Source organism: Rathayibacter sp. AY2B9 (genome assembly GCF_002931595.1).
Taxonomy (GTDB): Bacteria; Actinomycetota; Actinomycetes; order Actinomycetales; family Microbacteriaceae; genus Rathayibacter.
Genome location: NZ_PSUB01000010.1, coordinates 55,860 through 113,530, shown reverse-complemented (window position 1 = coordinate 113,530; position 57,671 = coordinate 55,860). Strand labels below are relative to the sequence as shown.

Here is a 57,671-nt window from a genome sequence, read left to right as displayed (position 1 = left end):
GACCCTGTTCAGGCCTCACAGGACGGCCCCGGCCCCTCCCACGGGCGCGGCTCAGCGCAGGCAGCCGGCGTCGCTCACCCGGCGCCGCCGGCGCGGATCAGCCGAGGTCCTTGAAGGAGAGGTCGGCGGCGGAGGCGGCGTCCCGCGGAACGAGCGCGAAGCGCGTGAAGCCCGCGGCGGCCGCGCGGTCCAGCAGCGGGGTGAGGTTCTTCGCCCGGCGCTCGAGGCGCACGCGCGAGCCCCGGGCGATCAGCTCCTGCTTGAGCGCGAGCAGCAGCTCGGGCGCCGCGTCGCGCTCGTGGACGAGGACGACGGCGTCGGGACGCTCGACGACGGCACCGCCGATCAGCTCGACGATCCGCTCGAAGCCGATCGAGAAGCCGCAGGCCGGCACGTCCTGACCGAGGAAGCGGCCGATCATCCCGTCGTACCGCCCGCCTCCGCCGACCGAGGAGCCCGAGGACGGGTGCGCGATCTCGAAGATCGTGCCGGTGTAGTAGCCCATGCCCCGCACGAGCGTCGGGTCGAAGCGGAGCGAGACGCCGGCGGGCAGCGAGCGCAGCGACCGGGCCAGCGTCTCGAGCGCGAGCACCGCCTCCGGGTCGATGCCCTCGGGCAGCACGTCGAGGATCGCGGACTGCTCGAGCGCCACTCCCCCGGCGGCGACCGCCTCCTCGATCCGCGCGAGGTAGCCCCCGAGGACCGCGGCCGCGTCCGGCCCGTCGGCCTCGAGCTCGGCGACGACCCCGGTGGCGCCGATCTTGTCGAGCTTGTCGATCGAGATCAGCGCCGGGCCGAAGCGCTCGGGGGCGAAGCCGCAGTGCTCGAGGATCCCGGTGAGGATGCGGCGGTCGTTGATCCGGATGGTGCAGTCCTCGAGGCCCAGCGCGTCGAGCGCCGCCGCGGTCGCCGTGATGAGCTCGACCTCGGCCAGCTGCCCGGGCTCGCCGATGATGTCGATGTCGCACTGCACGAACTGGCGGTACCGCCCCTTCTGCGGGCGCTCGGCGCGCCACACCGGCGCGATCTGCACCGAGCGGAAGACGGCCGGCAGCTCGGCGCGGTGCGAGGCGTAGAAGCGGGCGAGCGGCACCGTGAGGTCGAAGCGCAGGCCGAGGTCGGCGAGGGCGGACGCGTCGTCGACCGCCGCGAGGTCGTCGCGGGTGAGCCCGCGGCGCAGGACGCTGAAGGCGAGCTTCTCGTTGTCGCCGCCGAGCCCGGAGTGGAGGCGGTCGAAGTCCTCGATCACGGGCGTCTCGATCTCGTCGAACCCGTGGGAGGCGTACACGCGGCGGATGACGCCGAGCGCGTGCTCGCGCTTCGCCTTGTCGGCGGGGAGGAAGTCGCGCATGCCGCGGGGCGGGGTGATCGGGGAGGCCATGACGGCGATTCTCCCAGATCGGCCGGGGCGGGCCGGCGGGCGCCTCAGTCCGCGCGCCGCTCCTGCTCCACCGCGCGGATCTCATCCTGCAGGTCGCGCGTCGCGGTGCGGAGCGCACGCTCGGCGTCGAGCCCCTGGGCGCGGGCGGAGGCGACGATGGCCAGCAGCAGCGGGCCGAGGTCCTCCTCCGACTCGATGGGCAGGGGGCCCTGGCCGGCGTCCACGACGCCCAGCGAGGTCGCCTTGCCGATCACCTTGTCGGCGAGCGCGAGAGCCGGCATGCCCTGCGGGATCCCGTCGAGCACGCTCGTGCGGTGCGGCTTCTCGGTGCGCTTGAGCTCGTCCCACACCGCGATGACGTCGTCGGCCGTCTCGGCCGTGGCGTCGCCGAACACGTGCGGGTGGCGGCCGATCATCTTGGCGTTCATGTGCGCCGCGACGTCCTCGATGGTGAAGGGCTCGGCGCTCTCGGCCGCCAGGTCGGCGTGGAAGAGCACCTGGTAGAGGACGTCGCCGAGCTCCTCGATCAGGTCGGCCCGGTCCCCCGCCTCGATGGCGTCGACGAGCTCGTGCGACTCCTCGATCAGGTAGCGCACGAGCGACTCGTGGGTCTGCTCGGCGTCCCATGGGCAGCCGCCCGGGGCGCGGAGGACGTGGACGGTGCGGATGAGCTCGTCGAGCCGGGGATGCGCGGTCACCCCGCCATCCTCGCATCCGGTCCGGCCGCCTCCGCGGACATCCGGGCGGCGCGGGCGCCCGGGAGCCTCAGGCCCGCGCGAGACGCCGCCGCGCGACGAGGAGGCAGCCGCCGGCGACGAGCGGCACCGCGGCGAGGAGCCCGGGCGACGCCGCGACGGACACCGCGGTCGAGGCGCTGACCAGTGCACCCGCCAGGTTCCAGAGGACCACCGCGACTCCCGCGCCGTCCCCGATCGGGAGCGGCACCGGGCTGAGCAGCTGCGGCGGCAGCGGACCCCGGGTCGCGTCCATCGCCCGCGCGGCGACGGCGGCGACGGCGGTCGCGGCGGCCACCGGCACCGCCGCGCCCGGGAGCAGCAGCGAGGCGGCGAGGGCGCCGAGCATCGCGACTCCGACCGCGAGCACCAGCGGGAGGACGGCGTGCAGGAGGAGCAGCTCGAACGGGCCGGGGGCGAGGAGCGCCGGCTGTCCCGCGGTCGCGGCGGCGTGACGGAAGCCGTCGCTCCAGACGCCGGCGCCGAGGTAGGCGAGCACGCCCGCCGCGGCGGCCGGGAGCGCGAGGAGGGAGGACGGCACGACCGCGGCGAGCACGGCGGCGGCGCCGGCAACGGCCAGGAGGACGACCGCGACCGCCGAGCGGCCGGGAGTGCGCAGCGCGCCGATCGCGTCGCGCACCGGCACCGCGAGGGCGAACGGGGAGAGGCGGACCGCTCGGAGCCCCCGCCCGATCGCCGGGAGGGCGCGGTACCCGTCGAGCGACTCGGCGAGGTCGCCCGTCGCTCCGAGCCGGGCGGTCGCCGACCACTGCCGGGCCATGGCGAGGAGCCGAGGTCCGCGCGCGGCGTCGAGCAGCCGGGGCGCCGCGGCCAGGAGGACCGCGGCCGACGCGAGCAGCACGGTCGCGGCGCGCACCTCCTCCGCTCCGCTCACGGTTGACGCGAGGAGGCCGCCCGGCGTGGGCGCACCGGGCACGAGGGCCCCGAGGACCGCGAGGGAGGCGAGGAGGCCCGCCGCGAGCGCGGGGAGGCGCGAGGGCAGGCACTGACCGGCGAGCCAGGCGACGGCGAGGAGGCCGGCGAACGCGGCGCCGCCGACGACGGCCGCGAGGAGCGGCGCGGAGGCGGCGACGGCGAGGAGCGACGCGACGGCGGAGCAGCACGCCACGAGACCGGCCGACGCCCGGACCACGGGTCGGCGGAGCACCGACCAGCGGCGCAGATCGGTCGCGAGCAGCACGGCCGTGGTGTGCGGCTCGCCCACCGCGGGTCCGCGCACCCGGCCCAGGAGCACGGCGGCGGGCAGGGCGAGACCCGCGGCGAGGGCGATCAGCGGCTCCGGCGCGGCTCCCGCCTCGGCGGCGAGGAGCGCGAGGGCCCGGGCGACGGGGAGGACGACGACGAGGACGGTCATCGCGGCGAGGTAGCCCGCGTAGGCGCGCGGACTCGGCGGAGCCGCGGCGCGGTGCCGGTGCAGAGCCCGCACCTCGGCGACGCGGGCCCCCTCCGCGCGCGTCACGCCCGCTCCAGCTCGACGACCCGCGCGCCCAGACCCTCGATCAGCACGGGGCTGTGGGTCGCGACGACGAGTGCCCGGGACGCGGCTGCGCGCCGCAGGACCTCCGCGACCAGCGGCACCCGCTCGACGTCGAGCCGCTGCTCCGGCTCGTCGAGCAGCAGCACCGCGGAGGGACGGGCCAGCACGAGCGCGAGGGAGAACAGCTGCGTCTGCCCGGAGGAGAGCTCGTGCGGGAAGCGGCGGGCGAGCGGAGCGAGCGCGAGCGCGTCGAGACCAGCTGCGGCCTCGCGGCGGGCGTCGGCGACCGGCGCCCCCCACGAGACGGCCACCATCGCGAAGTGCTCCTCGAGGGTCAGATCCCGCTCGAAGGGCGGGGTGCCGATCAGGGCGGCGACGGCGCGGCGGTGGGCGGCGGAGCGCTCCTCCGGGGCGCGCCCGGCCACCGCCACGACTCCCTCGCTCGGAGCGGTGAGGCCGGCGATCACCCGCAGGAGCGTGGTCTTGCCGGTGCCGTTGCGGCCCGTCACCGCGACGCGCTCCCCCGCCTCCACCTCGAGCGAGCACGGCGCGAGCAGCTCGACGCCCGAGGCGCGCACCGCGACCCCGCGGACGGCGACCAGCGGGCCGGCGAGCGGCTCCGGCTCTCGAGGACGTCGGGCGGCGAGGAGCGGCATGCCCTCCATCCTGCCAGCGGGCCCTCCCGCAGCGGCGACGGCCGCCTGAGCGGGGCGGCGCGCCTCCGGGGAGCGCCGCCCCGAGGACCTCAGACGGTGACCGGCTCCGGGAACAGCGAGTCCAGGAGCGACGCCACCCACTGGATGAGCGCCCGGTCGCCGAGCGGGACGCCGTCGAGCACGGGCATCGGCACGACGACCGCGTCGGCCTGCTGCAGGTACTTCGCGGTCGGGTACATCCGGCGCAGGCGCACCTGGATCGAGTCGGGCAGATGAGCGGGAGCCACGCGGACGTTCGAGCCCATCGCGACCACGTCGCTCAGGCCCGCCTTCTGTGCGCGCATCCGCAGCCTCGACACCAGGATGAGGTTCTCGACCGCCTCGGGCAGCTCGCCGTAGCGGTCGGTCAGCTCCTCGACCACGAGGTCGATGCTCCCCTCCTTCGCCGTCGGCGACGACGCGGCCGACAGCTTCTGGTACGCCTCCAGGCGCAGCCGCTCGCTGTCGACGTACTCCTCCGGGATGCGCGCGTCGACGGGCAGCTCGAGCCGCAGCTCCGTCTGCCCCTCGGCGACCTCGCCGCGGAAGGTGTCGACGGCCTCGCCGATCATCCGCAGGTAGAGGTCGAATCCCACGCCCTGGATGTGCCCGGACTGCTCGCCGCCGAGGAGGTTGCCCGCACCGCGGATCTCGAGGTCCTTCAGCGCGATCTGCATGCCGCCGCCGAGGTCCGAGTTGGCGGCCAGGGTCTGCAGCCGGTCGTGCGCGGTCTCGCTCAGCGGCTTCGTCTCGTCGTAGAGGAGGTAGGCGTAGGCGCGCTCGCGGCCGCGGCCGACCCGCCCGCGCAGCTGGTGCAGCTGCGAGAGACCGTACTTGTCGGCGCGGTCGACGATCAGCGTGTTCGCGTTCGGGATGTCGAGGCCGGTCTCGACGATCGTCGTCGACACCAGGACGTCGAACTTGCGCTCCCAGAAGTCGACGATGATCCGCTCGAGCTGCGACTCGCTGAGCTTGCCGTGCGCGACCGCGATCCGCGCCTCGGGAACCAGCTCGGCGAGCTGCGAGGCGACGCGGTTGATCGTCGAGACGCGGTTGTGAACGAAGAACACCTGGCCCTCGCGCAGGAGCTCCCGGCGGATCGCGGCCGACACCTGCTTCTCGGAGTAGGGGCCGACGAAGGTGAGGATCGGGTGGCGCTCCTCCGGCGGGGTCGCGAGGGTCGACATCTCGCGGATGCCGGTCACTGCCATCTCGAGCGTCCGCGGGATGGGCGTGGCGCTCATCGAGAGGATGTCGACGTTCTTCTTCAGCGCCTTGAGCTTGTCCTTGTGCTCGACGCCGAAACGCTGCTCCTCGTCGATCACGAGCAGGCCGAGGTCCTTGAAGACGATGTTGTCGCTGAGGAGCCGGTGGGTCGCGATGACCATGTCGACGGTGCCGTCGGCCAGGCCCTCGATCGTCTCCTTCGACTCCTTCGCGCTCTGGAACCGGCTGAGCGCCCGCAGGTGGACGGGGAAGCCGGCGAAGCGCTCCTGGAACGTCTCGAGGTGCTGGCGGACGAGCAGCGTGGTCGGCACGAGCATCGCGACCTGCTTGCCGTCCTGGATCGCCTTGAACGCGGCGCGCACGGCGACCTCGGTCTTGCCGAAGCCGACGTCGCCCGAGAGCAGACGGTCCATCGGGATCGGCCGCTCCATGTCGGCCTTGACCTCGTCGATGACGGTGAGCTGGTCGGGGGTCTCGGCGAACGGGAACGCCTCCTCCAGCTCGCGCTGCCAGGGGGTGTCCGGCGGGAACGCGTGCCCGCGGGAGGCCATCCGGGCGGAGTAGAGCTTCACGAGCTCGACCGCGATGTCGCGGACCGCGCGGCGGGCCTTGCTCTTGGCCTGCGCCCAGTCGCTCCCGCCCATCTTGCTCAGCGCCGGAGCCTCGCCGCCGACGTAGCGGGAGAGCAGGTCGAGCTGGTCCGTGGGGACGAGCAGCTTGTCGCCCGGGAAGCCGCGCTTGCTGGGGGCGTACTCGAGCACCAGGTACTCGCGGCGGGTCTTGATCGCGTTGCGGCCCCCGCTGGAGACCTCGCGCTGCGAGAGCTCCACGAACCGGCCGATGCCGTGCGTGGCGTGCACCACGAAGTCGCCGGGGGTGAGCTGCAGCGGGTCGACGACGTTCTTGCGGCGCGAGGCGAGCTTCTTCACCGCTCGGGAGTCGTAGCCGACGGTGCGGCCGTAGAACTCCGTGTCGGTGAGCAGGGCGAGCTTCGCCTCCTCCACCTCGAAGCCGTGATCGACGGAGGCCTGGACCACGTAGGCCAGACCCGTCTCGAGCCCTGCGGGGAGGTCGGCGACGATGCGGGCGGCGACCTCGTGCTCGGCGAGGACCTGGTCGGTGCGCTCGACCGTGCCGGTGCCGGGCGCGGTCAGGACCACGGTCCAGCCGTCGGCCAGGCGCGCGCGGACGTGGGCGAGGGCGCCCTCGACGCTCGCTCCGAATCCGGGGACCGGCTCGCCCTCGACGCGGACGGCGAGGATCTCGTCGATCCCGAGCTCCTCCGGCAGCACCTCGGCCTCGCCCGCGGCGGGGCCCTGGCGGAACGTGCTCATCGTCCACCAGGGGTGGTCGGGAGCGTCGGCGCCCGGGGCGCTGAGCTTCACGGAGTCGCGGAGCGCGCCGAGCGAGATGAACTCGCCCGAGGCGAGATCGATGGGGGCCTCGGCGCCGGCGGTCGCCGCGCTCCAGGCCGCCTGCAGGAACTCGCGGTTCGTCTCGGCGAGGCTGATCGCCCGCGTCGCCACGCGCTCGGGGGCGAGGACAGCGACGGCCGCCCCCTCGGGGAGGTAGTGCGAGATCGGGACCAGCCGCTCCAGCAGCGCGGGGGCGAGCGACTCCATCCCCTCGACCGGGATGCCCTCGGCGATCTTGGCGAGCATCGCCGACAGGCTCGGGAACTCGTGCAGCATCTCGCGGGCCCGCTGCCGCACCGCCGGCACCAGCAGCAGCTCGCGGCTCGGCGGGAGGACCACCGAGTCGGCCTCGCCCGGGAGCGAGCGCTGATCCGCCACGGAGAAGCCGCGGATGGAGTCGACCTCGTCGCCGAAGAAGTCCACTCGGCTCGGATGCTCGGCCACCGCGGGGAAGACGTCGAGGATGCCGCCGCGCACGGCGAACTCGCCGCGGCGCGTGACCATGTCGACCCGGGCGTAGGCCAGGTCGACCAGCTCGGCCGAGATGCGGCTGAGGTCGTAGCCGCGGGCGCCCTTCACGAGTCGGATCGGCTCGATGTCGGCGAGGTTGTCGGCGACCGGCTGCAGCGCCGCGCGCACGGAGGCGACCACCACGAGGGGCCGCTCGCCGGACCACTGCTTCATCCGCCGCAGCGCGTCCAGGCGCCGCCCCACGATCTCGGCGCTCGGGCTGAGGCGCTCGTGCGGCAGCGTCTCCCACGCGGGGAACTCGACGACGTCCGCATCCGGCAGCATGCAGCCGAGAGAGGCGCGCACGTTCTCGGAGTCGCGGCCCGTGGCCGTGACCACCAGCGCCGCCTGCGGGCGTCCCGCCTCCGCGCGCCTCTCGATCAGGCCCGCGAGCAGGGGGACCCGGAGGCCGTCGGCCACCGAGAAGTCGGCGTCCCGCACCGCGTACGCGAGAGCATCGTCGAACGTGGAGGCGCGCGACAGCGCCGAGATGATCTCGTTGAGGGGCACGGGTCCAGTTTACGGCCGCCCCGCGGGCCGACCGCCGAGGGAACCCCGAACCGTCGAGGGAGCCCGGGGCTGCGATCTCCCTCGCCGTCCGGGGTCCCCTCGGCGAAGGGCGGGTCAGGCGCTGGTGTGGAACTTCAGCTGGGCGGCGGAGAGGCCGGAGTCGGCGATGAGCTCGACGGCGTCGGCGGCGTCCGAGACCAGGATCGGGAGCGCCTCGCGCTCCGGGCCGGCGAAGTCCTTCAGCACGAAGTCGGCGGCCTGCTGGCGGCCCGGCGGGCGGCCGATGCCGACCCGCACGCGCAGGAACTCGGCTCCTCCGGTCGCCGCGAGGATGTCGCGGATGCCGTTGTGCCCCCCGTGACCACCGCCCTGCTTGAGGCGCAGGGTGTCGAAGGGGATGTCGAGCTCGTCGTGCACGACGATCAGGTGCGCCGGGTCGATCGAGTAGAAGTCGAGCAGCTGCGCCGTCGGCCCGCCGGAGAGGTTCATGAAGCTGTTGGGCTTGCCCAGCACGAGCTTCGGCCCGCCCGGGCGGAGGAAGCCCTCGGCGACCACGGCGTTGGCGCGGTTGTGCCGGCGGAACGAGCCGCCGATCCGCGTCGCGAGCTCGTCGAGCACCATCTGGCCGACGTTGTGCCGGTTGCGCGCGTACTGCGCTCCCGGGTTGCCCAGTCCGACGACCAGCCAGGTGTCACCCATGTCGTTCCTCTTCCTCGGGGGCGGCGGAGGGACTCCCCCGCCGGACGCGGAACGGGCCCGCCGCGGCTGCGAGCGGGCCCGTTCCCGGGGTGGTGCGGACTACTCCGCGGTCTCGGCGACGACGTCGCCCGAGGCCGGGGTCTCGTCGTCCTCGCCCAGGTCCTGCTCGACCTCGGCGGTGACGTTGACGATGAGCACCTCGGCGTCGGTGACCAGCGTGGCGCCCTCGGGGAGCGTGACGTCGGCGGCGGTGATCTGCGTGCCGGCCTCGAGGCCCTCGACGGAGACGACGATGTTCTGCGGGATGCGCGTGGCGTCGACCTCGAGCGAGAGGGTGTTCGACTCGATCGAGACGAGGGTGCCGGGAGCGGCGTCGCCCTCGACGTGCACGGGGATGTCCACCTCGACCTTCTCGCCCTTGTTGATGACGACGAGGTCGATGTGCTCGATGATCTGGCGCACCGGGTCGCGCTGGATGTCCTTCACCAGGGTGGTCTGCGCGGCGCCCTCGATGTCGAGCTCGAGGATCGCGTTCGCCTTGCGGGTGAGCAGGAGCACCTGGTGGCCCGGGAGGGTGAGGTGCTGGGGCTCGGTGCCGTGGCCGTAGAGGACCGCGGGGATCTTGTCCTGCGCGCGGATCTTGCGGGCGGCGCCCTTGCCGAACGAGGTGCGGACCTCGACGACGACCTTGTTGGTCAGTTCAGCCATGATGTTCTCCTTGGGCGGCGCGCACGCCACCGGATCGGGTCGTGGCCTGCGGCCACGGACGGTTTGTCGACTCGAACGCATGTCAGCGTGAGGAGAAGTCCGTGGCGCCCCGGGGGGGGCCTCGCCTGCTTCCACCGCGTCGATCACGGATGCACATGCATCCCTCGCCGAAGTTCAGCTGCCGATCCTACCCGGCATCGCGGCCGCCCGCCAGCAGGCGGTCGCGCCGCCGGACTCGGAGCCGGACGTCCAGGCGGACCGCCTACCGTGCGGGTATGACGAGCGACGACTTCGGCTCCTACGTCGAGAAGAACGGCTTCCACCGCGACACGAACTACATCCCGACGCGGATCACCGCCGACGGCCGCGACGGGTACCCGGTGGAGGCGGGGCGCTACCGCCTCGTCGTCTCCCGCGCCTGCCCGTGGGCGAACCGCGCCGTGATCGTGCGGCGCCTGCTCGGTCTCGAGGACGCCCTCTCGATGGGCATCTGCGGGCCCACCCACGACAAGCGCAGCTGGACCTTCGACCTCGACCCGGGCGGGGTCGACCCGGTGCTGGGCATCCCCCGCCTCCAGGACGCGTTCTTCGCCCGCTTCCCCGACTACCCGCGCGGGATCACCGTCCCGGCCCTCGTGGACATCCCGAGCGGCCAGGTCGTCACCAACGACTACCCGGTGATGACGCTCGACTTCTCCACCGAGTGGACCGCGTTCCACCGCGACGGCGCCCCCGACCTCTACCCCGAGGAGCACCGCGAGGAGATCGACGAGATCGCCGAGCTGGTCTTCCACGACGTGAACAACGGCGTCTACAAGTGCGGCTTCGCCGGGTCGCAGCGCTCCTACGACCGGGCCTACGACCGCCTCTGGGCGCGGCTGGACTGGCTGGAGGAGCGGCTGAGCACCCGCCGCTACCTGGTCGGCGACACCATCACCGAGGCGGACGTGCGGCTCTTCACGACGCTCGCCCGCTTCGACGCCGTCTACTACAGCCACTTCAAGGCCAACCGGAACCTGCTGTCGGCGATGCCCGCGCTCTGGGGCTACGCGCGCGACCTGTTCGCCACTCCGGGGTTCGGCGACACGATCGACTTCACCCACATCAAGTCGCACTACTACGAGGTGCAGCGGGACATCAATCCGACCGGCGTCGTCCCCAAGGGCCCGGACCTCTCCGGCTGGCTCGTCCCCTCGCACCGCGGGGAGCTCGGCGGCCGCCCGTTCGGCGACGGCACTCCCCCGCCGCCGCCGATCCCGTCGGAGCGCGTCCCCCTCGGCCACGGCGCCTGACCGGCTCCGGTCGCGGTCGTGCGGCGCGCGCAAGACCGTGCGCGCGCCGCACGACCGATGTGCAGCCGGGAGACGGCTCGGACCCGGGCTCCCCGGAGCGACCCGGGGCTAGCCTGGGCTCGCCCCTGAACGCGAACGTCGAGGAGAACCGTGTCTGACAAGCCCACCGCCACAGCCAACATCGGAGTCGTCGGTCTGGCGGTGATGGGCTCGAACCTCGCCCGCAACCTCGCCAGCCGCGAGGGCAACACGGTCGCGGTGTTCAACCGCTCCTACGGCCGCACCGAGACCCTCATCACGGAGCACCCGGAGGCGGGCTTCGTCGCGTCCGAGACCATCGAGGACTTCGCCGCCTCGCTCGCCACCCCGCGCACCGCGATCATCATGGTCCAGGCCGGCCGCGGCACCGACGCCGTGATCGAGCAGCTGACGAAGGTCTTCGAGCCCGGCGACATCATCGTCGACGGCGGCAACGCGCTCTTCACCGACACCATCCGCCGCGAGAAGGCCGTCCGCGAGACCGGCATCCACTTCGTCGGCACCGGCATCTCCGGCGGCGAGGAGGGCGCGCTCAAGGGCCCGTCGATCATGCCCGGCGGCTCGGTCGAGTCCTACAGGACCCTCGGCCCGATCCTCTCGTCGATCGCCGCGGTCGCCGAGGGCGAGCCCTGCGTCACCCACATCGGCACGGACGGCGCCGGCCACTTCGTCAAGATGATCCACAACGGCATCGAGTACGCCGACATGCAGCTCATCGCCGAGGCGTACGACCTGCTCCGCACCGTCGGCGGACACGAGCCCGCCGCCATCGCCGAGGTCTTCGACGCCTGGAACAAGGGCGACCTCGAGTCGTACCTCATCGAGATCACCGCCGAGGTGCTCCGCCAGGTCGACGCCGACACCGGCAATCCCTTCATCGACGTCGTCCTCGACCAGGCCGGCTCGAAGGGCACCGGCGTCTGGACCGTGCAGAACGCGCTCGACCTCGGCGTCCCCGTCGGCGGCATCGCCGAGGCCGTCTTCGCCCGCGCCGTGTCCTCCCACCCCGAGCAGCGCGAGGCCGTGCAGGCCCGCGTCACCTCGCGCCCGACCCCGGTCGAGAAGTACGAGGGCTTCGAGGACGACGTGCGCGCCGCGCTCTACGCCTCCAAGGTCGTCGCCTACTCGCAGGGCTTCGACGCGATCATCGCCGGGGCCGAGAAGTACGGCTGGGAGATCGACAAGGGAGCGGTCGCCAAGATCTGGCGCGCGGGCTGCATCATCCGCGCCCAGTTCCTCAACCGCATCGTCGACGCCTACGACGAGAACGCCGGCATCACGACCCTCCTCGAGGACCCGTACTTCGCCGAGGCCGTCGCCAACGGCGAGGCCGCCTGGCGCCGCATCGTCTCGACCGCTGCGCTCTCTGGCGTGCCGATCCCCGGTTTCGGCGCCGCGCTGTCGTACTACGACTCGCTCGCCTCCAAGCGCCTCCCGGCCGCTCTCGTGCAGGGCCAGCGCGACTTCTTCGGAGCGCACACCTACAAGCGCGTCGACAGGGAGGGCACCTTCCACACGCTGTGGTCGGGTGACCGCACCGAGGTCGAGCAGGACCCCTCCACGCACTGACCCGCGTCGCACGGGAAGGCGCCCCCGCCTGCAGGATCCACGGATCCTCGGGCGGGGGCGCCTTCCTCGTCGCGGAGGGAGCTCCCCTGTCGTCAGCGGAGCCGGGCGGTGGCGTCCGGCTCCCCGAGCGGGCGCTCGACGCCCGGGCCGGCTGACCCCTCAGCTCCGGAACGCCCGCGCGATCAGGAGCGCCGCCAGGAGCACCGCTGCGGCGGCCGCCGTGGCCGCCGGGAGGGCGAGCAGGAGCAGCAGCGAGACCGCGGCCGACGCGAGGGCCGGGCCGCTCGCCCCGGCAGCTCCGTGGTCGAGGCGCCGCACGATGGTCGCCACCAGCAGGGCGGCCACGGCGAAGGCGAGCAGCGCGTCGGCGTCGAGGATCACGACCGCGAGCACGGCGACCAGGCAGAGGACCAGCTGGGCCGCCGCGGGCACGCCGGTCCTGCGGTTCCTGGCGGCGAGCACCGCCGGCATCTCCCCTGCGTCGGCGAGACGCACGAGGGCGCGCGCGTCCCTCCTCCCGAGGTCGAGGAGCGCGAGCAGGACCGCGATCACCGCGGCGGCCCCGACGAGCCCGGACGCGGGCGTGCCCCGGGTGACAGCGCTCAGGGGGGTCTCCGAGGACGCGAGGACCTCGGGACCGGCCGCCAGGAGCAGACCGGTGCCGAGCGCGGCGGCGGCCGCCGTGGCGATCCCGATGCGCAGCAGGGCGGGGCGGCGAGCCGTCACCGCGCCGGAGCGGGAGGTCGGCAGGAGGATCAGGAGCAGCGCCGCGGCGGTGCCGGCTCCCAGCGGCCCTCCGTCGCGCAGCGGGTCGAGCGGCGCGGGGTCCGGAGGGGACACCAGCACGATCACGGCGGCGGCGGCCAGCAGGACGACGACCGCACCGACGAGGAGCAGGACCGGGCGAGCGGGGAGGCGCCCGCCGCGCAGGCCGAAGAGCGCGACGGCCACGAGCAGCAGGACGGCCAGGGGCCGGGCCGCTGCACCGAGGACAGACTGGGCCGCGGTCAGGGCCAGCGCGGCCGAGGCGAAGGCGCGCCCGACGATCCCGAGCCACTCGGAGGAGGGGCCGTCGTGGACGGTGCGCCCGGCGTCGGCGACGGCGCTCAGAGCCGCGGCGGCCGCCGCGACGGCGAGCCCGAGGAGCAGCCACCAGCCCGCTGCGGCGGCGGCCGGCGACCAGACCAGGAAGACCGCCGCCAGGGCGAGGGTCGCATCCGAACGCTGGGGCACGGCCTCACCCTAGGCGGTGGAGCCGCGGCGGGACCCGGGTGCGCCGTGCAGGGCGCACCCGGGACGCGGGGTCCTACGCGTCGCCGTCGAACATCGACGTCACGGAGCCGTCGTCGAAGACCTCGTGGATGGCGCGGGCCAGCAGCGGAGCGATGGGCAGGATCGTCAGGCGGTCCCACGTCTTCTCCGCCGGCAGCGGCAGGGTGTCGGTGACGACGACCGAGTCGATGAACTCGGAGCTCAGGAGCTCGACCGCCGGGTCCGAGAAGACGGCGTGGGTGGCCGCGACGACCACGCCGATCGCGCCCGCCTTCTTCAGCGCCTCGGCCGCCTTCGCGATGGTGCGCCCGGTGTCGATGAGGTCGTCGACGAGGAGGCAGACGCGGCCCTTCACCTCACCGACGATCTCGTGGACGGAGACCTGGTTGGCGACCTTCGGGTCGCGGCGCTTGTGGATGATCGCCAGCGGGACGCCGAGCTTGTCGCTCCAGATGTCGGCGACGCGGACGCGGCCCATGTCGGGCGAGACGATGGTGAGGGTCGAGGGGTCGAGCTTCTCGCGGAAGTGCTCGAGCAGCACCGGCATCGCGAAGAGGTGGTCGACGGGGCCGTCGAAGAAGCCCTGGATCTGCGCCGCGTGCAGGTCGACCGACATGATCCGGTCGGCTCCCGCCGCCTTGAAGAGGTCGGCGACGAGGCGGGCCGAGATCGGCTCGCGGCCGCGGCCCTTCTTGTCCTGGCGCGCGTAGGGGTAGAAGGGGGCGACCACGGTGATCCGCTTGGCGGAGGCGCGCTTGAGCGCGTCGACCATGATCAGCTGCTCCATCAGCCACTCGTTGATCGGGGACGTGTGCGACTGGAGGACGAACACGTCGCCTCCGCGGACCGACTCGCCGTAGCGGACGTAGAGCTCGCCGTTGGCGAAGGTGCGCCCCTCGGTCGTGACGAGCTCGGTCCCGAGCTCGGCGGCGACCGCTTCCGCCAGTGCCGGATGCGCCCTCCCCGAGACGAGGACCAGGCTCTTCTTGTTGCTGGCGGTGATGCCGGTCACTGTGCTCCGCTTCCTCCGGTGGGCGCCTGGTCGGATCCGGTGGGATCCGACGCCAGGGCCGCCTCGGCGGCGTCGGCCGCTGCGGTGCCCGGACGGTGGGTCTGCACCCACCCGGCCATGTTGCGCTGCGGAGCGACGGTGATCCCGAGGGCTCCGGCGGGGATGTCCTTGCGGATGACCGTGCCGGCGCCCGTGTACGCTCCGTCACCGATTCTAACGGGGGCGACGAAGACGTTGTGCGACCCCGCCCGCACGTGCGAGCCCACCACGGAGGACGCCTTGCTCACCCCGTCGTAGTTGGCGAAGATCGAGCCGGCGCCGATGTTCGACTCCTCGCCGATGACCGCGTCGCCGACATAGGAGAGGTGCGGGACCTTCGATCCCTCGCCGATGACGGCGTTCTTGGTCTCGACGTAGGTGCCGATCTTGCCGCGGGCGCCGAGCACGGTGCCGGGGCGGAGGAACGAGAACGGGCCGACCTGGGCCTTCGCGCCGATGACGGCGAGCGTCGCGTCGGAGCGCTTCACGACCGCGTCCTGGCCGACCTCGCAGGAGTCGAGCGTGGTGTCCGGGCCGATGACCGCACCGGTGGCGATGACGGTCGGGCCCTTGATCTGCGTGCCCGGGAGGATCTCGACGTCCGGGGCGAGGACCGCGTCCACGTCGATCCAGGTGGTCGCCGGGTCCTGGATCGTGACGCCCTCGAGCTGCCAGCGGCGCACGATGCGCGCGTTGAGCTCGAGCGCCGCGTCGGCGAGCTGGGCGCGGTCGTTGATCCCGGCCACGAGCCAGCGGTCCTGCACGGGGACGGCCTCGATCGCGCGACCGGCGGCCTTGAGCGCGGCGGCGGCGTCGGTGAGGTACTTCTCCCGCTGGGCGTTCTCGGTGCCGATCGCGCCGATGACCGAGCGGAGCGCGGCGGCGTCGAAGGCGTAGACGCCGGCGTTGATCTCGGTGAGGTCGAGCTCGTCGGGGCTCGCGTCCTTCTGCTCGACGATGGAGGCGAAGGCGCCGTCGCCGCCGCGGACGATCCGGCCGAAGCCGGTCGGGTCCTCGAGCACGCAGGAGAGCATGGTGAGCGCGTTCGCCGCGGCGAGGTGCTCGTCGACCAGGCGGCGGAGGGTCGGCGCGTCCAGCAGCGGGACGTCGGCGCTCAGCACGACGACCGTGCCGGCGAAGGATGCCGGGAGCGCCGCGAGGCCCTGCTCGACCGCGCGGCCGGTGCCGGGCGTCTCGTCCTGGTCCACCACCAGCGCGGAGGGGGTGTGCTCGAGGACGGCCTCGGCGACCCGGTCGCGCTCGTGGCGCACCACGGTGACGACGTGCGCCGCGTCGAGCGAGGCGGCCGTGTCGAGCACGTGCCCGAGCAGCGGCCTCCCGGCGAGGCGGTGCAGGACCTTCGGGGTGCGGGACTTCATGCGGGTGCCCTGGCCTGCCGCCAGGATCACGACGGCGAGCGTGCTGTCTGCCATGTTCTTCGCGTTCTCCTCCGTGAGCGCACCGTCCTGGTGCCGCTCCGCCACCAGGATTCGAACCTGGACCGGACAGCTCCAAAGGCTGCCGTGCTGCCGTTACACCATGGCGGACCGCGCGATCGCGCGCCGTCCATCCTGCCACCCCCGCGCCCCCGGCCCCGCCTCGGGCGCGGGCGGCCGTCGCTCGGGCGGACGACGGCGGCCCGGGAGGTCCCCGCCTCCCGGCCCGTCCGCCTCCCGGCCCGTCCGCCTCCCGGCGTCCCCCGGGCCGCCCAGCCGCCACAATGGACGGGTGAGTGCGAATGACGAGGTCGACGGGATCGTCGACGCCTGGGTCCGGGAGCGGCCCGATCTCGATTTCACGCCGCTCCAGGTCTTCTCGCGGATGCGCCGGCTGGCCAAGCAGCTCGAGCGCGCGCGCGGCAGCGCCTTCGGCCGGTCGGAGCTCGAGACGTGGGAGTTCGACGTGCTCTCGGCCCTGCGGCGCGCGGGCGCGCCCTACCGGATGAGCCCCAAGCAGCTCCTCCAGGCGACCATGGTCACCAGCGGGACCATGACCAACCGCATCGACCGGCTGGTCGAGCGCGACCTGGTCGAGCGCCTCGACGACCCGAACGACGGGCGCGGCGTGCTGGTGCAGATGACGCCGTCGGGGCTCGCCCGGGTCGACGCGGCGATCACCCGCCTGGTCGACGCGGAGCAGGAGCTGCTCGGCGCGCTCACCCACGCCCAGCAGGAGCGGCTGGCGCAGCTCCTCCGGAAGCTCTCCCTCGACTTCGGCTGAGCCGGTCGGTACGGGCCCGCGACGGCGGCCCGCCCACGCGGTACGGGACAGCTGCCGGTGCCGCGGAGAAAAGCGGCGTCAGCCCTCGAGCTGCTCCGAGAGCTCCAGCCAGCGCAGCTCGAGCTCTGCCGTCTCGTCCTCGTAGGCGCGGAGCGAGGCGTTCAGCGCCAGGATCCCGTCGTAGTCGTCCTGGTCGTGCGTCGCCATCTTCTCGTGCACGGTCTTCGTCAGCTGCGTGAGCTTGTGCAGGCGCCGGTCGATCGCCGACACCTCCTTCTCGGCGGTGCGGCGCTCGGCCCCCGCGAGTCCGCTCGGCGCCGGCGCGCCGGAGGAGGAGCCCGACGAGGCCCCCGCGGGCGCGCCCTTCTCGAGCGCGCGGCGCAGGTCGAGGTACTGCTCGACGCCGCCGGGCAGGTGGCGGAACGCGCCGTCCATCACGGCGTACTGCTGGTCGGTGACGCGCTCGAGCAGGTACCGGTCGTGCGAGACGACGAGCAGGGTGCCCGGCCAGGAGTCGAGCAGGTCCTCGATCGCGGCGAGCATGTCGGTGTCGAGGTCGTTGGTCGGCTCGTCGAGGATCAGCACGTTGGGCTCGCTGAGCAGGATGAGCAGGAGCTGAAGCCTCCGGCGCTGACCGCCCGAGAGGTCCTTCACCGGCGTCGAGAGCTGCGCGCTCGAGAAGCCGAGCCGCTCGAGCAGCTGGCCCGGGGTCATCTCCTTGCCGCCGATGGAGTAGCTGGTGCGCTGCTCCGCGATGATCTCGCGGACGGGCCGGTGCTGGACCCCGGTCAGCTCGCGCAGCTGCTGGTCGAGGATCGCGACGCGCACGGTGGTGCCGCGCTTCACCCGGCCGCTCGTCGGCTCCACGCTGCCCGCGACCAGGCCCAGGAGAGTCGACTTGCCGGCGCCGTTCACGCCGAGGATGCCGGTGCGCTCGCCGGGCGCGATCCGCCACTCGATGCGGTTGAGGACGGTCCGCTCGCCGTAGCGGACCGTGACGTCCAGCAGGTCGACGACGTCCTTGCCCAGGCGGGAGACGGCGAGCTGCGAGAGCGAGACCGAGTCGCGCACCGGGGGCTCGTCCTCGATCAGCTGGTTCGCGGCGTCGATCCGGAACTTGGGCTTGGCCGTGCGGGCGGGGGCGCCGCGGCGGAGCCAGGCGAGCTCCTTCTTCATCAGGTTCTGGCGCTTGGCCTCCATGGTCGAGGCCATCCGGTCGCGCTCCACTCGCTGCAGGATGTACGCCGCGTACCCGCCCTCGAACGGCTCGACGAGACGGTCGTGCACCTCCCAGGTGGCGGTGCAGATCTCGTCGAGGAACCACCGGTCGTGGGTGACGACCGCGAGCCCGCCCGACGACGCCGCCCAGCGGCGCTTGAGGTGCTCGGCGAGCCAGGCGATGCCCTCGACGTCGAGGTGGTTGGTGGGCTCGTCGAGGAAGACGACGTCCCAGTCGCCGACGAGCAGCTTCGCGAGGGCGACCCGGCGCCGCTGCCCGCCCGAGAGGGAGCCGACCACTCCGTCCCAGGGGACGTCGCGCAGCAGGCCCGCGATCACGTCTCGGGTGCGCGCGTCGCCCGCCCACTCGTGCTCCTGGAGCCCGCCGACGACGGCCTGGGCGACGGTGAGGTCCTCGTCGACCGTGTCGGCCTGGTCGAGCATCCCGAGCGTGACGCCGCGGCGGTGCGTGACGCGGCCGCTGTCCGGCTCGATGCGCTGAGCGAGCAGGCGCAGGAGGGTCGACTTGCCGTCGCCGTTGCGTCCGACGATCCCGATGCGGTCGCCCTCCTCGATCCCCAGGGAGACGTCGTCGAAGATCACGCGTGTGGGGTACTCGAGTCGCAGCGCCTCGGCGCCCAGCAGATGTGCCATAGGGATCCAGCCTAGGCGGTGCCGCCTGAGCGGTCCGCCGCGGGTCGATCACAGTGCGGCCGGGTCGCGGCCCCCGGACCTCAGCCCGCGGGTGCCGGCTCCGAGACGGACACCGAGCGGCGGTGCAGTCCCGTGGCGCCGTCGGGAGCGGGCGGGCGCTCGACCGTGGTCTGCACCGTGCCGTCCGCGTCGGTGGCGCGCACGGTCACGACGTGGTCGCCGACCGTCGCGTCCCACTCGAGGACCCACTGGATCCACGTGTCCGCGGTGACCTGCTCGGCGAGGCGCGCCTCCTGCCAGGCGCCGCCGTCGATCTGCACCTCCACCTTCGCGATGCCGGTGTGCGGCGCCCAGGCGACTCCCGCCACGGCGACCGTCCCCGCCTCGACGGGCTGGCCCTGGCGCGGCACGTCGATCCGCGACTCGATCTTGATCGGACCGCGCTCGGTCCAGCCGCGCGTCGACCAGTACGCCAGGTCCTCCGCGAAGGTCGTGACCTTCAGCTCGACGACCCACTTCGTCGCCGAGACGTAGCCGTACAGGCCGGGGACGACCATCCGGACGGGGAAGCCGTGCTCGACCGGGAGCGGCTCGCCGTTCATCCCGACGGCGAGCAGGCTCGCGCGGTCCTCGTCCTGCAGCACGTCGAGCGGGCTGGAGGCGGTGAAGCCGTCGATGCTCCGCGAGAGCACCATGTCGGCGCCGGCGGTCGGCCGGGCCCGGGCCAGCAGCTCGCGGATCGGGTAGCCCAGCCAGAGGGCGGTGCCGATCAGGTCGCCGCCGACCTCGTTGGACACGCAGGACAGGGTGACCAGGTGCTCCTCGAGCGGCAGCGCGAGCAGCTCGTCCCAGGTGATCTCGATCTCCTCCTCCACCATGCCGGTGATCTTCAGCGACCAGTCGGCGGGCTCGACCGACGGCACCGAGAGCGCGGTGTCGATCCGGTAGAACGAGGAGTTGGGAGTGACGTAGGAGCTGATGCCGTCGATGTCGTCGAGCACGGCGCCGGCCGCGACGGGCGCGGCGGCCGAGGCGGGAGCCGGCAGGGACACGGCCTCGCGCACGGCGGTGACGGCGGCGGAGGCGGACGTGAGGAAGCGGGCGCCGATGCCGGCGGCGACCGCGGCGACTCCGGCGATCCCGACCAGGCGGAGGAACGACCGGCGGTCCGGGGAGTCGCTCTCGCGCTCCTCCTGCCAGCCGCGGAGGCGGACGGAGGCCGAGCGGAGCACCGCGGCACCGGCCACCATGCCCACGACGCTCGGCGCCGCGTCGATCCCGGACGCGCCCTCGCGGCTGACGGCGGCGAGCGCACCGGCGCCCGCGACGACGGCCAGCAGCAGCACGCCGAACGGCGGGCGGCGGTACTCGAGGACCCCGGCGCCGACGGCCAGCAGCGCGATCGCGAGGCCGATCGAGACCAGCAGCACGAGCTTGTCGCCGGTGCCGAAGAGCGCGATGACCGTGTCCTTCACGCCCGGGGGCACGATGTCGATGACGAAGCCGCCGACCGCGACCAGCGGACTGCCGCCCGCTCCGGTGAAGACCGCGACGACCTCGGCGGCCGCGAGGGCGACGACGGCGGCCACGATCCCGGAGAGGATCGCGAAGAGGGTGGCTCGGCGGGACATGAGCGGCACTCTAAGCCACGAGGTCGGAACTTCTCTGCGGACCGTCTGTGGAGGACGCCGGGCGCGAGGCTCGCGAGCCCCGCTCCGGAGGCACCGCCTCCGCGACTAGGTCGAGAGCAGGCGAGCCCCGTGGACCGGGCCGGACACCCGCACGGCGCTCAGCCGCGCGGAGCTCAGCTCGCGCTGCAGGTCGGCCGCCGCATCGGCGTCCGGAGCGAGGAACGCGACGGTCGGGCCGGACCCCGAGACGAGGCCGCCGAGCGCTCCGCGGCCCTCGCCGAGCTCGAGGATGCGGGCGAGCCCGGGCTGCAGGTGCAGCGCCGGCGCCTGCAGGTCGTTGTGCATCGCGTCGGCGAGCATGGCGGCATCGCCGGCGCGGAGGGCCTGCAGAACGTTGGGATCGATGGCGGGGGTCGCCGAGATCGGGCGGAAGTCGTGCAGGTGGCGCTCGCGGTGCCGGTCGAGCTCGCTGTAGACCTCGGGGGTCGACAGGCCCTCCTCCGAGAGGACCAGCACCCACTCGAAGCGGCCCTTGGCGAGCGCCGGGCTCAGCTCATCGCCGCGGCCGACCCCGATCGCGGTGCCGCCGGTGAAGGAGAAGGGGACGTCGGCGCCGAGGCTCGCGGCGATGCCGAGCAGCTGCTCCCTCGTGCACGCCGTGCCCCAGAGCGCGTCGCAGGCGAGGAGGGTCGCGGCAGCGTCGGCCGAGCCGCCGCCCATGCCGCCGGCGATGGGGACGTTCTTCTCGATCTCGAGGTGCACGCCGCCGCGGTAGCCGGTCGCCCGGGCGAGCGCCCGAGCCGCCTTGATCGCGAGGTTGGAGCCGTCGACGGCCAGGCGGGAGGTGTCGATCGAGCCCGAGAAGGAGACCGAGAAGTCGGCCGCCTCCTCCGCGAACACGTCCTCGTAGAGGGAGAGCGACTGGAACGCGGTGGCCAGCTCGTGGTACCCGTCGTCGCGCACGGCGCCGACCTTGAGGAACACGTTGATCTTGCCGGGCGCCCGCGCGTGGACCCGGTTCGACGTCGCGCGGTGGGCCATGCATCCACGCTACAGGGTGGCGGAGGCGCCCTCGTCCGCACCCGGGGCGGGCTCCCCATCGCCGTCCGCGTCGTCCCCGTCGGTCTCCGCCGGCGACCCGTCGGGCACCGCCGCGCCGCGCACGGGGACCCGCGCCGGATCGAGCTCGCGGCCCAGGCGGACGAAGGCGGCGACGTCCAGCTCCTCGCCGCGCGCGGTCTGCGGGACGCCGGCCCGCTCGAGCGCGACGATCGCCGCGGCGCTGTCGCCGAAGAGGGTCGCGAGCGACTGGCGGAGCATCTTCCTCCGCTGCGCGAACGCCGCGTCGACAACCGCGAAGACGGCGCGGCGCAGGGTCTCGTCGCCCGGCTCCTCGCCGCGGTCGAACGCGACGAGCACGCTGTCGACGTTCGGCACCGGCCAGAAGATCTGACGCGAGACCGCGCCGCCCGTCGTCCAGGAGCCGAACCACGCCGCCTTGACGCTCGGGCCGCCGTAGACCTTGGAGCCGGGACCGGCGGCGAGCCGGTGCCCGACCTCGGACTGCACCATCACCACTCCGGACCGGATGCTGGCGAAGTGCTCGAGGAAGTGCAGGAGCACCGGCACCGAGATGTTGTACGGGAGGTTGGCGACGAGCCGGACCGGCTCCCCCGGCAGGTCGAGCACCTTCATCGCGTCGGCGTGCACGACCGCGAGATCGGCGCCCGGCGCCATCAGCTCGACGGTGCGCGGCAGCTGCTCGGCGAGGCGCCCGTCGATCTCGACGGCCACGACCTGCGCGCCCGCCTCGAGCAGGCCGAGGGTCAACGATCCGAGGCCGGGGCCGATCTCGACGACGGTCTCCCCCGGGCGCACCCGAGCGAGCTTGACGATGCGGCGGACCGTGTTGGCGTCGTGCACGAAGTTCTGGCCGAGCTTCTTGGTCGGCGTGACGTCGAGCAAGCCGGCGAGGTCGCGGATCTCGGCCGGGCCCAGCAGGCGCGGGATCGCGGCGGCCGTCGGCTCGGCGGCGTGGCGGCCGCTCATGCGAGGGGTCCGACCGGCTCCGTCGGCTCGGAGCCGACCTCGCCGCCCCACTCGCCGTACACGGCCTCCGTGTTCGAGGCGATCGTCGCGGCCAGGTGGCCGACGTCGGTCTCGAGGGTCGCGGCCATCGAGCGCAGGGTGTGCGGGAGGAGGTAGGGCGCGTTCGGGCGGCCCCGGAAGGGCGACGGAGTGAGGTAGGGCGCGTCGGTCTCGACCAGGATGAGGTGCCGCGGGGTCGCGACGAGCGCCTCCCGCAGCGGCTCGGCGTTCTTGAACGTCACGGTGCCGGCGAAGGAGAGGTACCAGCCCTCGTCCGTGCACATCCGCGCCATCTCCGCGTCCCCGGAGAAGCAGTGGAAGACGGTGCGCTCGGGGGCGCCGACGCGGCGCAGGGTCTCGATGACCTCGCGGTGCGCGTCGCGGTCGTGGATCTGCAGCGCGAGGTCGTGCTCCTTCGCGATGCGGATGTGCTCCTCGAAGGAGCGGAACTGCGCGGCGCGGCCGCTCTCGCCGGTGCGGAAGAAGTCGAGCCCGGTCTCGCCGATGGCGCGCACCCGCGGCTGCTCCGCCAGCTCGGCGATCACGGCGAGGGCGGCGTCGAGCTCGCCGCGCTGCTCCAGCTCGGGCGCCTCGTTGGGGTGGATCGCGACGGCGGCCAGCATGCGCGGCTCGCTCGCCGCCTGCTCGGCCGACCAGCGGCTCGTCTCGACGTCCGTGCCGACCTGGACGACGCCGCGGACCCCGACGGTGGAGGCCCGGTCGAGCTGCTCGCGTTGGTCGAGCGGCTCGAGGCCGTCGGCGATCTCGAGGTGCGTGTGGTTGTCGTAGACGGGGACGACGAGCGCCTCGGGCAGCGGCGGGTACGTCAGGTCGCGGCCGGACGAGGCCTCGCGGGAGCGGACGTGCTGGCTGTCGGTCATGCGCTCCAGGCTACCGGGAGGGCTCGCGCGGACCGGAGTCCCGGGTGGACGAGGGCCGAGAGGCGGCCGCTGAGGCGCCCTGAGCGGATCGGGTCAGCACCCGATCGGATCGGGACAGCCCGCCTCCCGCGCCGCCGGGAGGCTGGAGCCATGACAGACACCGAGCTCCTCGCCCACTCCGCACCCGGCTCCCTCGCCGGGCGCCACGCCCTCGTCACCGGATCCTCGAGCGGGATCGGCGCAGCCATCGCCCGCCGGCTCGCCGGGGCCGGCGCTCACGTCCTCGTGCACGGACGCGACCCCGAGCGGGTCGGGTCCGTCGTCCGCGGCATCCGCGCCGACGGGGGCACCGCCTCCGCGCTCGTCGCCGACCTCGCGGGCACGCCGGAGGAGACCCGCGCCGTCGCCGAGCGGGCGCTGACCCTCCTCGACGGGCGGATCGACGTTCTCGTCAACAACGCCGGAGTGTTCCCGGTGGGGCCGACCGCCGACCTCAGCGACGCCGATGTCGAGTCCCTCCTCACCACGAACATCCGCGTGCCGCACCAGCTCGTCGCGGCGATCGCCCCGGCCATGGCCGAGCGCGGGAGCGGAGTGGTCGTCAACATCACCTCGTGGATGGGACGGGTGGGAACGCCGGGGACCGCGCTCTACCCCGCGACCAAGGCGGCGCTGGAGCACCTCACGCGGGCGTGGGCGGCCGAGTACGGCCCGAGCGGCGTGCGCGTGGTCGCCGTCGCGCCCGGCGCGACTCTCACGCCCGGCAACGAGCACGCCGCGGCGATCCTAGAGCAGATGACCGCGTCCGCCCCCGCCGGCCGGCCCGGACGTCCGGACGAGATCGCCCTGGCCGTGCGCTGGCTCGTCTCGGACGAGGCCTCGTACGTCCACGGCACGACGCTCGACGTCGACGGAGGCATCGTCGGCGCCCGCGTCTGACGCCGCGGCACGCGCCGCTCGGAGTCCCCGCGACAGCGCCCGCCGCTCAGTGGATCTGGACGAGCGGCCCGGGGTGGAGCGCGGCGTCGGCCGCGGGGGTCGTCTCGTAGGCACGGCGGTAGTCGCGCCCGAAGTGCGACGCGCTCGCGTAGCCGACCGCGGCCGCGGCCTGCGCGGCGGTGTCGCCCCGGACCAGGAGCAGTCTCCTGGCCTCCCCCAGGCGGAGCCGCCGCAGGTAGCCCAACGGCGACATCCCGGTCAGCTCGCGGAAGCGGCGGGTGAGCGTGGGCACGCTGGTGCCCGCCTCCGCGGCGAGCGCGCCGAGGGTCCAGCCGCGCGAGAGCGACGCGCTCATCGCCTCGACCGCACGGGAGACGGCCTCCGAGCGGACGGTGCTGGACGCGGCCAGCAGCCGGGGCGCCTGGTCCGTCTGCAGCAGCCGCAGCACGAGCTCGCGCGTGATCGCGGGGGCCAGCACCGGGATGTCGGCGGGGGCGTCGAGCAGACGGAAGAGTCGGCGCAGCGAGTCGGCCATCTCCTCCGTGACCGTGCCGATCCGCGGGGCGGGAGCCCGCGGGGCCGTCCGGGGGGCGAGCGCCGCGATCTCGGCCACCACGAGCGGGTCGAGACGCCAGTTGGCCGACAGAAAGTCGCCGCGGTCGCCGGTCTCCACGACGGCCGCCACCACCGGCAGATCGACGGGGGTGATCAGGAAGCGGCCGGCGCCCCACCGCTCGTCGGAGTCGCCGACCACCGAGCGCTTCCGGCCGGCCAGAACCAGGCTGAGGGTCGGCGGGAACCGGGTGTAGACGAGCTCGGTCGGAGCGGTCACCCGGTGCAGGCGCAGGGCGAGCGCGGCGGCGCGCTCCGGGTGCCCGACGTGGCGCCGGGTGAGCTCGGCCGCCTGCTCGAGAGCGTCGAGGACCTCGCGCGTCATCAGCGCCCCGCCGTCCCCGGAGCGGAGGACCGCTCGCACCCGGCCCCTCGCGTTCGGATCACGGCCGTCGGGCACTCCCCTGCGGATCCTCCGCCGGCGAGTCCGCACCGCTCGGCTGCTCGGTCCACGGGTCGAGGCGCGGCCGTCAGGACGCGGGAGCCTCGATGCGCGGGAAGAGCGCGGCGAGCGTGCCGACGGTGGTGCCGACGGGGAGGACTCCCCACCGGCCCGCCTCGCGGATCGGCTGCGCGGTGAGGGCGCCCAGCGACTCCGTCACGCCGAGCGCCTCCCAGAGGGACGCCGTCGCGCGCGGCACGACCGGCGAGAGCAGCACGGCCAGGGCGCGGAGCCCCTCCGTCGCGGTGTAGAGCACCGTGCCGAGGCGCTCGCGCTCCTCGTGCTTGGCGAGTGCCCACGGCTCCTGCTCGGTGATGTAGCCGTTGAGCTCCTCGACGATGCTCCACACGGCGGTGATCGCATCGTGGATCGCGAGCGCGTCGATCGACCGGTCGGCCGACGCGGCGGCTTCGGCGACGATGCGCTGCACGCGCTCCTCCGCCTCGGTCGGCTCGCCCGGCGCAGGCACGACGCCGTCGTAGTAGCGGTGCAGCATCGCGACGACCCGCGAGGCGAGGTTGCCGAAGCCGTTCGCGAGCTCGGACTGGTAGCGCGCCGACAGGTCCTCCCATGAGAACGAGCCGTCCTGGCCGAAGGTGATGGCCCGGAGGAAGTAGTAGCGGAAGGCGTCGGAGCCGAAGGTGTCGGTGATCTGCTCGGGCGCGATGCCGGTGAGCTTCGACTTCGACATCTTCTCGCCGCCGACCAGCAGCCAGCCGTGGCCGAACACCTGCCGGGGGACCTCGAGGCCCGCGGCCATGAGCATGGCGGGCCAGATCACCGCGTGGAAGCGCAGGATGTCCTTGCCGACGATGTGGGTCGCGGGCCAGCGGCGCTCGAACTCCGCCTCGTCCTGGCCGTAGCCGACCGCGGTGATGTAGTTGAGCAGCGCGTCGAACCAGACGTAGACCACGTGGGAGTCGTCCCACGGGACCTTCACGCCCCAGTCGAAGCTGGAGCGGGAGATCGACAGGTCGGCCAGGCCCTGGCGGACGAAGCTCACGACCTCGTTGCGCGCCGACTCGGGCTGGACGAAGTCGGGACGCTCCTCGTAGAGCGCGAGCAGCCGCTCGGTGTACTCGCTCATCTTGAAGAAGTAGTTCTTCTCCTTCAGCAGCTCGACCGGCTTCGAGTGGATCTTGCAGACGTACTGGCCGGCGTAGTCGCCGGTGCCCTCCTCGAGGTCGGACAGCTGCTTGTACTCCTCGCAGCCCACGCAGTAGTAGCCCTCGTACTCGCCGGTGTAGATCGCGTCCTCGTCGTACAGCTTCTGCAGGAACTTCTGGACGTTGACCTCGTGCCGCGCGTCCGTGGTGCGGATGAAGTCGTCGTTGGCGATGTCGATGGTCTCGAGCAGCGGCTGCCAGGCGGTCCTCACGAGGCGGTCGGCCCACTCCTGGGGGGTCGTGCCGTTGGCGGTGGCGGTGCGGAGGATCTTCTGGCCGTGCTCGTCGGTGCCGGTCAGCAGCCAGGTGTCGTCGCCCGCCTGGCGGTGCCAGCGGGTGAGCACGTCGGCGGCGACCTCGGTGTACGCGTGCCCGATGTGCGGGACGTCGTTCACGTAGAAGATCGGGGTCGTGAGGTAGAAGGAGGCGCCGTCGGACATGGCGACCATCCTATTCACCGCGGGGCACCGCTCCCGGCGTGTGACGGAGGCCGTGGACGACCGGCCGCGGGCGCCGTCTGGGAGGGAGCTCTCAGCCGCGGCGGGAGGCGAGCGCCGCCTCGTAGAGAGCGCGGCGCGAGAGCCCCGTGATCTCGGCGACCTCGGCCGACGCCTCCTTGAGCCGCGATCCGGCCTCGACGCGGGCCAGCACGTCGGCCAGCGCGTCCTCGAGCGACGCCTCCCTCGCGGGGGCTCCCTCGACGACCAGGCAGATCTCGCCGCGCAGGCCGTCGGCCGCCCACTCGGCCAGCTCGGCCGCCGTGCCGCGACGGACCTCCTCGAACATCTTGGTGAGCTCGCGGCAGACGACGACGCGCCGCTCCGGGCCCATCGCCTCGACCAGGTCGGCGAGCGCGTCGCCGATCCGGTGCGGGGACTCGAAGAAGACCATGGTGCGCCGCTCGTCGACGAGCGCCCGGAAGGTCGAGACCCGCTCGCCGTGCCGGCGGGGCAGGAACCCCTCGAAGCTGAAGCGGTCCGTCGGGAGCCCGGACACGGCGAGCGCCATGAGCACCGCCGAGGGACCGGGCAGCGCGGTGACCGCGACTCCCGCCGCCACCGCCGCCTCGACCAGGTGGTAGCCCGGGTCCGAGACCGTGGGCATGCCAGCATCGCTCAGCACGAGCAGGTCCTCCTCGCGGGCCAGCTCCACCAGCTCGGCGGCGCGCTCGCGCTCGTTGTGGTCGTGCAGGGCGTAGAGGGCGGGCCGGTTCTCGACGCCCAGGGCGCGCATCAGCTGGATGGTCACGCGCGTGTCCTCGGCGGCGACGTGGCGGGCGGAGCCCAGCGCCTCCACGAGCCGGCGGGAGGCGTCGCCGAGGTTTCCGATGGGAGTGCCGGCGAGGATGATCATGCCGCCAGTCTCCCAGGCCGGGTCCGGGGCCTCCCGCCGCGGATCGCCGCCGTCCCGGGAGGAGGCGCCCCGTTAGCATGGCCGGGTGACGGACCGACCGCAGCGCGACTTCGACGACCTGCTCCTGGACGCGGCGGGATCGGCGCGCTCGGTCCCGGTGGAGCCCGCCGAGGCGTCCGCACCGCGCGAGCGCACCCCGCTCCCGGACGTGCCGCGCGGCTCCTGGTTCGACGACCTGCACACCCGGCTCGTCGCCTCCCCCGCGGGCCGCCGGCTGTACGAGCTCGGACTGCCGCTGCTGGTGGTCGCACTGGCCGCGGTGCTGCGGCTGTGGAACCTCGGCCACCCGCGCTCGCTCGTGTTCGACGAGACCTTCTACGTGAAGGACGCCTGGACCCTCTGGAACCTCGGGTTCGAGGGCGCCTGGCCCGAGAACCCGGACCCCGGCTTCGCGGCCGGCGACGTGGACACCTTCACGGGGGCGCCGTCCTTCGTGGTGCATCCGCCGCTGGGCAAGTGGATCATCGGGCTCGGGATGGGCGTGTTCGGCGCGGACGACAGCGTCGGCTGGCGCGTCGCGACCGCCGTCGTGGGGATCCTCGCCGTCGCGCTGGTGATCGTGATCGGCCGCCTCCTGTTCCGCTCCACCCTCCTGTCCTCCTTCGCGGGGCTGATGCTCGCGCTCGACGGCCACGCGATCGTGATGTCGCGGGTGTCGCTCCTGGACGGGATCCTGATGTTCGTCGCGCTCTGCGGGGTCGCGGCGGTGCTGCTGGACCGGCGCTGGGCCGAGCTGCAGCTGGCGCGGAAGGTGGCGGCGGGAGTGCTGCCGAGCTGGGGGCCGGTCCTGTGGTGGCGGCCCTGGCTGCTCGCGGCCGGCGTGCTCTTCGGCCTGGCCGCGGGCGTGAAGTGGACGGGCGTCTACTTCCTCGCGGCGTACGGCGTGTACGCGGTGGTCGTCGACGCGCTGATGCGGCGCCGTGCGGGCGTGCCGTTCTGGGGCAGCGGCGCGATCCTCAAGCAGGGTCCGGTCACCTTCCTCCTGGTCGTGCCGATCGCCCTGATCGCCTACCTCGTCACCTGGACGGGCTGGCTGCGCACCTCCGGCGGATGGGCCCGGCAGTGGGCGTCGGAGGCCCCCGGCAACGCCTGGACCGGGGCTCTCGCGTGGGTGCCGGACTGGGCGCAGAGCCTCTGGCACTACCACGTGCAGATGTACGACTACTCGATCAACCTGCGGGCCTCGCACCCCTACGAGGCGAACCCGCTCACCTGGCTGCTCATGCTCCGACCGACCAGCATGTACTTCGTCGACCAGGCGACCGGCGTCGACGGCTGCACCGCCGCACGCTGCGACGAGGCGATCACCTCGGTCGCCAATCCGCTCATCTGGTACGCCGGAGTCCTGGCGCTGGTGTACCTCCTCTACCGGCTCGCGCGGTACCGGGAGTGGCGCGCCGGCTTCGTGCTGATGGGGATCGTCGCGGGCTACCTGCCGTGGCTGCTCTACCTCGACCGCACGGTGTTCCAGTTCTACTGCGTCGTCTTCGAGCCCTACATGATGCTGGCGCTGGCGCTGACGGCCGGGATCGTGATCGGGAGTCCGGGCGACGAGCGGAGGCGGCGCACCCGGGGCGTCCTCGTGGTGCTCGTCTTCGCGGTGGCGGCGGCCGCGCTGACGGCCTACTTCCTGCCGCTCTGGATCGGCGCGCAGACGTCCTTCACCTTCTGGCAGGCCCACATGTGGCTGCCCTCGTGGGTCTGATCCGGCGGCTGGGCCCGGGAGTCGCGGCCTGCGCCGTCGCGGCGGTGATCGCGGCCCTGCTGCACGCGACGGTGCCGGCAGTGCCGATGCTGACCGCGGCGGTCGCGCTCGGGATCCTCGTGGCGCAGCTGCCCGCGGCGCGCCCCCTGCTGAGCGGGGCGCTGGCGCCGGGCCTGAAGTTCTCGTCCCGCTCGCTGATGCGCGCCGGCATCGTCCTGCTCGGGCTGAAGCTCTCTCTGATCGACATCGCTGCGCTGGGCTGGGGCGCGATCCTGGTCGTGGTCGGGATCGTCCTGGCCACCTTCGGCCTGACCTGGGCGCTGGGCCGGGTGCTCCGGCTGCCCGGGCAGGAGCCGCTGCTGCTCGCGGCGGGCTTCTCGATCTGCGGGGCCTCGGCGATCGGCGCGATGGCCGGAGCGACCCGGGCGAAGGAGCAGGAGCAGGCGACGCCGGTCGCGCTGGTGACGCTCTGCGGCACGCTCGCGATCGCGGTGCTCCCCGCACTGCAGCAGCCGCTCGGGCTCTCCGACGTGCAGTTCGGGCACTGGGTCGGCGCCTCGGTCCACGACGTGGGCCAGGTCGTGGCGACGGCCCAGGTGGCCGGAGCGTCGGCGCTGGCCGTGGCGGTCGTGGTGAAGCTCACCCGAGTGGTCATGCTGGCGCCGATGGTCGCGGTGGCGGCGGCGGTCACGAGGCGCCGAGGCGGGACCGGCGGGACGCGCCCGGCGATCGTGCCGCTGTTCGTGGTCGGGTTCCTCGCCGCGGTGCTGCTGCGCACGCTCCTCCCCCTGCCGGAGGGACTGCTCGCCGCCGCCGACACCGCGCAGACCTGGCTCCTCGCCGCGGCCCTCTTCGCGCTCGGCAGCGCCGTCCGGGTGCGCGCGCTCGTGACGACGGGGTGGCGTGCTCTCCTCGTCGCCCTGGTGTCGTGGGCGGCGATCGCGGCGATGGGACTGGCCGCGGTGCAGCTGGCGCTCTGATCGGCGCTCCGATCCGCTCGACCGCTCTGTCGCGCACGGTCGCTCTGCACTGCGGGGCCGCTCTGTTACGCGATGCGTCGCTCCGGCGCGGCGGTGTCGGCGGCTCCCGCTAGCGTCGATCGCATGGCAGATCGTGAGTACGGCTTCAAGACGCGTGCGATCCACGCGGGCAACATCCCCGACGCGGTGACGGGCGCCCGCGCTCTGCCGATCTACCAGACCAGCGCCTTCGTCTTCGACGACACCTCCGACGCCGCGGCCCGCTTCGCGCTGCAGAAGTACGGCAACGTCTACTCGCGCCTGTCGAACCCCACGGTCGCCTCCTTCGAGGAGCGCGTCGCGAGCCTCGAGGGCGGCCTCGGCGCCGTCGCCACGGCCTCCGGGCTCTCGGCGCAGTTCATCACCTTCGCGGCGCTCGTCGGCGCGGGCGACCACGTGGTGTCCTCCGCCAACCTCTACGGCGGATCGATCACCCAGCTCGACGTCACGCTCCGCCGCTTCGGAGTGGACACCACCTTCGTCCGCTCGAGCGACCCGGCCGACTACGCGGCGGCGATCACCGAGAAGACCAAGGTTCTCTACGCCGAGACGATCGCGAACCCCTCCGGCGAGATCGCCGACATCGAGGGCCTCGCCGCGGTCGCGCACGCCGCCGGCATCCCGCTGATCATCGACTCCACGGTCGCCACCCCCTACCTCGTCCGCCCGATCGAGTGGGGCGCCGACATCGTCATCCACTCGGCCACCAAGTTCCTCGGCGGACACGGCACCACGCTCGGCGGCGTCGTCGTCGAGTCGGGGCGCTTCCACTACTCCCCCGAGAAGTTCCCGCTGCTGCACGACCCGGTCGCCTCCTACGGAGACCTGTCGTGGGACGGCAACTTCGGGGAGTACGGCTTCCTCACGCGCCTGCGCGCGGAGCAGCTGCGCGACATCGGGCCGGTCCTCGCTCCGCACTCCGCGTTCCTGCTCGCCCAGGGCGTCGAGACGCTGCCGTACCGGATCCAGGCGCACGTCGACAACGCGCGCCGCGTCGCCGAGTGGCTCGACGCCGACCCCCGCATCGAGGCCGTCTACTGGGCCGGGCTCCCCGCGCACCCGCACCACGACCGTGCGCAGAAGTACCTGCCGAAGGGGCCGGGCTCGGTCTTCAGCTTCGTGGTCAAGGGCGGCCGCGCCGTCGGCCAGACCTTCATCGAATCGGTCGACCTCGCCAGCCACCTCGCCAACATCGGCGACGCCAAGACGCTGGTGATCCACCCCGCCTCGACCACCCACGCCCAGCTCACCGAGGACCAGCTCCTCCACGCGGGCGTCCTCCCCGGACTCGTCCGCCTCTCCGTCGGCATCGAGGACGCGGACGACATCATCTACGATCTCGACCAGGCGCTCGCCCGCGCGGTCGAGGAGCACGGCACTCCCGACACTCCGACCGAGCTCCCCGAGGACACGACCACCACCCTGCACACCCCGGCCGTGGAGGTCTGAGCATGAGCACCACCGACACCGCCGACACGGTCGTCCAGCTGTCCAACGGGCTGAGCTGCTCGGTCCCGGCGAACTCGCCGCTGGCGAAGATGCTGCGCTCGCAGCGCACCTGGGTGGGCCCCGACGCCCGCAGGCGACTCGACATCCTCCGCCGCGCGAGGACCGTGGCGATCGTCGGCGCCTCGCCGAACCCGGCCCGCTCCTCCTACTTCGTCGCCACCTACCTGCAGCAGTCGAGCGACTACGAGCTCTACTTCGTGAACCCGAACGCCACCGAGATCCTGGGGCAGCCGGTCTACCGCAGCCTCGCCGAGCTCCCGGTCGTGCCCGACATCGTCGACGTGTTCCGCAAGGCGAGCGACATCCCCGCCGTGATCGACGACGTCCTCGCCGTCGGCGCGCCCACGGTCTGGGTGCAGCTGGGGATCTGGAACCAGGAGGCGGCCGAGTACGGCGAGTCGAAGGGCCTGACCGTCGTGATGGACCGCTGCATCAAGGTCGAGCACGCCCGCTTCCACGGCGGCCTGCACCTGCTCGGCTTCGACACCGGCCAGATCTCGGCGCGCAAGACGCTGCGCTGACCCGTTCCTCTCCGCGAGACGCCACCTGTGCACGCCTCACGCGATGTGACGCGTACTGAAGCGGCGTCTCGCGGCAGGTGTCGGCTCCTCCGACGATGACGACCGACGGGGGGCGTGCGGGATCACCGACGGGTCGGCCGCGTCGAGCGGCTCCCGATCGATCGGATCGCAGGTCTCCGGGGCTTGACCGGTGCCGCAGGAACGGATGACCGCGGCGGCTCCTGCCCGGCCTGCGGCCGACGATGCGCCGCCCGGCCCTCCCCGAGCGAGCACTCGGCCTCCTTCTCCGGCGGAGTGTGCCGCCGCGCGCCGCGGGACGCCTCCCCCGCGCGACGGATCCCCCTCCGTGTTCCGTGGACAGTCACTGGAGACCGCATCCGTCCTCCCCCGGAGGCCGAGGGGTCGGAGTAGGCCTGAGGGGCAAGGGAGAACCGCTCTCCAGATCGTGACGACGAATCCGGCCGGACCCGGCCACGAAGAGGTGTACGAGACGATGAGAAATCCCACCACCACATCCCCACGAGGTCGGCTGCTGGTCGCTGGTGCCGCCTGCGGCGCTCTGGCTTTCGGATCGCTCGCAAGCGCTCCGGCCGCCCTCGCCGCTCCCGCCCCGGCCGTCTCGGTCGCGGCCGTCTCGGCCTCGGCCGCCGCCTGGCCCGTCGTGGCCCAGGGCGAGAACAGCGCCAATGTCCGCACCGTCCAGCATCTGCTGAACGCCGCCGGCCGCTCGGTCGACGCGGACGGAGTCTTCGGTGCCGGCACCGCAGCCGCGGTCTCCGCGTTCCAGAGCGACCGGGGCCTCTCGGCCGACGCCATCGTCGGCGAGCAGACCTGGACGGCGCTGATCACGACCGTCTCCTCCGGCGACTCCGGCGAGGCGGTGACCGCTCTCCAGGTGCAGCTGAACAAGACCGGCGCCGGGCTCACCGTCGACGGCGAGTTCGGAGCCGCGACCCGCGCCGCCGTGGAGGGCTTCCAGTCCGCGGCCGGCCTGACCGTCGACGGCGTCGTCGGCCCGCAGACCTGGCAGTCGCTGACCGGCTCCGGCTCCGGCTCGACGCCCGACCCGGGGCAGCCGGGCGAGACGTTCGCCACCCTGAACGACGAGCAGCTCTCCAACGTCCGCACGATCATCGCCGAGGGGAGGACCGCCGGTGTCCCCGAGTACGGCTGGGTGATCGCGATCGCAACGGCGATGCAGGAGTCGCGCCTGCGCAACCTCTCCGGCGGAGACCGCGACTCCGTCGGACTCTTCCAGCAGCGCCCGTCCTACGGCTGGGGCACCGCGGCCGAGCTGGTCGACCCCGTCTACGCGTCGCGCGCCTTCTACGGAGCCGCGAACAGTCCCACCAGCAACGCCGGCCTCCTCGACGTCGCCGGCTGGGAGTCGCTGCCGGTGACGGAGGCCGCGCAGGCCGTCCAGCAGTCCGGCGTGCCGGACGCCTACGAGCAGTGGGAGACCCTGGCCCGCGAGGCCGTCGAGAGCGAGGGATGAGGATCATGACCACCATCGACACGACCACCGTCGACACCGACTCCACCGTCCGACCGCGGAGCGCCCGCTCCCGCGTCCTCGCGCTGATCACCGCGCTCCTGCTCGCCGTCGGCGTCACCGTCGGCGGGGCGACGAGCGCTCAGGCGGCCGACTGGCCCGTGCTCTCCTCGGGATCCAGCGGCGACGACGTGACCACCGCGCAGTACCTGCTCCGCGGCTCCGGCCAGTCGCTCGCCGTGGACGGTGCCTTCGGCTCCGGCACTGCGAGTGCCGTGAACGCCTTCCAGTCCGCGAAGGGCCTCGCCGCCGACGGCGTGATCGGCGAGGCGACCTGGGGAGCACTCGCGGTGACCGTCCGCAGCGGCTCCACCGGCGACGCGGTCAGTGCGGCGCAGACCCAGCTGAACGCGAACGGCGCCTCCCTCGCCGTCGACGGCGTCTTCGGTGCCGGGACCGAATCCGCAGTGACCGGCTTCCAGAGCGGAGCAGGCCTGACGGCCGACGGCATCGTCGGACCTGCCACCTGGAAGGCCCTCATCGCCGGGACCGGCGGCGGCGGAGGCACGACTCCTCCGCCCAGCGGCGACGCGGCGGCCACCGCCCAGGCCATCCTCGACAACCCGGGGATCGAGCTCTACGAGCTGGGCGCCGACTCGGGCGCGGACCCGGAGTCCACCTCGCTCGTCAACATCCGCGACACGGCGGCAGGGAAGCCCGCACGGACCAGCTCCGGCGGGGACGCGGGAGTCACCGAGGTGGCCCTGGACCCGGCCATGCTTAACGGCCTGCTCCGCCTTAACACCGAGTACGGCTTCGACCTCCGCGTCACCTCCCTCGCCGGTGAGGACCACACCTCGTCGTCGCGCCACTACACCGGCCACGCGGTCGACATCGACCGGATCGACGGCGTGACCGTCCTCAACGGAGCGGACCACCAGGCCGTGCAGGACGCCTGCACCGCCCTGGGCGCGACGCTCACGCTCGGCCCGGGCAAGCCCGGCCACGACAACCACGTGCACTGCGAGTGGTGACCGGAGCGGCACGGTGAGGAGGGCGGGCGTCCACGAGGGTGCCCGCCCTCCCCCCGTCCGCGGACGGGCGTACGCTCGACGGATGAGCGCCTACGTCTCCGTCCTCGACCTGTTCAGCGTGGGGATCGGCCCGTCCAGCTCGCACACCGTCGGACCGATGCGCGCCGCCCTCGCCCTCGCCGAGCGGATCCGCGACGCCGGGCTCCTCGGCCGCGTGAGCCGGGTGGGATGCACCCTCTACGGCTCGCTCGGCTCCACCGGGATCGGCCACGGCACCCCCGACGCGGTGGTCGCCGGTCTCGCCGGCCTGGACCCCGAGACGTGCGACCCGGCGCTGGTGCGCGGGGCATGGCAGCGCCTCGACGCGGAGGGGACGATCCTGCTGGCCGGCGAGCAGCGCCTCGCGATGACGCGCGACGACGTCGTCTTCGAGCCGCGCACGAGGCTGCCGGAGCACCCGAACGCCCTCACCTTCAGCGTCTGGGTCGGCGACGACGCGCTGCCGGTGTGGGAGGAGACCTACTACTCGATCGGCGGCGGCTTCATCCGGCGCGCGGGCGAGCGCGCCGAGCTGGCTGCGCTGGCCCCGCACCCCTACCCCTTCGTCTCCGGGCTCGACCTGCTGGCGACCTGCGATCGGACCCGCTCCGGCATCGCCGAGATCGCCGCCGCGAACGAGCGCGCTCTGCACCCCGGGGTCGACATCGACGCCCGGCTCGACGCGATCTGGGACGCCATGGCCGCCTGCGTCGAGCACGGCCTGGCGACCGATGGCGTGCTGCCGGGCGGCCTGGGCGTCCGCCGCCGCGCCTCGGTGCTCCGCGAGCGGCTCGAGGCCTTCGAGGAGGATCCGCTCGACCGCGCCCGCGCGACCTCGGTGGAGTGGCTCCACGCCTTCGCCCTCGCGGTGAACGAGGAGAACGCCGCAGGCGGGCGCGTCGTGACGGCTCCGACGAACGGAGCGGCGGGCATCATCCCCGCCGTCGGGCACTACTACCTCCGCTTCGTCCCGGGCGCCGACCGCGCGGGGCTGCGCCGCTTCCTCCTCACCGCCACCGCGATCGGCTCACTCTGCAAGACGAACGCCTCGATCTCCGGTGCGGAGGCGGGCTGCCAGGGCGAGGTCGGCTCGGCCTGCGCGATGGCCGCCGGAGCGCTCTGCGCGGTGCTCGGCGGCAGTCCGCGCCAGGTCGAGAACGCGGCCGAGATCGCGATGGAGCACCACCTCGGACTGACCTGCGACCCGGTCGGCGGGCTCGTGCAGATCCCCTGCATCGAGCGGAACGCGATCGCCTCCTCCACCGCCGTGAGCGCGGCCCGCCTCGCGCTGCACGGCGACGGCGACCACCGCGTCTCGCTCGACGCGGTCATCGAGACGATGCGCCAGACCGGCATCGACATGTCGTCGAAGTACAAGGAGACGAGCGAGGGCGGCCTCGCGGTCAACGTCATCGAGTGCTGAGCGCCCGGCGGCGTCCGTGACCGTGCGTGACGCACGGGGGCGCGCATGTCGGCGGTCGCGCCTACCGTGGGGCGGGTGAGCACCTCCTCCGCCCCGTACCTCGCCCGGCCGATCGTCTCGACCCAGTGGCTCGCCGACCAGCTCGGCCGCGAGCACCTCGTCGTCGTCGACGCCAGCGTGCTGCTCGTGCCCGGCTTCGACGGGCGGCCCGGCTACCTCAGCGGCGACGAGCAGTACCTCCTCGAGGGGCATGTCCCCGGCGCCGTGTTCGGCGACCTGCTCGAGCAGCTGTCGGATCCGGCGGCTCCCCTGCCCTTCACCCGGCTCGACCCGGAGCGCTTCGCCGCCGCGACGGCCGCGCTCGGCATCGACGACGACTCGGTGGTCGTCGTGTACGACTCCGCGGTCGGCCAGTGGGCCTCGCGCCTGTGGTGGCTGCTGCGCTCGGCCGGGCACGACGCCGTCGCGGTGCTCGACGGCGGGCTCCCGGCCTGGCGGCGGGAGGAGCGCCCGATCGAGACGGGGCACGTCGAGCCCGCCGTAAGCGGAGGGATCAGCGTGCGCGAGGAGCGGCCGCTCTGGATCGACAAGGCCGGCGTCGAGAGCGTCGTGCGCGGCGAGGCTCCCGGGGCGCTGGTCTGCGCGGTCCCGCCGAAGGAGTTCACCGGGGAGGAGGGGCGCCGACCCCGCCTCGGACACCTGCCGGGCTCGCGGAGCGTCCCCGCCGGGCGGCTCGTCGACCGCGCCGACAACACGCTCCTGCCGCCGGAGCGGCTGCGGTCGCTGTTCGGAGACGCTCTCCAGGCCGAGCGGATCGTCCTCTACTGCGGGGGCGGGATCGCCGCGACGGCCGATGCACTCGCACTGGCGGTGCTCGGAGTCCACACGGCGGTCGTCTACGACGGCTCGCTCAACGAGTGGGCCGCCGACCCCGCGGCGCCACTGGTGGTCACGGCCGCGTGAGCAGCTCCTCCGGGAGGCGGGTCGTCGGAAGGGCGCAGACGAAGGCCTCGCAGGAGTAGGCGGTCGGCAGCCCCTCCCGCGAGATCCGCCCCTCGAACAGCTCGAAGCCCGCGTCCGCCCAGTCCCGGGCGCCCTCGTCGGACACGCCGACCAGCACGCCGATCCCGGCGGACCGTGCGCCCTGCACCGCCTCCGCCGCTCCGGGGCCCACGACGACCAGCTGCCGCACCGGGCGAACCAGCCGCGAAGCGAGCCCGAGCACGGCGCCGAAGCCCATCGGCTGGCCGACCGCGCCCGGAGCGATCGAGGCGACGACCGCCTCGGCCGCCTCCCGGTAGCGCTGCGATCCGGTGAGCAGGTACAGCTCGTGCGCCGCGTCCGCCGTCGCCGACAGGCCGGAGGGGTAGGCGCCCTCGGAGGGATCGGCCGCGAGCAGGAGTCCCCGCGCGGTCAGCGCCGGGTCTCCTCCCCCGGGCAGCGCGAACGGCAGCGGGCCGTCGGCCGCGTCGAGCGCGCCGTCGATCAGGGTGCGCGCCGCGACCGCGTAGCGCGGGCGGCCCTCCGCCAGGGCGAGCTCGAGGAGCCCGCCGGCCAGCATCCCGAGGTCCTCCAGCGCCGGGCGGGCCGCGGAGACGGCACCGTCGAGGGAGGCGCGCACCGCGACGCGGCCGTCGACGAGGTGCCGCTGCAGCACCGCGTCCGCCGCGCGCCGGGCGGCGTCGAGCCACTCCTCCCGTCCGAGCACGCGTCCGGCGCGGGCGAGCGCGCGGATCGCCAGGCCGTTCCAGCCGGTGACGACCTTCTCGTCGAGAGCGGGAGGCGCGAGGCGGGACCGGTCCTCGGCGAGGTAGTAGCCGCCCTCCGAGCGCTGACCGTCGACGATGCTCTCCGAGTCCTGCGCCGACGCGAAGCCGCCGCCCGGCCGCTCGAGAGTGGTCAGGAGGAACGCGGCGACCCCCTCCGCGATTCCGGTCAGCTCCTCCACCCGGGCGCCGTCGTGCCCGAGCAGGACGGCCGCGACGTCCAGCAGCTGCGCGTTGTCGTACAGCATCCGCTCGTAGTGCGGATCGCTCCAGTCGGCCTGCGTCGCGTAGCGGAAGAAGCCCCCGTCGCGGTCGCGGAGCGGGGACGCGGCCAGCGCGAGCAGCGTGCGCTCGGCGAGCGCCGCTCCCGAGGGCCGCGAGGCCAGGAGCCCGAGCACGGGGGCCACCGGGAACTTCGGGGCGCCGCCGAAGCCGCCGTGCACCCGGTCCTCCTCGTCCGCGAGTGCGCGGACGGCGCCGTCGAGCTCGGCGTCGCCGGGCAGCGCGGAATCGGCGGGCAGCGCCGCGGTCGCCTCGCGCAGAGCCGCGGCCAGGCCGCCCGCCGTCGCCTGCACCTCGTCGCGCCGCAGCCGCCACGCCTCCGAGACCGCGTCGAGGACGTCGGAGAAGGCGGGCACGCCGCCGACGGCGCGCGGCGGGAAGTAGGTGCCGGCGAAGAAGGTCTCGCCGGCGGGGGTGGCGAAGGCCGTCAGCGGCCAGCCGAGCTGCCGGGTGAACGCGCTCGCGGCCGTCAGGTAGGCCGTGTCGACGTCCGGATGCTCCTCGCGGTCGACCTTCACCGCGACGAAGTCCGCGTTCAGCCGAGCGGCGAGCACCGGATCCGAGAACGACTCCCGCGCCATCACGTGGCACCAGTGGCAGGTGGAGTAGCCGATCGACACCATCACCGGGACGTCGCGGCGCACCGCCTCGGCGAACGCCTCCTCGCCCCAGGGGAACCAGTCGACCGGATTGTCCGCGTGCGAGCGGAGGTAGGGGCTGACACTGGAGCGCAGACGATCGGCCATGCGCCCCACGCTAGACGCGGGCGGAGCCTGCGGTCAGGGGGTTGCCGCGGGACGGAGGGTCAGAAGGTCCGCGGGGCGCCGACGTCCGCGGATCTCCCCCGCCGCCCGGCCGCTCAGCGCTCGAAGAACCAGCCCGACGGCCGCTCCGTGCCGCGCACGACCGTGCCGCCTCCGCCGCTCCCGCCGCGACGGCCCACCGCCAGGTAGGCGAGGCTGCCGATGAACGGCGCGATCACGATGAACGCCACCCAGGAGACCTTCGCGACCTTCGAGAGCCTCGGGTTGGACAGCACGCCCCGGATCGCGAAGAGCAGCAGCACGATGTTCAGCACGACCAGCAGGGACTGCGGATTCATCGGGGTGCTCCACGGGATCGTGCGCCGCGGTCGACCGGCGCCGGAGCGCCCGACCGGGCAGGGTGGCCCGCGATGATTCACGAGACAGGGCATTGTCGCACGCGGCGTAGGATGGAGGGCTCATGTCAGACGTGCTCAGCATCCGCTACCCGCCCGAACTCCCCGTGTCGGCGCGGCGCGAGGACATCGCCGCCGCGATCCGCGACCACCAGGTGGTCATCGTCGCCGGCGCGACCGGATCGGGCAAGACGACCCAGCTGCCGAAGATCTGCCTGGAGCTCGGCCGCGAGAGCATCGCGCACACGCAGCCCCGGCGCATCGCCGCGCGCACCATCGCCGAGCGCATCGCGGAGGAGCTCGACGACGAGGTCGGCGGGTTGGTCGGCTACCAGGTCCGGTTCACCGACAAGGCGTCCGCCTCGACGCGGATCAAGCTGATGACCGACGGCATCCTGCTCAACGAGATGAACCACGACCGGATGCTCAGCCGGTACGACACGATCATCATCGACGAGGCGCACGAGCGCAGCCTCAACATCGACTTCCTCCTGGGCTACCTGCACCGCCTGCTGCCGCAGCGCCCCGACCTGAAGGTGATCATCACCTCGGCGACGATCGACCCGCAGAGCTTCGCGGCCCACTTCGCCGACGCCGCCGGCGAGCCCGCGCCGATCATCGAGGTCTCCGGCCGCACCTACCCGGTCGAGATCCGCTACCGCCCGCTGGTCGCCGAGGAGCCGGAGGAGGACGACGACACCGACGTCCCCGACGCGACGAGCGGCAGCCGCGACCTGATGACCGGCATCGCCGACGCTCTGGCCGAGCTGGCGCGCGAGGATCCGGGCGACGTCCTGGTGTTCCTCTCGGGCGAGAACGAGATCCGCGACGCCGAGGACGCCATCCGGGGCCGGAACCTGCCGGGCACCGAGGTGCTCCCCCTCTACGGGCGCCTGTCGGCGGCCGATCAGCACCGCGTCTTCGAGAAGGGGCGCACCCCCGGCGTCCGCCGCCGCGTCGTGCTCGCGACCAACGTGGCGGAGACGAGCCTCACCGTCCCCGGGATCCGCTACGTGATCGACGGCGGCACGGCCCGCATCTCGCGCTACAGCGCGCGCTCGAAGGTGCAGCGGCTGCCGATCGAGGCGGTGTCGCAGGCCTCCGCGAACCAGCGCTCCGGCCGCTCGGGACGCACCAGCGCGGGCATCGCGATCCGCCTCTACTCCGAGGAGGACTACCTCCGCCGCCCCGAGTACACCGATCCCGAGATCCTGCGCACGGGCCTGGCCGCGGTCATCCTGCAGATGATCTCGCTCGGACTGGGCGACATCGCCTCGTTCCCGTTCCTCACTCCGCCCGACTCCCGCGGCATCAAGGACGGCCTCGACCTGCTCACGGAGCTCGGCGCCCTCCGCGTCCCCGGCTCACCCTCCGCCGCCTCCGCCGCGCCGCGAGACGCCGCTCCGGTGCGCGGCACGCCGCCGAGCGCGCACTCGAGCGGCGTCCCGCGCAAGGGGGCGGAGGCCGCGCCGCAGCTCACGCGCATCGGGCGCGACCTCGCGCGGCTCCCCATCGATCCGCGCTTCGGCCGGATGGTGATCGAGTCGCGCCGCCACGGCGTCAGCCGCGAGGTGATGGCGATCGTCGCGGGCCTCACGATCCAGGACGTCCGCGAGCGCCCTCTCGAGCGCCGCGCGCAGGCCGACCAGCAGCACGCGCGCTTCGTCGATCCCACCAGCGACTTCCTCACCCTGCTGAACCTCTGGAACTACGTCGAGGAGAAGCAGGAGGAGCTCTCCTCGAGCGCCTTCCGGCGCCTGTGCAAGGCCGAGTACCTCAACTACCTGCGCGTGCGCGAGTGGCAGGACGTGTTCCGCCAGCTGCGCCAGCTCGCGCGCCCCCTCAAGCTCGAGCTGGGCGAGCCGAAGGTCGACCCCGACGGGATCCACCGGAGCCTCCTGGCCGGCCTGCTCTCGCACCTGGGCATCAAGGACACCACCTCGCAGCAGGCGCAGCGCGCGGCGAAGAGCCGCGAGCGCCAGAACGTGCAGTACATCGGCGCCCGCAACGCGAAGTTCTCGATCTTCCCCGGCAGCGCCCTGGCCAAGAAGCTCCCCGACGCGGTGATGAGCGCTGAGCTGGTCGAGACCAGCCGCCTCTTCGCCCGCTCGAACGCCGCGATCGATCCGGCCTGGGCCGAGGCGATCGCGGGCGACCTCGTCAAGCGGCAGTTCAGCGAGCCGCACTGGGAGAAGGCGCAGGGCGCGGCCGTCGCCTACGAGAAGGTCACGCTCTACGGCGTGCCGATCATCGCCCGCCGCCGCGTGCAGTTCTCGCGGATCGACGCCTCGTACGCCCGCGAGCTGTTCATCCGGCACGCCCTCGTCGAGGGCGAGTGGGAGTCGCGCCACGCCTTCGACCGCAAGAACCGGGCCCTGCGGGCCGAGCTCGAGCGGCTGGAGGAGCGCACGCGCCGCCGCGACCTGCTCGTCGACGACGAGGCCGTGTTCGACTTCTACGACCGCCGACTCCCCCGCGACATCACCTCGGTGCGCTCGTTCGACTCCTGGTGGCGGACGACCCAGCACGACGAGCCCGACCTGCTGACGATGACGCAGGAGACGCTCCTCCCCGAGGACGCGGAGCAGATCGACGAGACCGCGTTCCCCACGCAGTGGCGCCAGGCCGACCAGCGCTTCCGCCTCTCGTACCGGTTCGAGCCGGGGACGGAGGAGGACGGAGTGACGGTGCACGTGCCGCTCGCGCTCCTGCCCCGCGTGACGCCCCTCGGCTTCGACTGGCTGGTGCCGGGACTCCGGGCCGAGCTGGTCACCGCGATGATCAAGGCGCTGCCCAAGCACCTGCGCCGGAACGTGGTGCCCGCGAACGACTGGGCGCGCAAGCTCACCGCGTCCCTGCCGCACGACGTGCCGAACCCGCCGACGGAGTCGTTCGCGGCGACCCTGGCCGGAGCGATCCGCCGCGAGGCCGGCGTGGTGGTGCAGCCCGAGGACTTCGACCTCGAGCGCATCCCCTCGCACCTGCGGGTCACCTTCGCCGTCGCCGACGAGCGGGGGCGCACGGTCGCCGCCGGCAAGGAGCTCGCCCCGCTGGCCGAGCGCCTGCGCGGTCGGGTCCGCGACGAGGTCGCCCGCGTGGTCGAGGCCCGGGTCCCCGACGCGCTCGAGCGCCGGGGCCTGAAGACCTGGGACATGCCGGAGCTGCCCCGCGTCACCGACACCCGGCAGGGCGGGAACACCATCCGCGCCTACCCCGCCCTGATCGACGACGGCGACTCGGTCTCGATCCGCCTGCTGGCCACGGCCGAGGACCAGGCGCGCGAGCACCCGAGAGGCGTCCGCCGCCTCCTCCTGCTCGCGACGCCGAGCCCCGTCGCCTACGTGCAGCAGCACCTCACCTCGAACGAGAAGCTCGTGCTCGCGCAGAGCCCGTACCAGAACACGACCGCGCTCTTCACCGACTGCCTGCTCGCCTGCGTCGACGCGGTCCTCTGGCGGATGAAGCCCGACGGGATGCTCTTCCTCCGCGCCGAGTTCGACGCCGTGCGCGACCGGGTCTCGGCGAGCGTCATGGACGCGATGTTCGAGACCGTGAAGACGGTCACGACGATCCTCACCACCGCCCGGGGCGTCGAGAAGGCGCTCAAGGCCTCGACGAGCATGGCGCTCCTGCCCGCCCTCACGGATGCGCGGGAGCAGCTCTCCGGCCTGGTCTACCCGGGCTTCGTCTCGGCGACCGGAGTGGAGCGGCTGCGGCACCTCCCGCGCTACCTCGGCGGAATCACCGAGCGCTTCGGAAAGATCGCCGAGAACGTCGGGCGCGACCGCGTCTGGCTGAACGAGGTGCAGGCGGCCCAGGAGCTCTACCGCTCGGCAGGCGGCGTCGTGCCGCTGCCCGCGCACGCCCCGGAGCGGATCGCGCGCGCCCGCTGGATGATCGAGGAGCTGCGGGTGAGCTTCTTCGCGCAGTCGCTCGGCACCGCCGAGAGCGTGTCGCTGCAGCGGATCCGCAAGGTGCTGGCCGGCTGACGCGCCCCTCCGCCGAGGGAACCGCGACCCGTCGAGGGACCCTCGGGCAGCGGTCTCCCTCGACGAACCGCAGTCCCCTCCGGAGCGCTAGTGTCGTCCGGTGGGCAGCTACACCGATCTCCTGAAGACCCCCGGGGTGGGGCGCATCATCCTCGCGCAGCTGACCGCGCGCTTCCCGTTCGGGATGCTCTCGCTGGCGTTCCTCCTGCACGTGGAGCGGGTGCACCACTCCTACGCCGCCGCCGGCCTGGTGCTCGGCTCGATGTCGATCGGGCAGGCCATCGCCGGGCCGCTGACCAGCCGCCTGATGGGGCGGCTCGGGATGCGCCGCGTGCTGACGATCACCCTCGTGGTCTGCGCGGGCGCGATCATCGCGATGGCCGTGCTCCCGCTCGAGGTGTGGCAGTTCGTCGTGATCGGGTTCGTCGCCGGCCTGAGCATGCCGCCGGTGCAGCCCGCCGTGCGGACCATCTACCCCAAGATGGTCACCAGCTCGCAGCTGACCCCGCTCTTCTCGCTCGACGCCTCCGCTCAGGAGATCATCTGGGTGCTCGGCCCGGTGCTGGCGACGCTCGTGTCGATCCAGGTGTCGACGGTCGCGGGCATCCTGACCGCCGCCGCGTTCCTGATCGGCGGCGGGATCTGGTTCATCGCCTCGCCCGAGGTGGGCCGCGTCCGCATCCCGCGCTCGAAGCGCCGCCTCGGCGTGGTGCTCACGAAGCCCCCGGTGCTGCTGGCCACGGTCGTCGGCTTCCTCCTGATCGGCGCCTGCTCGGCGGTCGAGGCGGGCGTCGTCGCGGTGTTCGGCGAGGGCGGAGTCGAGTCGGGCGTCGTGCTCGCCGTGTTCGCGGCGGGCTCCCTGGTCGGCGGCCTCGCCCTCGGCCACATCCCGATCAGCCGGTGGGCGACCGCGCGGCGGATGCTGATCGTCACGGTCGGCATGGGCCTGGCGGCGGTCTCGACCGACTTCTGGTGGCTGTGCGTCACGCTGTTCCTCGCCGGCATCGGCATCGCTCCCGCTCTCGCGGCGCTGTTCGCGATCACCGCCTCGAGCGTGCGCTTCTCGGACACGGCGGAGGCCTACGGCTGGGTCGGCACCGGTCAGCTGATCGGCGCGGCGCTGGGCTCCGCGATCGCCGGCGTGCAGATCGACCAGGCCGGGCCGACCGCCGCCATCGTCGTCGCCGCGGCCTTCGCCCTGGTCGGCTTCCTGGTGCCCCTGCTCGGCCGCCGGTACCACCCGGATCTCCGCGGGCGCGACGCCAGCCCGCTTCCCGACACCGAGCCGGTCACGCTGCCCTCCTAGGCCGCCACCCCGGTTGTCCGGCGCCTGTCGAGCACCCTAGGGTGAAGGCCCACGACGGCGAGGGGGCGGCATGGGACTGCGGGAGGACGCGGAGGAGCTGGTGCGCGAGCACCGGCGCGCCGCCGCCCGGACCGACCTCCTCGACCCCTGGTCCGATCCGGAGACCCCGGAGTGGTGCACCGAGCTCGCCGCCGCGCTCTGGCAGGGGTCCTTCCGCCCGAGTCCCGTCTACTTCCGCCGCGAGGAGTCCTCCCACGCCTGGCGCGGCCCGCACTCGACCCGCCTGCACCACCTCGGCTACGGGTGGCAGCTCACCGCGCACCGCGAGCAGCACGGGGTCGTCGCCTCCGAGACGGCGGTGGTCCTCGAGACGGGCTCCCTCTGGCGCGGACTCGGCATCGGCCGGCGCCCCGTGCGCGCGCTCCGAGGCCGACTCGGCGTCGAGGGCCTGCAGGCGGGCCACGACGTGCACTTCGCCGTGCGCGGCATCGACGAGCGCAGCGACGCGGAGCGCGCCGAGCGGCGCCTCCTCTTCGGGGTGGCCGGTCTCGCGGCGCTGATCGAGGACGACGTGCACGTGGGACCGCACGGCGAGCTCGACTGGAGCGTCTGAGGCGCATGCCAGCATGGGAGGCATGAGCGTCCCCCTGATCCCCCTCAACGACGGCCGCGCGATCCCCCAGCTCGGGCTCGGCGTCTACAAGATCGGCGACGAGGAGGCGGCCCGCACGGTCGCCGTCGCCCTGGAGGCCGGCTACCGGCACGTCGACACCGCCACCCTCTACGGCAACGAGCGCGGAGTCGGCGAGGGGATCCGCGCGAGCGGCCTCCCCCGCGAGCAGGTCTTCGTGACGACCAAGGTCTGGAACGACGACCACGGCTTCGACGAGACGCTCGCCGCCTTCGACCGGAGCCTCGAGCTGCTCGGCACCGACTACGTCGACCTCTACCTCGTGCACTGGCCGATCCCCTCGCGCGACCGCTACGTCGACACCTACCGCGCCCTCGAGCGCCTGCAGCGCGAGGGGCGGGCCCGCTCGATCGGCGTCTCGAACTTCGCGGAGGAGCACGTGCAGCGCCTGCTCGACGAGACGGGAGTGGTGCCGGCGATCAACCAGGTCGAGCTGCACCCGCGGCTGCCCCAGGAGGAGCTGCGCGCCTTCGACGCCGCCCACGGGATCGTCACCGAGGCGTGGTCGCCGCTGGCCCGCGGGCGCCTCCTCGACGAGCCGGCCCTGGCCCGCGTCGCCGCGAAGCACGGCGTCTCGCCGGCGCAGGCGGTGCTGCGCTGGCACGTGCAGCTCGGCGTCGTCGTGATCCCGAAGTCGGTGACGCCGGAGCGGATCCGCGAGAACCTGGACGTCTTCGGCTTCGCCCTCGACGACGAGGACCTCGCCGCGATCGCCGGGCTCGCGACCGGTGAGCGCACCGGCCGCGACCCGCGCTTCGACTGAGGCTCCGGCGATGACGGCGGGCAGGGTCCTGCTCCTGCACGGCCTGGGCGGCTCGGGCCGCACCTGGTGGCGGCTGAGCCGCGAGCTGACCGCGGCGGGCTGGAGCGCCTCCGCTCCCGACCTGCGCGGACACGGCGACGGGCCGCGCGGCGGCTCCTCCCGCCACGACGCCTACGCCGACGACGCCCTCGCGCGGGGACCGTTCGACCTCGTCGTCGGGCACTCGCTCGGCGGAGCGGTCGCGGTGCGCGCCGCCGCCCGCGACTCCGGCTGGGCGGGGCGCCTGGCGCTGCTGGACCCGGTGCTCCGGCTCGCCCCGGAGCAGCGGGCCGCCGTCCGCGCGGGCGAGCTCGCCGGTCTCTCGGTCTCGGCCGAGGAGCTCGCGGTCGTGCAGCCGCTCTGGGACGAGCGGGACCGGGCCGAGAAGCTCGCCGCGGTGCGGGCCGCCGATCCGGCCGCGGTCGCCGCGACGATCGACGACAACGACCCGTGGGACCTGCTGGCGGACCTGCCGGGCCTCCGCCCGCCGGTCCTCGTGCTGGCCGGCGATCCGCAGGTCGAGACGCTGCTCCCTCCCTCCCTCGCCGCCCTGGTGCTGCGCGCGAATCCGCGCATCCGGTACGCGGTCGTGGCCGGCGCAGGTCACAGCCCCCACCGCGACCGTCCGGAGGAGACGCTCGCGATGCTCCGCGAGTGGGCCGAGAGCCCGGCGACGGCCTGATCCGCTCGCCGACCCGGTCCGTGTTTCGTGCGGATGAAATCTGGCAGGGGGGACTGGGCCGCACCGTTTCCTGTGAATACCCTCGCAGAGGACGCGATCCCCTCCCAGTCTTCGGGAGGTGCGCGTCGGGGCCGCCGACGCGGCGGCCCGTTCTCGAGGAGAGGGAGCCCCAGTGGCGCGAACCACCACGAACACCCCGAGCGGCCGCCGACGCCGCTCGCTGATCGGCTCGAGCGCGATGATCGGAGCGGGCGCCCTCGTCGCCGGCTTCGCCTTCGCGCCGACGGCGAGCGCCGTCGAGCCGGTCGACTTCGCCGACACCGTCACGGTCGACGGCATCATGACCCACCTGGAGGCGCTCCAGTCGATCGCGGACGCCAACGGCGGCACCCGCGCGATCGGCACCCCGGGCTACGAGCTGAGCGGCGAGTACGTGGAGAAGGTCCTCGCGGACGCCGGCTACACGACGCAGCGCCAGGACTTCACCACCGCGACGCAGACGATCGACGCGTTCACGTTGACCACCGGGACCGGCGCCGTCGGCACCCCGATGGAGTTCACTCCGTCGACGCCCGAGGGCGGCGTGACCGGCGAGCTCATCGCCCCCGTCGATCCGCTCGGCTGCACCACGGACGCCTGGACCGGCCTCGACGCCACCGGGAAGGTCGCGCTCGTCAGCCGCGGCTCCTGCAGCTTCCTCGAGAAGTCGGTCGCCGCCGGTGCCGCCGGCGCCGCCGCGATCATCATCTACGACAACGCGCCGAGCGACGCCCTCAACGGGACGTTCGGCGGACAGGACGAGGCCGCCGTCCCCGGCGTCGGCGTCACGCAGGCCGAGGGTCAGGCGCTGCTGGCGTCGCTCCCCGCGAGCGTCTCGGTCCTCATCGACCAGACGACGACCGAGGTGGAGACCTTCAACATCGTCACGGAGACCCCGGGCGGCGACCACGACAACGTGGTCATGCTCGGCGCGCACCTCGACAGCGTGCCCGCCGGCCCCGGCATCAACGACAACGGCTCCGGATCCGCGACGCTGCTCGAGACGGCCGTGCAGCTGGCCGCCGCGGGCGACACGACCAACGCGGTCCGCTTCGCCTGGTGGGGCGCCGAGGAGGTGGGCCTGGTCGGCTCCTACACCTACGTCGACTCCCTGACGGAGGAGGACGCCTCGAAGATCGCGACCTACATGAACTTCGACATGGTCGCCTCGCCGAACTACGTGATCTCCGTCTACGACGCGGACCAGTCCACCTACGAGGCCCCCGTGGACGTGCCCGCCGGCTCGATCGCGACCGAGAAGGCGTTCACCGACTACTTCGACTCGATCGACCAGCCCTGGATCGACACCGCGTTCGACGGCCGCAGCGACTACGACGGCTTCATCTCGGTCGGCATCCCGTCCTCGGGCGTCTTCACCGGCGCCGACGACGTCAAGACGGAGGAGGAGGTCGCGCTGTTCGGCGGCACCGCCGGCATCACGCACGATCCGAACTACCACTCCGCCGCCGACGACATCGACAACATCAACCAGGAGGCGCTCGGCATCACGTCGAAGGCCATCGCCTTCGTGACCGCCTCGTTCGCCGCGGACACCTCCGCGATCGACGCCGAGAAGGACCCGACCACGCCGACCCCGACGCCGGAGCCCACCGTGGCCCCGACCGCCGAGCCGACCGTCGCTCCGACCGCGCAGCCGACCGTCGCCCCGACGACCGCGCCCACCACCGCGCCGACGGCCGCTCCCACCCCGAGCAGCACGCCGACCGCCGTGGCGCCGCACCCCGGCGGCCGCCCGCCCCTGGCCTCGACGGGAGCCGACATCGGCCTGCCGCTGGGCCTCGGCGGACTGCTGATCGCGGGCGGCGTCGGCGGGCTTCTGCTCGCCGCGCTGCGCCGCCGGAGCGCCGAGCGCGGCTAGCCGCCACCGCCCCGGAGCCGTCCGGCCGTCGCTCCGCGACGACCGGACGGCTCCGTCGTTCCGCCCTGAGGGGACCCCGGACCGTCGAGACCGCCCGCTGCAGCGGGTCCCTTCGACGGTCGGGGGCTCCCTCACGTCCGACAGGGCTTCCGGCGGCCGGGGGACACGGTGTTCACTGGGCGCATGCGAGCCATCTGGAAGGGCGCGATCACCTTCGGCCTGGTCAACGTGCCGGTGAAGATCTACAGCGCGACCGAGGACCACGACATCCCGCTGCATCAGGTCCACGACAAGGACGGCGGACGGATCCGGTATCAGCGCAAGTGCGAGATCTGCGGCGAGGTCGTCACCTTCGACCACATCGACAAGGCCTACGACGACGGCGAGCGCACCGTGGTCCTGTCCAAGGACGAGCTCAAGGCGCTGCCGGAGGAGCGCGACCGTGAGATCGACGTCGTGCAGTTCGTGCCCAGCGGTCAGGTCGACCCGATCATGTTCGACCGCGCCTACATCCTGGAGCCCGACTCCTCCTCCCCCAAGGCCTACGTCCTGCTGCGCCGCACCCTCGAGCAGACGGACCGCACCGCGATCGTCGAGTTCGCGCTGCGGCAGAAGACCCGCCTCGCCGCGCTGCGCGTGCGCGGCAAGCTCCTGATGCTGCAGACCCTGCTCTGGGCGGACGAGGTGCGGGAGGTCGAGTTCCCGTCGCTGGAGGGCAGCACCCGGATCGCGGCGCGCGAGCTCGAGATGTCGGCGCACCTGGTCGACTCCTACTCCGAGGACTTCGACGCCGCGAAGTTCCACGACGCGTACCAGGAGGAGCTGCGCACGCTGATCGACGCCAAGATCGAGCAGGGCGACGCCCTCGACACCGCCGCGACCTTCGGCGAGGCGCCGGAGGAGGAGGGCGGCGGCGAGGTGCTCGACCTGATGGAGGCGCTCAAGCGCTCGGTCGAGCGCAGCCGCGGGGCGAAGGGTGCGCCGGCGGAGGAGGCTCCCGCCGAGAAGAAGGCGGCGACGACGCCTGCCCCGAAGAAGGCGGCGAAGGCTCCGGCGACGACCGCCGCGAAGAAGAAGCCCGCGGCGAAGAGAGCCGACCCGGAGAAGGGCGCCGACGCGCCTGCGAAGAAGCGGACCCCGAAGAAGACTGCGGCGGCGGAGAAGGCGGCGTCCTAGCCCCGCCGGATGCGGAGGGTCGGGGTCGGACGGAGCCTCAGGCCCGCTCGGCCGCCCGGTCGGGCTCGTCGGCCGCGTCCAGCTCGTCCACGTCGTCGAGGTCGACCGCGACCGAGCTGACCAGCGCGAGCAGCGCCTCCGCGTAGGCGTTCTCGGCCGCCGCGTCCTCGAAGGTCCGCGCCCGGCCGCCGAGCTCGACCTCGACGGCGAACCCCGCCTCCGGCTCCGCGAGGCGACGGAGGGAGCGGAAGGTCCCGCGGAGGAGCTCGCGCAGCTGGTCCTCCCGCGGCAGCCAGAGCGAGTCCTCCAGGGAGACGGAGTCGAGCGCCCATTCCGTGGTGCCGTTGAAGCCGAGGACGGTCCCGCTCGGGTACTCGTGCGCCTCGATGGTCATGTCGCTGACGGTGAAGACGTCGCCGTCGAAGCCCTCCCGCTCGATGCGGAAGCGGTCACCGGTGCGGGGCGTCCAGCGCACGCCCGCCGTGCGCAGGGCACGGGCCAGCTCGAAGGAGATCATCCGACGAGTGTGGCCCGCGAAGCCGCGAACGCGCCGCGAGCGGCACCCGCGCGCCCCGATGTCGGTGGATGAGTTTACGTTCATGAAACGTCCGGTTCACAGGCCGGGCACCCGCACTGCATAGCGTGACCATGCGTGCCCCTTCCGGGGGTGCGCTGGCCGCCCCCGCGGCGACGACGCTGCGACCGCTCTTCCGAGCGGCGATCGAGAGGACCACCATGCCCGACTCTCCCACCCCGCCCGACCGCCGCCGGAGGCGCGGGCTCGGCCTGGCGGCCCTGACCGGACTGGCCCTGGCGGCCGCTCCGCTGGTCGCGACCTCCGCCGCGGCCGCGCCCTCGGGCGACGAGCTCGTCATCAGCGAGGTCTTCGCCCGCGGAGGCTCCGCCGGTGCCGCGTTCAGCAACCGCTACGTGGAGCTCTACAACCCCACCGCCGCCGAGATCGCCCTCGGCGGCCTCTCGATCCAGTACCGCTCGGCGACCGGCACCGCGAACCCCACCACGACCGTGCCGCTCACCGGCTCGGTGCCCGCCGGCGGCCACTTCCTGCTCGCCGGCGCCAGCAACGGCACCAACGGCGCGGCCCTGCCTACGCCCGACCAGAGCGCGAACGGCCTCAACATGGCCGCCGCGGGCGGCACCCTCTTCCTCGTCGACGGGACCTCGGCGCTCGTGGCGCCGCCCACGGGCGCCGCCGCCCAGCCGGACGCGGTGATCGACCTCGTGGGCTACGGCACCTCGAACACCTTCGAGTCGTCCGTCGCCACGGTGCCCTCCCTCACCCAGACGATCGCCCGCGCGGACACCGCCACCGGCGACACCGACGTCAACTCGGCCGACTTCGCGCTCGGCGCACCGACCCCGCAGGCCGCGGGCGGAGGATCCGAGCCCGAGCCCACGACGCCGCCGACGACGACCCCGCCGACCACTCCCCCGACGACCCCTCCGGCCGAGATCCCGGCCGTCTCCATCGCGGAGATCCAGGGCACCGGCGACGCGTCGCCGCTCGTCGGCAGCACCGTCACCACCTCCGGCGTCGTCACCGCGCGCTACCCGTCCGGCGGCTACAACGGCTACGTCATCCAGACCCCCGGCACCGGCGGCGAGAGCTCGCGCACGGCCTCCGACGCCGTCTTCGTCTTCTCCTCCGCCTCCGTCGGGTCGGTCGCGATCGGCGACCACCTGCGCATCACCGGCGAGGTGAGCGAGTACAACGGCCTGACCGAGCTCACCCCGACCTCGGCCGCGACCGTCGTGAAGCTCGACGGCGCCGCCGCAGCGCCGGTCCCGGCCGCTGTCGCGCTCCCCCGCACCGCCGCCGAGCGCGAGGTGCTCGAGAGCATGCTGATCGCTCCGCAGGGCGCCTACACGGTCACCGACACCTTCGACCTGAACAGCTTCGGCTCGGTCGGCCTCGCCGCCGGCACGTCCCCGCTGCTCACGCCGACCGAGGTCGCCCGCCCCGGCTCGCCGGAGCTCGCGGCCGTCGTCGCCGACAACGCCGCCCGCGCGATCACCCTCGACGACGGCGCCTCGATCAACTTCCTCGGCGCCGCCGCGAACAAGGCGATCCCGCTGCCCTACCTCACCACCACCGCGCCGATCCGCGTGGGTGCTCCGGCGACCTTCACCCGCCCCGTCGTCCTCGACTACCGCAACGGCGGCTGGGCCTTCCAGCCCACCACGCAGCTGACCGTCGAGAACGCCGGCGACGTGCAGCCCGCGACCTTCGCGAACACCCGGACCGCGAAGCCCGAGGCCGTCGGCGGCGACCTCTCGATCGCGTCCTTCAACGTGCTCAACTACTTCTCCACCACCGGCGACTCGATCACCGGCTGCACCTTCTACACCGACCGCGACGGCGACCCCGTCACGGTCAACAGCGGCTGCGACGCCCGCGGAGCGGCGAACGCCGACGACCTCGAGCGCCAGCAGGCCAAGATCGTGACCGCGATCAACACCCTCGGCGCGGGCGTCGTCTCGCTCGAGGAGATCGAGAACTCGGCCAAGTTCGGCAAGCCGCGCGACGAGGCCCTCGACACCCTGACCGCCGCGCTGAACACGGCGGCCGGCTCCGAGGTCTGGGCCTACGTCCCCTCCCCCGCAGCGCTCCCCGCGCTCGCGGACGAGGACGTCATCCGCACCGCCTTCATCTACAAGAAGGCCGTCATCGAGCCGGTCGGCGAGTCCGTCGTGCTCAACGACACGGTGAACTTCTCGAACGCCCGCAAGCCCCTCGCCCAGGAGTTCCGCCTCCTCGGCGACAGCGCCAGCGAGTTCGTCGCGATCGTGAACCACTTCAAGTCGAAGGGCTCCGGATCCGGCGCCGACGCCGACCAGGGCGACGGCCAGGGCGCCTCGAACGCCTCGCGCGTGAAGCAGGCGACCGCCCTCGTCGCCTTCGCCGACCGCCTCCGCACCGAGAAGGCCACCGAGCTCGTCTACCTGCTGGGCGACTTCAACGCCTACTCGAAGGAGGACCCGGTGAAGGTGATCACCGACGCCGGCTACATCGACCAGGGTGCGAAGGACGGCAAGTACTCGTACTCGTTCGACGGCGCGGTCGGCTCGCTGGACCACGTCTTCGCCTCGCCCGCGGCCGACAGGACGGTCACCGGGGTCGACACCTGGAACATCAACAGCGGCGAGTCCGTGGCACTGGAGTACAGCCGCTACGACTACAACGCGACGATCTTCTACGACACCTCGGCGTACCGCTCCAGCGACCACGACCCGGTCGTCGTCGGCCTCGACCTGCCCGAGACCCAGACGGACCCGGAGCCCGAGCCCGTCACGGTCATCGACGTCGCGACCACCGCCTCCACCAAGCGCCTCGCCGTCGTGCGGACGCTGACGGTGTCGGCGGTGAACAACGGCGACGAGACGGTCTCGATCGAGATCACGACGGCGTACGGCAGCAAGACGAAGAAGACGGTCAAGCCCGGCCAGTCGTTCACGGTCAAGACCGTGACCGTCTTCAAGCCCATCAAGGCCGGCACGGCGACCATCGAGGTCACCGCGCCCGACGGCACCGAGCGCGTCTACAAGCAGGCGTACCGCGGCGCCTGATCCCGCGCGACCCCTGACCTCGACGAGCTCCGGCTCCTAGAGTTCGGGGATGCCCGAGGGAGACAGTGTGCACCGTCTCGCCGCCCGCCTCAGGCGGGCGGCGGACGGTCGCACCGTCCTCGAGGGCGAGCTGCGCTCCGGGGACGCGGCCGGCACCTCCCTCGCCGGGCTGAGGATCATCGAGCACGACACCCACGGCAAGCACCTCCTCACCCGCTTCTCCGGCGGAACGACCCTGCACACCCACCTGCGGATGCAGGGCTCCTGGACCGTGACCGCTCCCGGCCGAGCGGTCCCCCGCTCGGTGCAGAAGGACGTCCGCGTCCGCCTCCGCCTCGACGACGACTCGACCGTGTGGGGCATCGACCTCCCGGTCGTCGAGCTCCTCGCCACCCGCGACGAGCCGCGCGCCGTCGGGCACCTCGGGCCCGACCCGCTCCGCGCGGACTGGGACGCCGACGAGGCCGTCCGGCGCCTCTCCCGCCTCCCGGACCGGCCCGTCGTCGCCGCACTCCTCGACCAGCGCTGCCTCGCGGGTCTCGGCAACCTCTGGGCCAACGAGGTCTGCTTCCTCCGCGGGGTCTGGCCCTGGCGGCCGATCGGCTCCCTCGACGTCCGCGCCCTCGTGGCGACCGCGGCGAGAGGCCTCCGCGCCTCCGTCACGATCCCGGGGATGTTCCAGACCACCACCGGTGACACCCGCCGCGGCGAGCGGCACTGGGTCGCGGGGCGCGCCGGGCGCCCGTGCCTGCGCTGCGGCACGACGGTGCTCGTCCGCGACGAGGTCCGCGACGACCCCGAGCAGCGCCGCACCTGGTGGTGCCCGCACTGCCAGCCGGAGCAGGCGACCGCCGCCTGAAGCCCGCGTACCGCTGCCGACGGCCCGTGCGTAGGCTGGCCGCATGACGAACGAGTGGGGAACTCCGGATCCGTCCGCCCGGCGAGACCGGTCCGCGGAGGTCGTCCCGGCGGCCGCCTCCGGCGAGGAGGTGGAGACCGCCCGCGTCGAGGACGCCGAGCGCGCGCTCGCCGTGCGCGAGGTCAAGCGGCGCCGCGACTTCCTGGGATCGGTCGGCGGGTGGGCGAGCGTCTCGGCGATCACGACCGCCGTCTGGGTCGGCACAGGGGCCGACGGCTACTTCTGGCCGATCTGGCCGATGATCGGGATCGGGATCGGCGTCGTCGGCCAGGCCGCGTCGATCTGGGGTCCCGCCCGCAAGGAGATCACCGAGGCGGACATCGCCGCCGAGATGCAGCGCCGGGAGAAGCGCGGCCGCTGATCAGTCCAGGCGGCCGACCGAGGTGACGCGGACGACGGCCGCACCCTGCTCGTCCGATTCGGCGAGGTCGACGGTCGCCGAGATCCCCCAGTCGTGGTCGCCGGCCGGATCGTCGAGGATCTGCCGCACGAGCCACTGCGTCGGCTCCTCCGTGACGAGCAGCATCTTCGGCCCCCGGGCGTCGGGCCCGATGCCGATGCTGTCGTGCTCGTCGTAGTAGTCGTCCAGCGCGGCGCCCCACGCGTCGGCGTCGAAGCCGGCGGCGGCGTCGAGCTCGCCGAGCGCCTCGTGGTCGTCGAGGGCGGCGAGGGTCACCCGGCGGAACATCTCGTTGCGCACCAGCACGCGGAAGGCGCGGTGGTTCGCGGTGAGGCGGCGCGGAGCGGGCGGCACGATCGCCTGGTCCGCCGCGTGGAGCGCCGGATTGACCAGCTCCTCCCACTCGTCGACCAGCGAGGAGTCGACCTGGCGCACGAGCTCGCCCAGCCACTCGATCAGGTCGTGCAGCTCCTCGTTCTTCAGCTCGTCGGGGATGGTCTGCCGGGCCGCGCGGAACGCGTCGGACAGGTAGCGCAGCACCAGTCCCTCCGAGCGGGAGAGCTTGTAGAACGCGGTGTACTCGCCGAAGGACATCGCCCGCTCGTACATGTCGCGCACGACCGACTTCGGCGAGAGCTCGAAGTCCTTCACCCACGGCTGCGCCGCGGTGTAGGTCTCGAAGGTCGCCTCGAGGAGCTCCTCGAGCGGCTTGGGGTGCGTGACGGACTCGAGCAGCTCCATCCGCTCCTCGTACTCGATCCCGTCGGCCTTCATCGCCGCGACGGCCTCGCCGCGGGCCTGGAACTGCTGGGCCCCCAGGATCGGGCGCGGGTCGTCGAGGGTCGCCTCGAGCACCGAGATCACGTCGAGCGCGAAGCTCGGCGACTCCGGGTCGAGAACGTCGAACACGGCCAGCGCGAACGGCGAGAGCGGCTGGTTGAGCGCGAAGTTCGGCTGCAGGTCGACGGTCAGGCGGATGCGGGTCACGCCGTCGGCGCCGACGCTCTGCTCGACCACGCCCGCCTCCCGCAGCGTCCGGTAGATGCCGAGCGCCCGGCGGGCGAGCTGCAGCTGCCGCTTCCACGGCTCGTGGTTGTCGAAGATCAGGGCGTGCACGTTCGCGTAGGCGTCGCCGCCGCGGGCGATCACGTTCAGCAGCATCGCCGACGTGATCGTCATGTGCGAGGTCAGCGTCTCGGGCTCGGCGTCGACGAGCTTGCGGAAGCTCGGCTCGCCCCAGCTGACGAAGCCCTGCGGCGCGCGCTTGGCGACCCACTTCCTCCGCTTCTTCGGGTCGTCGCCCATCTTGTCGAGAGCCTTCCGGTTCTCGGACTCGTGCTCGGGGGCCTGCACGACCACGGTCCCGGCGGTGTCGTACCCCGCGCGACCGGCGCGGCCGGCGATCTGGTGGAACTCGCGGGCCGAGAGCTGGCGGGTCCGGGTGCCGTCGTACTTGGTCAGCGCGGTGAGCAGCACGGTGCGGATCGGGACGTTGATGCCGACGCCGAGGGTGTCCGTGCCGCAGATCACGCGCAGCATGCCCTGCTGGGCGAGCTGCTCGACCAGGCGGCGGTACTTCGGCAGCATGCCCGCGTGGTGCACGCCGATCCCCAGCCGGAGCAGCCGGGAGAGGGTCTTGCCGAACGCGGTGGTGAAGCGGAAGCCGCCGATCACCTCGGCGATGCGGTCGCGGTGCTCGCGGGTGGCGATGTTCGCGCTGGTGAGCGCCTGCGCACGCTCGAGAGCGGCCGCCTGCGAGAAGTGCACGACGTAGACCGGCGACTGGTTCGTCGAGAGCAGCTCCTCGATGGAGTCGTGGATCGGCGCGATCTCGTAGAAGTAGTGCAGCGGCACCGGGCGCTCCACGCCGGTGACCCGGGCGGTCTCCCGGCCCGTACGGCGGCTGAGGTCGGCGGCGAGCGCCGTCACGTCGCCGAGGGTGGCCGACATCAGCACGAACTGCACGTGCGGGAGGGTGAGCAGCGGCACCTGCCACGCCCAGCCGCGCGCCGGGTCCGCGTAGAAGTGGAACTCGTCCATCACGACCTGGTCGACCGGGGTGTCCTCGCCGTGCCGGAGCGCGAGGTTCGCGAGGATCTCGGCCGTGCAGCAGATGATCGGCGCGTCGGCGTTCACCGAGGAGTCGCCGGTGACCATCCCGACGTTGGAGGCGCCGAAGACGTCGACCAGCGCGAAGAACTTCTCGGAGACGAGCGCCTTGATCGGCGCCGTGTAGAAGCTGCGGCGTCCGGAGGCGAGCGCCGCGGCGTGCGCGCCGATCGCGACGAGCGACTTCCCGGTGCCGGTGGGCGTCGAGAGGATCAGGTTGGAGCCGGAGGCGATCTCGAGCATGGACTCGTCCTGCGCCGGGTAGAGCGGGAGGCCGC

The 57,671-nt window shown here is 73.3% G+C and carries 44 protein-coding genes and 1 tRNA gene (1 of these 45 only partly in view); 22 read left to right on the top strand and 23 right to left on the bottom strand.

From position 1 onward, the window contains the following. Positions 1-97: 97 nt before the first annotated feature. The 7 genes from hisS to C5C25_RS11160 form a co-directional block, all read right to left on the bottom strand. On the bottom strand, positions 98-1,381 hold the full coding sequence (gene hisS, locus C5C25_RS11190) for a histidine--tRNA ligase (RefSeq protein ID WP_104250645.1): 1,284 nt from the start codon (positions 1,379-1,381) through the stop codon (positions 98-100). A gap of 44 nt (positions 1,382-1,425) precedes the next feature. After that, on the bottom strand, positions 1,426-2,079 hold the full coding sequence (locus tag C5C25_RS11185) for a MazG family protein (protein WP_104222356.1): 654 nt from the start codon (positions 2,077-2,079) through the stop codon (positions 1,426-1,428). Positions 2,080-2,146: 67 nt separating this feature from the next. Further along, positions 2,147-3,595 (bottom strand): hypothetical protein, encoded by a 1,449-nt coding sequence (locus C5C25_RS16560; RefSeq protein ID WP_104250644.1) that lies wholly within the window; start codon positions 3,593-3,595, stop codon positions 2,147-2,149. After that, on the bottom strand, positions 3,592-4,269 hold the full coding sequence (locus C5C25_RS11175; protein ID WP_104250643.1) for an ATP-binding cassette domain-containing protein: 678 nt from the start codon (positions 4,267-4,269) through the stop codon (positions 3,592-3,594). Before C5C25_RS11175 ends, C5C25_RS16560 begins: the two co-directional genes overlap by 4 nt. Positions 4,270-4,358: 89 nt before the next feature. Then, positions 4,359-7,970, bottom strand: a complete 3,612-nt coding sequence (gene mfd / locus C5C25_RS11170) for a transcription-repair coupling factor (RefSeq protein ID WP_104250642.1) — start codon at positions 7,968-7,970, stop codon at positions 4,359-4,361. A gap of 114 nt (positions 7,971-8,084) precedes the next feature. Then, positions 8,085-8,669: an aminoacyl-tRNA hydrolase gene (pth, locus tag C5C25_RS11165; protein ID WP_104222352.1), complete on the bottom strand. Its 585-nt coding sequence runs from the start codon at positions 8,667-8,669 to the stop codon at positions 8,085-8,087. A gap of 99 nt (positions 8,670-8,768) precedes the next feature. Next, on the bottom strand, positions 8,769-9,377 hold the full coding sequence (locus tag C5C25_RS11160; RefSeq protein ID WP_104238997.1) for a 50S ribosomal protein L25/general stress protein Ctc: 609 nt from the start codon (positions 9,375-9,377) through the stop codon (positions 8,769-8,771). A 275-nt stretch (positions 9,378-9,652) separates the two neighbouring features. Here C5C25_RS11160 and C5C25_RS11155 point away from each other — a divergent pair, with 275 nt between their 5' ends. Both C5C25_RS11155 and gndA read left to right on the top strand, forming a co-directional pair. Next, positions 9,653-10,669 carry a glutathione S-transferase family protein gene (locus tag C5C25_RS11155; protein ID WP_104250641.1) on the top strand — a complete coding sequence of 339 codons (1,017 nt, stop codon included), beginning with the start codon at positions 9,653-9,655 and terminating at the stop codon, positions 10,667-10,669. A 150-nt stretch (positions 10,670-10,819) separates the two neighbouring features. After that, positions 10,820-12,277: an NADP-dependent phosphogluconate dehydrogenase gene (gene gndA, locus C5C25_RS11150; RefSeq protein WP_104226928.1), complete on the top strand. Its 1,458-nt coding sequence runs from the start codon at positions 10,820-10,822 to the stop codon at positions 12,275-12,277. 159 nt (positions 12,278-12,436) lie between these two features. Here gndA and C5C25_RS11145 read toward each other — a convergent pair whose 3' ends face one another. From C5C25_RS11145 to C5C25_RS11130, 4 genes are all read right to left on the bottom strand, one after another. Next, entirely contained in the window at positions 12,437-13,510 is a 1,074-nt protein-coding gene (locus C5C25_RS11145; RefSeq protein WP_104250640.1) for a hypothetical protein, read from the bottom strand. A 73-nt stretch (positions 13,511-13,583) separates the two neighbouring features. Continuing rightward, positions 13,584-14,561 (bottom strand): ribose-phosphate diphosphokinase, encoded by a 978-nt coding sequence (locus tag C5C25_RS11140; protein WP_104250639.1) that lies wholly within the window; start codon positions 14,559-14,561, stop codon positions 13,584-13,586. Beyond that, the gene (glmU, locus tag C5C25_RS11135; RefSeq protein ID WP_104250651.1) at positions 14,558-16,033 is read right to left on the bottom strand and encodes a bifunctional UDP-N-acetylglucosamine diphosphorylase/glucosamine-1-phosphate N-acetyltransferase GlmU; all 1,476 of its coding nucleotides are present in this window, start codon (positions 16,031-16,033) and stop codon (positions 14,558-14,560) included. Before glmU ends, C5C25_RS11140 begins: the two co-directional genes overlap by 4 nt. 42 nt (positions 16,034-16,075) lie before the next feature. Then, a tRNA-Gln gene (locus C5C25_RS11130) sits at positions 16,076-16,147 on the bottom strand. Between the two features lie 181 nt (positions 16,148-16,328). Here C5C25_RS11130 and C5C25_RS11125 point away from each other — a divergent pair. Then, positions 16,329-16,820: a MarR family winged helix-turn-helix transcriptional regulator gene (locus tag C5C25_RS11125; RefSeq protein WP_104222340.1), complete on the top strand. Its 492-nt coding sequence runs from the start codon at positions 16,329-16,331 to the stop codon at positions 16,818-16,820. 78 nt (positions 16,821-16,898) lie between these two features. Here C5C25_RS11125 and C5C25_RS11120 read toward each other — a convergent pair whose 3' ends face one another. The 5 genes from C5C25_RS11120 to C5C25_RS11100 all read right to left on the bottom strand — a co-directional run bounded on the left by C5C25_RS11120 (position 16,899) and on the right by C5C25_RS11100 (position 23,292). Further along, positions 16,899-18,692: an ABC-F family ATP-binding cassette domain-containing protein gene (locus C5C25_RS11120; protein ID WP_104250637.1), complete on the bottom strand. Its 1,794-nt coding sequence runs from the start codon at positions 18,690-18,692 to the stop codon at positions 16,899-16,901. A gap of 80 nt (positions 18,693-18,772) precedes the next feature. Further along, positions 18,773-20,323: a molybdopterin-dependent oxidoreductase gene (locus C5C25_RS11115; RefSeq protein WP_104250636.1), complete on the bottom strand. Its 1,551-nt coding sequence runs from the start codon at positions 20,321-20,323 to the stop codon at positions 18,773-18,775. A gap of 105 nt (positions 20,324-20,428) precedes the next feature. Next, complete coding sequence (locus C5C25_RS11110) at positions 20,429-21,364, bottom strand: 4-(cytidine 5'-diphospho)-2-C-methyl-D-erythritol kinase (protein ID WP_104222334.1); 936 nt, start codon at positions 21,362-21,364, stop codon at positions 20,429-20,431. A gap of 9 nt (positions 21,365-21,373) precedes the next feature. Continuing rightward, positions 21,374-22,372, bottom strand: a complete 999-nt coding sequence (gene rsmA, locus C5C25_RS11105) for a 16S rRNA (adenine(1518)-N(6)/adenine(1519)-N(6))-dimethyltransferase RsmA (protein ID WP_104250635.1) — start codon at positions 22,370-22,372, stop codon at positions 21,374-21,376. Further along, positions 22,369-23,292: a TatD family hydrolase gene (locus tag C5C25_RS11100; RefSeq protein ID WP_104250634.1), complete on the bottom strand. Its 924-nt coding sequence runs from the start codon at positions 23,290-23,292 to the stop codon at positions 22,369-22,371. The genes rsmA and C5C25_RS11100 overlap by 4 nt, the downstream gene beginning before the upstream one ends. A 150-nt stretch (positions 23,293-23,442) precedes the next feature. Here C5C25_RS11100 and C5C25_RS11095 point away from each other — a divergent pair, with 150 nt between their 5' ends. Further along, on the top strand, positions 23,443-24,231 hold the full coding sequence (locus C5C25_RS11095; RefSeq protein ID WP_104222330.1) for an SDR family NAD(P)-dependent oxidoreductase: 789 nt from the start codon (positions 23,443-23,445) through the stop codon (positions 24,229-24,231). 46 nt (positions 24,232-24,277) lie between these two features. Here C5C25_RS11095 and C5C25_RS11090 read toward each other — a convergent pair whose 3' ends face one another. From C5C25_RS11090 to rsmI, 3 genes are all read right to left on the bottom strand, one after another. Continuing rightward, a complete protein-coding gene (locus C5C25_RS11090) occupies positions 24,278-25,207 on the bottom strand; it encodes an AraC family transcriptional regulator (RefSeq protein WP_258069397.1) in 930 nt (309 codons plus the stop codon). Positions 25,208-25,313: 106 nt separating this feature from the next. Then, entirely contained in the window at positions 25,314-26,891 is a 1,578-nt protein-coding gene (gene metG, locus C5C25_RS11085; RefSeq protein WP_104250633.1) for a methionine--tRNA ligase, read from the bottom strand. Between the two features lie 91 nt (positions 26,892-26,982). Beyond that, positions 26,983-27,804 carry a 16S rRNA (cytidine(1402)-2'-O)-methyltransferase gene (gene rsmI, locus C5C25_RS11080; RefSeq protein ID WP_104226923.1) on the bottom strand — a complete coding sequence of 274 codons (822 nt, stop codon included), beginning with the start codon at positions 27,802-27,804 and terminating at the stop codon, positions 26,983-26,985. Between the two features lie 85 nt (positions 27,805-27,889). Between rsmI and C5C25_RS11075 the strand changes: the two genes are divergently transcribed. From C5C25_RS11075 to C5C25_RS11040, 8 genes are all read left to right on the top strand, one after another. Beyond that, complete coding sequence (locus C5C25_RS11075) at positions 27,890-29,569, top strand: dolichyl-phosphate-mannose--protein mannosyltransferase (RefSeq protein ID WP_258069396.1); 1,680 nt, start codon at positions 27,890-27,892, stop codon at positions 29,567-29,569. After that, positions 29,560-30,549 (top strand): YeiH family protein, encoded by a 990-nt coding sequence (locus C5C25_RS11070; RefSeq protein ID WP_258062883.1) that lies wholly within the window; start codon positions 29,560-29,562, stop codon positions 30,547-30,549. The genes C5C25_RS11075 and C5C25_RS11070 overlap by 10 nt, the downstream gene beginning before the upstream one ends. A 123-nt stretch (positions 30,550-30,672) precedes the next feature. Further along, the gene (locus C5C25_RS11065; RefSeq protein ID WP_104247355.1) at positions 30,673-32,037 is read left to right on the top strand and encodes an O-acetylhomoserine aminocarboxypropyltransferase/cysteine synthase family protein; all 1,365 of its coding nucleotides are present in this window, start codon (positions 30,673-30,675) and stop codon (positions 32,035-32,037) included. Between the two features lie 2 nt (positions 32,038-32,039). Then, on the top strand, positions 32,040-32,618 hold the full coding sequence (locus C5C25_RS11060; protein ID WP_104233696.1) for a CoA-binding protein: 579 nt from the start codon (positions 32,040-32,042) through the stop codon (positions 32,616-32,618). A gap of 493 nt (positions 32,619-33,111) precedes the next feature. Beyond that, positions 33,112-34,113, top strand: a complete 1,002-nt coding sequence (locus C5C25_RS11055) for a peptidoglycan-binding protein (RefSeq protein ID WP_104250649.1) — start codon at positions 33,112-33,114, stop codon at positions 34,111-34,113. 5 nt (positions 34,114-34,118) lie between these two features. Continuing rightward, positions 34,119-35,144: a peptidoglycan-binding protein gene (locus C5C25_RS11050; protein ID WP_181133688.1), complete on the top strand. Its 1,026-nt coding sequence runs from the start codon at positions 34,119-34,121 to the stop codon at positions 35,142-35,144. A gap of 82 nt (positions 35,145-35,226) precedes the next feature. After that, positions 35,227-36,606: an L-serine ammonia-lyase gene (locus C5C25_RS11045; protein ID WP_104247354.1), complete on the top strand. Its 1,380-nt coding sequence runs from the start codon at positions 35,227-35,229 to the stop codon at positions 36,604-36,606. A gap of 75 nt (positions 36,607-36,681) precedes the next feature. Next, positions 36,682-37,569, top strand: coding sequence for a sulfurtransferase (locus tag C5C25_RS11040; RefSeq protein ID WP_146081508.1), 888 nt, complete (start codon positions 36,682-36,684; stop codon positions 37,567-37,569). Here the strand turns inward: C5C25_RS11040 and C5C25_RS11035 are convergent. Continuing rightward, on the bottom strand, positions 37,556-39,400 hold the full coding sequence (locus C5C25_RS11035) for a thioredoxin domain-containing protein (protein WP_104250629.1): 1,845 nt from the start codon (positions 39,398-39,400) through the stop codon (positions 37,556-37,558). The genes C5C25_RS11040 and C5C25_RS11035 overlap by 14 nt on opposite strands. A gap of 113 nt (positions 39,401-39,513) precedes the next feature. Then, a complete protein-coding gene (locus tag C5C25_RS11030) occupies positions 39,514-39,756 on the bottom strand; it encodes a PLDc N-terminal domain-containing protein (RefSeq protein WP_160033960.1) in 243 nt (80 codons plus the stop codon). A gap of 122 nt (positions 39,757-39,878) precedes the next feature. Between C5C25_RS11030 and hrpA the strand changes: the two genes are divergently transcribed. The 7 genes from hrpA to C5C25_RS10995 all read left to right on the top strand — a co-directional run bounded on the left by hrpA (position 39,879) and on the right by C5C25_RS10995 (position 50,377). Continuing rightward, positions 39,879-43,802, top strand: a complete 3,924-nt coding sequence (hrpA, locus tag C5C25_RS11025) for an ATP-dependent RNA helicase HrpA (protein WP_104250627.1) — start codon at positions 39,879-39,881, stop codon at positions 43,800-43,802. Positions 43,803-43,902: 100 nt separating this feature from the next. After that, positions 43,903-45,108: an MFS transporter gene (locus C5C25_RS11020; protein WP_104222308.1), complete on the top strand. Its 1,206-nt coding sequence runs from the start codon at positions 43,903-43,905 to the stop codon at positions 45,106-45,108. 70 nt (positions 45,109-45,178) lie between these two features. Beyond that, on the top strand, positions 45,179-45,721 hold the full coding sequence (locus C5C25_RS11015; RefSeq protein ID WP_104226914.1) for a hypothetical protein: 543 nt from the start codon (positions 45,179-45,181) through the stop codon (positions 45,719-45,721). Positions 45,722-45,743: 22 nt separating this feature from the next. Then, the gene (locus C5C25_RS11010) at positions 45,744-46,562 is read left to right on the top strand and encodes an aldo/keto reductase (protein ID WP_104250648.1); all 819 of its coding nucleotides are present in this window, start codon (positions 45,744-45,746) and stop codon (positions 46,560-46,562) included. Between the two features lie 10 nt (positions 46,563-46,572). Further along, the gene (locus tag C5C25_RS11005; RefSeq protein WP_146079467.1) at positions 46,573-47,283 is read left to right on the top strand and encodes an alpha/beta fold hydrolase; all 711 of its coding nucleotides are present in this window, start codon (positions 46,573-46,575) and stop codon (positions 47,281-47,283) included. A 172-nt stretch (positions 47,284-47,455) separates the two neighbouring features. Then, the gene (locus C5C25_RS11000; RefSeq protein WP_104250625.1) at positions 47,456-49,201 is read left to right on the top strand and encodes a M28 family metallopeptidase; all 1,746 of its coding nucleotides are present in this window, start codon (positions 47,456-47,458) and stop codon (positions 49,199-49,201) included. 183 nt (positions 49,202-49,384) lie between these two features. Continuing rightward, positions 49,385-50,377, top strand: coding sequence for a Ku protein (locus C5C25_RS10995; RefSeq protein WP_104250624.1), 993 nt, complete (start codon positions 49,385-49,387; stop codon positions 50,375-50,377). A 37-nt stretch (positions 50,378-50,414) separates the two neighbouring features. Here the strand turns inward: C5C25_RS10995 and C5C25_RS10990 are convergent, their stop codons facing one another. Further along, the gene (locus tag C5C25_RS10990) at positions 50,415-50,894 is read right to left on the bottom strand and encodes a pilus assembly protein CpaE (protein WP_258061303.1); all 480 of its coding nucleotides are present in this window, start codon (positions 50,892-50,894) and stop codon (positions 50,415-50,417) included. Positions 50,895-51,112: 218 nt separating this feature from the next. Between C5C25_RS10990 and C5C25_RS10985 the strand changes: the two genes are divergently transcribed. Genes C5C25_RS10985 through C5C25_RS10975 form a run of 3 tightly spaced genes read left to right on the top strand, consistent with a single transcriptional unit; the run spans position 51,113 to position 55,245 of the window. Beyond that, positions 51,113-53,965 carry an ExeM/NucH family extracellular endonuclease gene (locus C5C25_RS10985; protein WP_104250623.1) on the top strand — a complete coding sequence of 951 codons (2,853 nt, stop codon included), beginning with the start codon at positions 51,113-51,115 and terminating at the stop codon, positions 53,963-53,965. Positions 53,966-54,014: 49 nt separating this feature from the next. Further along, positions 54,015-54,824: a DNA-formamidopyrimidine glycosylase family protein gene (locus C5C25_RS10980; protein WP_104250622.1), complete on the top strand. Its 810-nt coding sequence runs from the start codon at positions 54,015-54,017 to the stop codon at positions 54,822-54,824. 43 nt (positions 54,825-54,867) lie between these two features. After that, on the top strand, positions 54,868-55,245 hold the full coding sequence (locus C5C25_RS10975) for a 2TM domain-containing protein (RefSeq protein WP_104222259.1): 378 nt from the start codon (positions 54,868-54,870) through the stop codon (positions 55,243-55,245). Here the strand turns inward: C5C25_RS10975 and C5C25_RS10970 are convergent, their stop codons facing one another. Beyond that, a protein-coding gene (locus C5C25_RS10970; protein ID WP_104250621.1) for an RNA helicase crosses the window boundary here: on the bottom strand, positions 55,246-57,671 show its 3' portion. Its footprint extends 100 nt past the window's final position; 2,426 of the gene's 2,526 nt are visible here — the last part of the coding sequence; its start codon lies off the right edge, out of view; its stop codon occupies positions 55,246-55,248.

Coding starts and splice junctions, on each gene's coding strand:
- C5C25_RS11115 (WP_104250636.1), bottom strand. CDS start 20,323: ATGTCCCGCCGAGCCACCCTCTTCGCGATCCTCTCCGGGATCGTGGCC.
- rsmA (WP_104250635.1), bottom strand. CDS start 22,372: ATGAGCGGCCGCCACGCCGCCGAGCCGACGGCCGCCGCGATCCCGCGC.
- C5C25_RS11050 (WP_181133688.1), top strand. CDS start 34,119: ATGACCACCATCGACACGACCACCGTCGACACCGACTCCACCGTCCGA.
- C5C25_RS11065 (WP_104247355.1), top strand. CDS start 30,673: ATGGCAGATCGTGAGTACGGCTTCAAGACGCGTGCGATCCACGCGGGC.
- C5C25_RS11160 (WP_104238997.1), bottom strand. CDS start 9,377: ATGGCTGAACTGACCAACAAGGTCGTCGTCGAGGTCCGCACCTCGTTC.
- C5C25_RS11100 (WP_104250634.1), bottom strand. CDS start 23,292: ATGACCGACAGCCAGCACGTCCGCTCCCGCGAGGCCTCGTCCGGCCGC.
- C5C25_RS11175 (WP_104250643.1), bottom strand. CDS start 4,269: ATGCCGCTCCTCGCCGCCCGACGTCCTCGAGAGCCGGAGCCGCTCGCC.
- C5C25_RS11120 (WP_104250637.1), bottom strand. CDS start 18,692: ATGGCACATCTGCTGGGCGCCGAGGCGCTGCGACTCGAGTACCCCACA.
- C5C25_RS11045 (WP_104247354.1), top strand. CDS start 35,227: ATGAGCGCCTACGTCTCCGTCCTCGACCTGTTCAGCGTGGGGATCGGC.
- C5C25_RS11060 (WP_104233696.1), top strand. CDS start 32,040: ATGAGCACCACCGACACCGCCGACACGGTCGTCCAGCTGTCCAACGGG.
- C5C25_RS10995 (WP_104250624.1), top strand. CDS start 49,385: ATGCGAGCCATCTGGAAGGGCGCGATCACCTTCGGCCTGGTCAACGTG.
- C5C25_RS11005 (WP_146079467.1), top strand. CDS start 46,573: ATGACGGCGGGCAGGGTCCTGCTCCTGCACGGCCTGGGCGGCTCGGGC.
- C5C25_RS11110 (WP_104222334.1), bottom strand. CDS start 21,364: ATGGCCCACCGCGCGACGTCGAACCGGGTCCACGCGCGGGCGCCCGGC.
- metG (WP_104250633.1), bottom strand. CDS start 26,891: ATGTCCGACGGCGCCTCCTTCTACCTCACGACCCCGATCTTCTACGTG.
- C5C25_RS11015 (WP_104226914.1), top strand. CDS start 45,179: ATGGGACTGCGGGAGGACGCGGAGGAGCTGGTGCGCGAGCACCGGCGC.
- C5C25_RS10985 (WP_104250623.1), top strand. CDS start 51,113: ATGCCCGACTCTCCCACCCCGCCCGACCGCCGCCGGAGGCGCGGGCTC.
- C5C25_RS11035 (WP_104250629.1), bottom strand. CDS start 39,400: ATGGCCGATCGTCTGCGCTCCAGTGTCAGCCCCTACCTCCGCTCGCAC.
- hrpA (WP_104250627.1), top strand. CDS start 39,879: ATGTCAGACGTGCTCAGCATCCGCTACCCGCCCGAACTCCCCGTGTCG.
- C5C25_RS11030 (WP_160033960.1), bottom strand. CDS start 39,756: ATGAATCCGCAGTCCCTGCTGGTCGTGCTGAACATCGTGCTGCTGCTC.
- rsmI (WP_104226923.1), bottom strand. CDS start 27,804: ATGATCATCCTCGCCGGCACTCCCATCGGAAACCTCGGCGACGCCTCC.
- glmU (WP_104250651.1), bottom strand. CDS start 16,033: ATGGCAGACAGCACGCTCGCCGTCGTGATCCTGGCGGCAGGCCAGGGC.
- C5C25_RS10980 (WP_104250622.1), top strand. CDS start 54,015: ATGCCCGAGGGAGACAGTGTGCACCGTCTCGCCGCCCGCCTCAGGCGG.
- C5C25_RS10975 (WP_104222259.1), top strand. CDS start 54,868: ATGACGAACGAGTGGGGAACTCCGGATCCGTCCGCCCGGCGAGACCGG.
- hisS (WP_104250645.1), bottom strand. CDS start 1,381: ATGGCCTCCCCGATCACCCCGCCCCGCGGCATGCGCGACTTCCTCCCC.
- C5C25_RS11095 (WP_104222330.1), top strand. CDS start 23,443: ATGACAGACACCGAGCTCCTCGCCCACTCCGCACCCGGCTCCCTCGCC.
- C5C25_RS10990 (WP_258061303.1), bottom strand. CDS start 50,894: ATGATCTCCTTCGAGCTGGCCCGTGCCCTGCGCACGGCGGGCGTGCGC.
- C5C25_RS11010 (WP_104250648.1), top strand. CDS start 45,744: ATGAGCGTCCCCCTGATCCCCCTCAACGACGGCCGCGCGATCCCCCAG.
- C5C25_RS11155 (WP_104250641.1), top strand. CDS start 9,653: ATGACGAGCGACGACTTCGGCTCCTACGTCGAGAAGAACGGCTTCCAC.
- C5C25_RS11055 (WP_104250649.1), top strand. CDS start 33,112: ATGAGAAATCCCACCACCACATCCCCACGAGGTCGGCTGCTGGTCGCT.
- pth (WP_104222352.1), bottom strand. CDS start 8,669: ATGGGTGACACCTGGCTGGTCGTCGGACTGGGCAACCCGGGAGCGCAG.